The sequence below is a fragment of the Helicobacter sp. MIT 01-3238 genome (genome assembly GCF_003364135.1).
Taxonomy (GTDB): Bacteria; Campylobacterota; Campylobacteria; order Campylobacterales; family Helicobacteraceae; genus Helicobacter_B.
Map to the genome: position 1 here is coordinate 1 of NZ_NXLN01000018.1, position 53,713 is coordinate 53,713.

45 protein-coding genes and 1 pseudogene are annotated in these 53,713 nt (G+C 41.8%); 26 read left to right on the top strand and 20 right to left on the bottom strand.

Going from position 1 to position 53,713, the window contains the following annotated elements; genetic code table 11:
- The first annotated feature begins 318 nt into the window (after positions 1–318).
- From CQA40_RS07050 to CQA40_RS07065, 5 genes are all read left to right on the top strand, one after another.
- Positions 319–1,011 (top strand): outer membrane beta-barrel protein, encoded by a 693-nt coding sequence (locus CQA40_RS07050; protein ID WP_115520190.1) that lies wholly within the window; start codon positions 319–321, stop codon positions 1,009–1,011.
- Between the two features lie 616 nt (positions 1,012–1,627).
- Positions 1,628–1,825: a DUF6290 family protein gene (locus tag CQA40_RS07055; RefSeq protein WP_115520191.1), complete on the top strand. Its 198-nt coding sequence runs from the start codon at positions 1,628–1,630 to the stop codon at positions 1,823–1,825.
- 176 nt (positions 1,826–2,001) lie between these two features.
- Positions 2,002–2,190 carry a type II toxin-antitoxin system RelE/ParE family toxin gene (locus CQA40_RS07060; protein ID WP_181882873.1) on the top strand — a complete coding sequence of 63 codons (189 nt, stop codon included), beginning with the start codon at positions 2,002–2,004 and terminating at the stop codon, positions 2,188–2,190.
- 146 nt (positions 2,191–2,336) lie between these two features.
- Positions 2,337–2,519 (top strand): hypothetical protein, encoded by a 183-nt coding sequence (locus CQA40_RS10885; protein WP_147290177.1) that lies wholly within the window; start codon positions 2,337–2,339, stop codon positions 2,517–2,519.
- A 66-nt stretch (positions 2,520–2,585) separates the two neighbouring features.
- Positions 2,586–3,044 (top strand): hypothetical protein, encoded by a 459-nt coding sequence (locus CQA40_RS07065; RefSeq protein WP_115520193.1) that lies wholly within the window; start codon positions 2,586–2,588, stop codon positions 3,042–3,044.
- Between the two features lie 212 nt (positions 3,045–3,256).
- On the opposite strand, the gene CQA40_RS11185 is transcribed toward CQA40_RS07065, so the two are convergent.
- Positions 3,257–3,409 (bottom strand): hypothetical protein, encoded by a 153-nt coding sequence (locus CQA40_RS11185; protein WP_181882874.1) that lies wholly within the window; start codon positions 3,407–3,409, stop codon positions 3,257–3,259.
- Between CQA40_RS11185 and CQA40_RS07070 the strand changes: the two genes are divergently transcribed.
- Positions 3,388–3,645: a helix-hairpin-helix domain-containing protein gene (locus tag CQA40_RS07070; protein WP_023928313.1), complete on the top strand. Its 258-nt coding sequence runs from the start codon at positions 3,388–3,390 to the stop codon at positions 3,643–3,645. The genes CQA40_RS11185 and CQA40_RS07070 overlap by 22 nt on opposite strands.
- Positions 3,646–3,845: 200 nt before the next feature.
- Here CQA40_RS07070 and CQA40_RS07075 read toward each other — a convergent pair whose 3' ends face one another.
- The 3 genes from CQA40_RS07075 to CQA40_RS07085 form a co-directional block, all read right to left on the bottom strand.
- Positions 3,846–4,772, bottom strand: coding sequence for a radical SAM/SPASM domain-containing protein (locus CQA40_RS07075; RefSeq protein WP_147290178.1), 927 nt, complete (start codon positions 4,770–4,772; stop codon positions 3,846–3,848).
- 112 nt (positions 4,773–4,884) lie between these two features.
- Positions 4,885–5,628 carry a dephospho-CoA kinase gene (gene coaE / locus CQA40_RS07080; RefSeq protein ID WP_115520195.1) on the bottom strand — a complete coding sequence of 248 codons (744 nt, stop codon included), beginning with the start codon at positions 5,626–5,628 and terminating at the stop codon, positions 4,885–4,887.
- Positions 5,629–5,659: 31 nt separating this feature from the next.
- The gene (locus CQA40_RS07085) at positions 5,660–6,523 is read right to left on the bottom strand and encodes a spermidine synthase (RefSeq protein ID WP_115520196.1); all 864 of its coding nucleotides are present in this window, start codon (positions 6,521–6,523) and stop codon (positions 5,660–5,662) included.
- Positions 6,524–6,960: 437 nt separating this feature from the next.
- On the opposite strand from CQA40_RS07085, the gene CQA40_RS07095 reads away from it, so the two are divergent.
- Positions 6,961–7,581: a TRAP transporter small permease gene (locus tag CQA40_RS07095; RefSeq protein ID WP_115520198.1), complete on the top strand. Its 621-nt coding sequence runs from the start codon at positions 6,961–6,963 to the stop codon at positions 7,579–7,581.
- Positions 7,582–7,752: 171 nt separating this feature from the next.
- The gene (locus tag CQA40_RS07100; protein ID WP_115520199.1) at positions 7,753–9,048 is read left to right on the top strand and encodes a TRAP transporter large permease; all 1,296 of its coding nucleotides are present in this window, start codon (positions 7,753–7,755) and stop codon (positions 9,046–9,048) included.
- A 149-nt stretch (positions 9,049–9,197) separates the two neighbouring features.
- Here CQA40_RS07100 and CQA40_RS07105 read toward each other — a convergent pair whose 3' ends face one another.
- Positions 9,198–14,468 (bottom strand): RecQ family ATP-dependent DNA helicase, encoded by a 5,271-nt coding sequence (locus CQA40_RS07105; protein WP_115520200.1) that lies wholly within the window; start codon positions 14,466–14,468, stop codon positions 9,198–9,200.
- Between the two features lie 145 nt (positions 14,469–14,613).
- On the opposite strand from CQA40_RS07105, the gene CQA40_RS07115 reads away from it, so the two are divergent.
- The 5 genes from CQA40_RS07115 (at position 14,614) to CQA40_RS07135 (ending at position 20,602) form a co-directional block, all read left to right on the top strand.
- Positions 14,614–15,645, top strand: a complete 1,032-nt coding sequence (locus CQA40_RS07115; RefSeq protein ID WP_115520202.1) for an arginase family protein — start codon at positions 14,614–14,616, stop codon at positions 15,643–15,645.
- A gap of 341 nt (positions 15,646–15,986) precedes the next feature.
- Positions 15,987–17,150 (top strand): MFS transporter, encoded by a 1,164-nt coding sequence (locus CQA40_RS07120; protein WP_115520203.1) that lies wholly within the window; start codon positions 15,987–15,989, stop codon positions 17,148–17,150.
- Between the two features lie 213 nt (positions 17,151–17,363).
- A complete protein-coding gene (locus tag CQA40_RS07125) occupies positions 17,364–17,831 on the top strand; it encodes a hypothetical protein (protein ID WP_115520204.1) in 468 nt (155 codons plus the stop codon).
- A gap of 109 nt (positions 17,832–17,940) precedes the next feature.
- Positions 17,941–18,927, top strand: a complete 987-nt coding sequence (locus CQA40_RS11630) for a DNA adenine methylase (RefSeq protein ID WP_258864493.1) — start codon at positions 17,941–17,943, stop codon at positions 18,925–18,927.
- Positions 18,928–19,072: 145 nt separating this feature from the next.
- Positions 19,073–20,602, top strand: a complete 1,530-nt coding sequence (locus CQA40_RS07135) for an MFS transporter (protein ID WP_115520205.1) — start codon at positions 19,073–19,075, stop codon at positions 20,600–20,602.
- 61 nt (positions 20,603–20,663) lie between these two features.
- Here the strand turns inward: CQA40_RS07135 and CQA40_RS07140 are convergent, their stop codons facing one another.
- From CQA40_RS07140 to purM, 10 genes are all read right to left on the bottom strand, one after another.
- A complete protein-coding gene (locus CQA40_RS07140) occupies positions 20,664–22,010 on the bottom strand; it encodes an NTP/NDP exchange transporter (RefSeq protein WP_115520206.1) in 1,347 nt (448 codons plus the stop codon).
- Positions 22,011–22,039: 29 nt separating this feature from the next.
- Positions 22,040–22,360: an SMR family transporter gene (locus tag CQA40_RS07145; protein ID WP_115520207.1), complete on the bottom strand. Its 321-nt coding sequence runs from the start codon at positions 22,358–22,360 to the stop codon at positions 22,040–22,042.
- On the bottom strand, positions 22,357–22,791 hold the full coding sequence (locus CQA40_RS07150) for a multidrug efflux SMR transporter (protein WP_115520208.1): 435 nt from the start codon (positions 22,789–22,791) through the stop codon (positions 22,357–22,359). Before CQA40_RS07150 ends, CQA40_RS07145 begins: the two co-directional genes overlap by 4 nt.
- 87 nt (positions 22,792–22,878) lie before the next feature.
- A complete protein-coding gene (locus CQA40_RS07155) occupies positions 22,879–23,820 on the bottom strand; it encodes an aldo/keto reductase (RefSeq protein ID WP_115520209.1) in 942 nt (313 codons plus the stop codon).
- A 276-nt stretch (positions 23,821–24,096) separates the two neighbouring features.
- Complete coding sequence (locus CQA40_RS11635; RefSeq protein ID WP_258864494.1) at positions 24,097–24,714, bottom strand: methylated-DNA--[protein]-cysteine S-methyltransferase; 618 nt, start codon at positions 24,712–24,714, stop codon at positions 24,097–24,099.
- Between the two features lie 109 nt (positions 24,715–24,823).
- The gene (locus CQA40_RS07165) at positions 24,824–25,786 is read right to left on the bottom strand and encodes a YihY family inner membrane protein (RefSeq protein WP_023928294.1); all 963 of its coding nucleotides are present in this window, start codon (positions 25,784–25,786) and stop codon (positions 24,824–24,826) included.
- 51 nt (positions 25,787–25,837) lie between these two features.
- Complete coding sequence (locus CQA40_RS07170; protein WP_115520210.1) at positions 25,838–28,273, bottom strand: ribonuclease R family protein; 2,436 nt, start codon at positions 28,271–28,273, stop codon at positions 25,838–25,840.
- A gap of 21 nt (positions 28,274–28,294) precedes the next feature.
- Positions 28,295–29,131 carry a shikimate dehydrogenase gene (locus CQA40_RS07175; protein ID WP_115520211.1) on the bottom strand — a complete coding sequence of 279 codons (837 nt, stop codon included), beginning with the start codon at positions 29,129–29,131 and terminating at the stop codon, positions 28,295–28,297.
- Positions 29,132–29,151: 20 nt separating this feature from the next.
- On the bottom strand, positions 29,152–30,024 hold the full coding sequence (locus CQA40_RS07180) for an SH3 domain-containing protein (RefSeq protein WP_115520212.1): 873 nt from the start codon (positions 30,022–30,024) through the stop codon (positions 29,152–29,154).
- The gene (gene purM / locus CQA40_RS07185; protein WP_115520213.1) at positions 30,021–31,106 is read right to left on the bottom strand and encodes a phosphoribosylformylglycinamidine cyclo-ligase; all 1,086 of its coding nucleotides are present in this window, start codon (positions 31,104–31,106) and stop codon (positions 30,021–30,023) included. Before purM ends, CQA40_RS07180 begins: the two co-directional genes overlap by 4 nt.
- 399 nt (positions 31,107–31,505) lie before the next feature.
- Here purM and CQA40_RS07190 point away from each other — a divergent pair, with 399 nt between their 5' ends.
- Positions 31,506–32,771, top strand: a complete 1,266-nt coding sequence (locus CQA40_RS07190; protein WP_115520214.1) for a hypothetical protein — start codon at positions 31,506–31,508, stop codon at positions 32,769–32,771.
- A 106-nt stretch (positions 32,772–32,877) separates the two neighbouring features.
- Here the strand turns inward: CQA40_RS07190 and CQA40_RS07195 are convergent, their stop codons facing one another.
- The 3 genes from CQA40_RS07195 to CQA40_RS07210 all read right to left on the bottom strand — a co-directional run bounded on the left by CQA40_RS07195 (position 32,878) and on the right by CQA40_RS07210 (position 38,337).
- Complete coding sequence (locus tag CQA40_RS07195; RefSeq protein ID WP_115520215.1) at positions 32,878–34,794, bottom strand: phosphoethanolamine transferase; 1,917 nt, start codon at positions 34,792–34,794, stop codon at positions 32,878–32,880.
- A 273-nt stretch (positions 34,795–35,067) separates the two neighbouring features.
- Positions 35,068–37,128 (bottom strand): RNA polymerase sigma factor RpoD, encoded by a 2,061-nt coding sequence (gene rpoD / locus CQA40_RS07200; protein ID WP_115520216.1) that lies wholly within the window; start codon positions 37,126–37,128, stop codon positions 35,068–35,070.
- A gap of 750 nt (positions 37,129–37,878) precedes the next feature.
- Complete coding sequence (locus tag CQA40_RS07210; protein ID WP_023928284.1) at positions 37,879–38,337, bottom strand: Fur family transcriptional regulator; 459 nt, start codon at positions 38,335–38,337, stop codon at positions 37,879–37,881.
- 674 nt (positions 38,338–39,011) lie between these two features.
- Here CQA40_RS07210 and CQA40_RS11880 point away from each other — a divergent pair.
- The 3 genes and pseudogenes from CQA40_RS11880 to CQA40_RS07220 form a co-directional block, all read left to right on the top strand.
- Positions 39,012–39,281: pseudogene (locus CQA40_RS11880) on the top strand (methyl-accepting chemotaxis protein); the annotation flags it as partial.
- A gap of 162 nt (positions 39,282–39,443) precedes the next feature.
- The gene (locus tag CQA40_RS11885; RefSeq protein ID WP_258864497.1) at positions 39,444–39,881 is read left to right on the top strand and encodes a CZB domain-containing protein; all 438 of its coding nucleotides are present in this window, start codon (positions 39,444–39,446) and stop codon (positions 39,879–39,881) included.
- Positions 39,882–40,145: 264 nt separating this feature from the next.
- Positions 40,146–42,107 (top strand): penicillin-binding protein 1A, encoded by a 1,962-nt coding sequence (locus tag CQA40_RS07220; RefSeq protein WP_115520218.1) that lies wholly within the window; start codon positions 40,146–40,148, stop codon positions 42,105–42,107.
- A 114-nt stretch (positions 42,108–42,221) separates the two neighbouring features.
- Here CQA40_RS07220 and CQA40_RS07225 read toward each other — a convergent pair whose 3' ends face one another.
- Positions 42,222–42,446: a hypothetical protein gene (locus CQA40_RS07225; protein WP_115520219.1), complete on the bottom strand. Its 225-nt coding sequence runs from the start codon at positions 42,444–42,446 to the stop codon at positions 42,222–42,224.
- A 211-nt stretch (positions 42,447–42,657) separates the two neighbouring features.
- Between CQA40_RS07225 and rmuC (CQA40_RS07230) the strand changes: the two genes are divergently transcribed.
- From rmuC (CQA40_RS07230) to CQA40_RS07265, 9 genes are all read left to right on the top strand, one after another.
- Positions 42,658–43,719, top strand: coding sequence for a DNA recombination protein RmuC (gene rmuC / locus CQA40_RS07230; protein WP_181882875.1), 1,062 nt, complete (start codon positions 42,658–42,660; stop codon positions 43,717–43,719).
- Positions 43,720–43,726: 7 nt separating this feature from the next.
- Positions 43,727–44,161: a DNA recombination protein RmuC gene (gene rmuC, locus CQA40_RS07235; RefSeq protein ID WP_115520221.1), complete on the top strand. Its 435-nt coding sequence runs from the start codon at positions 43,727–43,729 to the stop codon at positions 44,159–44,161.
- A gap of 461 nt (positions 44,162–44,622) precedes the next feature.
- Complete coding sequence (locus tag CQA40_RS11190) at positions 44,623–44,763, top strand: hypothetical protein (RefSeq protein ID WP_181882876.1); 141 nt, start codon at positions 44,623–44,625, stop codon at positions 44,761–44,763.
- Positions 44,764–44,803: 40 nt separating this feature from the next.
- The gene (locus CQA40_RS07245; protein WP_115520223.1) at positions 44,804–45,808 is read left to right on the top strand and encodes a methyltransferase domain-containing protein; all 1,005 of its coding nucleotides are present in this window, start codon (positions 44,804–44,806) and stop codon (positions 45,806–45,808) included.
- Between the two features lie 147 nt (positions 45,809–45,955).
- Entirely contained in the window at positions 45,956–47,251 is a 1,296-nt protein-coding gene (gene aepX, locus CQA40_RS07250; RefSeq protein ID WP_115520228.1) for a phosphoenolpyruvate mutase, read from the top strand.
- Positions 47,203–47,688 carry a hypothetical protein gene (locus CQA40_RS11650; protein WP_258864495.1) on the top strand — a complete coding sequence of 162 codons (486 nt, stop codon included), beginning with the start codon at positions 47,203–47,205 and terminating at the stop codon, positions 47,686–47,688. The genes aepX and CQA40_RS11650 overlap by 49 nt, the downstream gene beginning before the upstream one ends.
- Positions 47,685–48,416: a TylF/MycF/NovP-related O-methyltransferase gene (locus tag CQA40_RS07255; RefSeq protein ID WP_408941418.1), complete on the top strand. Its 732-nt coding sequence runs from the start codon at positions 47,685–47,687 to the stop codon at positions 48,414–48,416. The genes CQA40_RS11650 and CQA40_RS07255 overlap by 4 nt, the downstream gene beginning before the upstream one ends.
- A gap of 73 nt (positions 48,417–48,489) precedes the next feature.
- Positions 48,490–50,157, top strand: coding sequence for a thiamine pyrophosphate-dependent enzyme (locus CQA40_RS07260; protein WP_115520224.1), 1,668 nt, complete (start codon positions 48,490–48,492; stop codon positions 50,155–50,157).
- Positions 50,154–51,488: a phosphonoacetaldehyde reductase gene (locus tag CQA40_RS07265; RefSeq protein ID WP_181882877.1), complete on the top strand. Its 1,335-nt coding sequence runs from the start codon at positions 50,154–50,156 to the stop codon at positions 51,486–51,488. The genes CQA40_RS07260 and CQA40_RS07265 overlap by 4 nt, the downstream gene beginning before the upstream one ends.
- A 142-nt stretch (positions 51,489–51,630) precedes the next feature.
- Here CQA40_RS07265 and CQA40_RS07270 read toward each other — a convergent pair whose 3' ends face one another.
- A complete protein-coding gene (locus CQA40_RS07270) occupies positions 51,631–53,349 on the bottom strand; it encodes an OmpP1/FadL family transporter (protein WP_258864496.1) in 1,719 nt (572 codons plus the stop codon).
- Positions 53,350–53,713: the final 364 nt, after the last annotated feature.

Here is a 53,713-nt window from a genome sequence, read left to right on the forward strand (position 1 = left end):
TTATCAAGCTGTGTCGCCGTGTCGCTATGTATGGCTAAAAATTTTGACAAAATTTTGGGATTAGAAAAAAAATATTTTTTAAAAAAAATCAAAAAATTTTCTACTTTTAAGTAAATCTTAATAAGGGGGGGGGGTAAAATACCGCTTGGCAAAGTAGTTTTGCAAAATTCGTTTTGTGAAATTCGTTTTGTTAGATTTGATAATTTGCAGGTTTCACAAAAGATAAGCACTGCGTTTATGCGTTGTGTTTAATGTATTTTGCGCGGTGTTTTTGCTTTGCAAGCTAGCTTTGCCAAAATCAACCTTGAAGGAGCAGGAATGCAAAAGAGTGTATCAAAATATCTAGCAATAGCTAGTGTGCTAGCTACTATAAGTGTGGCAAATGCCGAAAAAAGCGGTGCTTTTGTGGGGCTAGAAGCGGGGGTAAGTATATTTCACCTAGAGCAAAAACTAGCAGGACAAATAGGGAGAAACTATTATAGCCCTCGAAACTATGGTAGTTTTGGCATTGGTGGAAACTATGGACTTATATTAGGATATAAGCAATTTTTTACTCCTCAACTAGGATTGAGATACTATGCTAACATAAACTACACACATAGCTTGACTTCTCTTAATGACAATACGAGGGTTTCTTTTTATAATGTGCTAAATTATGGAGTGAATGTAGATTTTCTAGCTAATCTTGTAAACAAAGAAATTGAAGACTTTGGTAGCTTTGATTTTGGCGGATTTTTAGGGATTGGACTTGGTGGCAATACATATTTGCTTGATGATGGAGTGCGTATTGATAATAGTCTAAGAGAAACCAAAGAACCTACAAAAATCAATGTAGCACTAAATGTGGGCTTAAGGGCAAATTTGGCTGAAAAACACGGTGTTGAGCTAGTGGCTAAAGTGCCATTTATCAGCTCAAAAGGGGTTGATTACACTAATGCAAATAATGGTATAGAATGGAAAGAAACGCGCACATACTACACTGTGTCTTTGCGCTATACTTATAGCTTTTAGCAAAATGCAATAGCTTGTAAAAAAATGCTATAAATGCTTATCTATTTGAACGATGATTAGTAAAAATGTGGGGATACAAAAATCATCGTTTTGGGTAAAATTGATTAGCTTTCGTGCTGAATGTTTTTAGATTCTCTATATTTTCGAGAAATATAGAGAATCCCCCTAATGATTACTTCGCAAAACGATAATTTATATGGCTGATTTTAAATCTTAAAAATCCAAGCAAACTTCAAATATTCTTTCTAAAATACTTCAAAAACACTTGAAAGCCCTAAAATCCTCCACAAATCAAAACCTATTTCACATTTTGTCATACCAACACTTTATCTTGTCATACTAAGGCTTTAGCCGAAGTATCCAAAAAACAAGCCACAGATTCCCCCCCCCCCTTACTACCTCACTTAAGAATGACAAAAGCATAGAATCCAAAAATAACACAAGCAACTACAATAGAATTATTTCGCCTGTAGCTCAATATGACACAACCGAGCTAGAATCCCAAATTGATGATTTTAGTTTATCAACTCTACGAACCCGATTCAAATGAAATCCAAATCATAGAATCAAAATAACTATGCTACAATACACAAATCTAACCAAAAGGAATAGCAAAATGAGAGTGGTTTTGGACTTGCCTAGTCAAGCAGAGGAAATGCTCTCACTCATAGCAAAAGAGCGTAATATCTCGCAGGGAAACTTGCTAAAAGAGATGATTTTGCAATATTTAGAGGATTTAGAAGATGCGCAAAAAGGCGAACAAGCCTATAATGAGTATTTGGAGAGTGGAGAGAAAGGCGCACCTGCAAAATAAGTCTTTGACAAACAATGGGACAAGTCACTAACTGCGCAAGAAAAAAGCAAATCGAGCAAAAAAAACGCGCACTTCCCAGAGGATAGCTTAGATGAGCTATGAAGTAATCTTTAGCCACAAAGCATACAAACAAATCCAAAAAATCAAACCCATAAAGTTTTATCCAAATCGCAAATGTGCTAAAGCAAGCCACGGTAAATGACAATCCACGAGAAATCAGCAAAGCCTTAGTAGGCAGTGATTTATGGAGGTATCACGCTAGCGACTACCGTATTTTAGCAAAAATAGATGATGACAAACTTATAGTAGAAACTTTACGCATAGCGCATAGAAGCGAAGTGTATAAAAATTTGCAAAACTTATAAAAACTCCTTTTTTACTCCCCAAAATCCACACGCAAAAAAAACACGCACAAAAAATTCTAGCCACTTTTTTATGCCCACGACTTTAGGGCAGAATTTCACGCGAGGCTAGGGAGTGGCACTCCTTTTGGATAAAATGCTAACTCCTTGTGAAAAACCCCGCACATTTCACAACTCCTAAGAAGCACGCAAACATAAACTCATCTTTGAAGCCACCTCTAGCCTCAACGCGATTCTTTTTCCTCTCCTTGCATAAGGCTTATCGTTTAGCCAACGCGATAAGCCTACTTTATGCAGTGTGCTTAAGTAAGCGAGCTAGCCTCATAAGCTAGATTTAGGTAGTGCGATTCTACCCACTGCACCAAAAAAGAGAAAACAAACAAAAACGAGAAAACCAAATGCAAAATATACTTACAAATGACATTATACTGCGCGTGAGAAGTCGCCTGCGCGATACAAACTATCTAGCAAAAGATGGCGTGCGATTTAGCGATGAAGAAATCATAGACGCGCTAAACGACACCGCACACACAATCGTAAAATCCCTAAAAATCAACATAAGCCAAGCCGCACAAGTCCTAAGTAAAGGTAAGCAAACACTGCGACTAAATCAAACGCCCTGTGCTATTATCAAAGCCACATATAATGGCGCACCACTGCCCATAAAGCCACACTCTCAAATAATCCAAGCACCACAATCCCCCCTCACACTCTACCCCATAAGCCCAAAAGAATACGCCCTAAGCCCAAACAAAAGCGATGGGATTATTGAAATTTGGGCTAGCTTTTGCCCGCGCGTAAAAAGCGTAAATGATGAAATCGCGTTAGATTCTAGTTTTGTAGAGCTACTAATATAAGTTCGGACTAGTATAACTATTCTTACACCATTCAAAATTAAACCGGGCTTTCGTTTTATTGTGTGAATTACCGCAAAAGATAACTAAAGTCCTGCAAAATAACAACAAAAATGAACAAAATTTATAAAATACCCAATATTTTAAGCGCACATTAAGTGTAGTGTAGTTAGAATCGCGCTTTTTTGTTGTGCTTGAATTTAGCATCTAGACACTTAATAAGAAGTATTTATTTTTAGCCCTGCCTTGATGAAGTGGCGATGAAATTTCTTTGATTTTGCTTGTTCTACTTTGACAGATTCTGCCGACATAAAAAACTTATAAAACTTCAATAAAGGACATTTCAATGAAAAAACTTCTAGTTGCATTTTTACTCCCTCTTTTTGTATTTGCAAACTTTGCTTTAGCTGCTATAAACCTCAATACTGCCACGAAAAAAGAGCTAATGACTTTGCAAGGAATCGGTGATAAAAAAGCTGATGAAATCATCAAATACCGAACAAAAACACCTTTTAAGAAAATCGAAGAACTAAAAAACATAAAAGGTATCGGTGCAAAGCTATTTGAAAAAATCAAAGATAAGATTGAAGTAAAGCAAAATTAAGCAGAGTAGAGATAGAGCAGTGTTTCAAGCAACGCAAACGCAAGATTGTCAGCTTTGTGTTGCTTGTGATGCTTTTCCTTAGCTTTTTTTGTATTTTGCTTACGACACTTTTTCTTTTTTTGTATCTTTGTTTTACGGCTTAAGTTTTACTTTTTCTATTTCAAAAACTATCTCAAATCCCCACCAAAAACTTCCAAACCTCACTCCCAAAATCCACAGGTTTTGCAAAGATTTTCACGCGCCTCTCCTATCTCAAATCCTGCGATGATATTTTGCGCTCGCTTGCTTGATAAACTCTGCTTTAGTGGCGTGGTAAAAATATTGCCTAGATTTATCTCTCCTTGTGCGTCCATACAGCAGGGGACTACTGCGCCATTGCTTAGGATTCCCACTTGTTCGCGCAAAGCATAGCATTTGTGATTTTTTCGTTCATTTTTAGGTGCAAATCCAGCCCAAACAAAGCTATTTTTTACCACCAAAAGAGCATTTTTCCACAAGCGGATTCTACCTTTTGTATCAAGTAGCTCCTCTATCTTGCCCTCTATAAATAGCTTTTTTGCGTTTTCGCTATTTATGCCATTTTTTGTAGCACTTCTATCCCAAAATCCAAAGTCCACAAATGGAGCTAAAAATCTTGTAATGATTTGCAACATATCTCTATCTTGCAATGTGCGCTTATCTTGGATTCTAAGGTTTAAAAAAACGCGTGGATTTGCTATATGTGTGTGAAAAACTTTTGTGAGAGAATCAAGATACACGCTAAATCGTTTATCGCTAGAGTGAGCGAAATTATCCACGCCTGCTTCTAGCGAAATAGAGAGCTGATATATAGGTGGGGATAAAAGCATATCTAAGCTATGTTTGGCAAAAAATGCACCTGAAGTAACTAGCTCAATTTGTGGGGATTTTGATTTGTTGCGTGCTGCTTCTAGGTATAAATTTAGATTTGGCAACGCACAAGGGTCGCCCAAAATATGCAAAGCAATGCGCCTGCTAAATCTCAAAGCCTCTTCCAAACAATGCCCAAAATCCTCCACACTCATAATCCCTCTTTTTCCTTTAGGAGTGGGGCAAAAGCTACAAGAGAGATGACAAATATCACTAAGCTCAATATAGATTTTTTTCACAGCGATTTCCAAAAATAAACTCGTAAATACAAGGTAAAATCACACATTAGGTAAATAACAGATAAAGCAGGTAGAAAAATATTTGGTGCGTATTTTATATCACACTTGCTTTTTATCTTTTCTCGCACAACTCAAGCATTTCTATGAAGTCTTTTAGGCTAGATTCTAGCTCCTCTAAAGTCGTGTTGTTAAACAACACAAAATCACTTTTTTGCATTTTTTCTACACTTGGCATTTGAGAGTTTATCCTCTGCTGTGCTTGCTCTAGACTAAGCAAATCCCTGCGCAAAATCCGCTCCAACTGCAAGGCTTTGGTTGTGATGATGCTTAAGGAAAATCGTGCGTTATATCGCGCTTTTCCACCGCCCTCAAAAAACAGCGGTATGTCTAAAAAATAGTATTTTTTTTGCTCGTTATTTTGTGATTTTTGCGACAAAGTTTTTTCTAGCTCTTGGGCTTTGGCATAGATTTGGGCGTGGATTTGTGGGTGGGTTATGGATTCTAAGAGTTTGCGTTTTTTATCATCTGCAAAGATGATTTTGCCTAGCTCTTTTCGATTGATTTTGGGCTGTGATTTTTGCGGATTTTTAGATTTCATATCAAAAACAAAATCTAGCAAAATCTTTTCTCCAAATATTTCTACAAGTTTATCTGCGTTTTCTTCTAGCACTTGATGAGCGATGCTATCAGCACACACCACGCTAAACCCCCACTCTTGTAGAATCTTTATGCAGGTGGATTTCCCGCTTGCTATTCCACCTGTAAGCACAATAGCGTGTGGCAAAAACGGCGAATCCAAAAACAACGAATCATAGACAATCTCATCTTTGCTGCTAGAATCATCAATCTTTGGCATTTTTATTCTTTAGTTTTTTAGGATTTGTATGCTAGCTTTTGATTAGATTTTTGCTTGCTAGATTTGTGCTTAGTGCAAATGCAGCTTCGTGTATGTCGGCATTATAATAGGCTAGATTTTCTATCATATCGCATTTTTGTAGCCAAAAATCAGCTAGTGGGTGAATGCGCTTGGAAGCAAAAACAAATGCTTTGTGGCTAAAAATGGGCGTGAAAAATGGCATAACAATGCTAAAAAATTTGCCAAAATCTTTTAGTGAAATCTCAAACTCTGCTTCATCAAAAAGCGGGTGAGGCAGTGGAGCGATAAATACACTTTCTTCTTGCATAAGCCTCGCTAAAGCGTCTATTTCGTGTGGATTTGGTGTGCGGTTATGAATGATTAGGGAGTATTTTTGGATAGGCAAATCAATCATTTTCGCGCAATGTGTAAAAAGCGGATTTTCTCTCACTTCTTTGAAATGTGGCAAAAAGCTGATAAGAGAATCAAGCACTTTGCTATCGCTTTGGACAAAAAATGTGTGCATATCGTGCTTAAAAAGCTGATATGCAATCTCTAGATTAAACCCCCCTACTATCAAGGCATTGTGTGGTATCAAAGCGTTGTTTATGATAGTTTGGTTACTAGATTGTGTGTTTGCTTTATCTGTGGGGAGTGGGTTTGGTGGGGTTTGTAATCTCTCTTGAAGACAGCACGCACCGATATGTGCCACTAGCTCACTCTCTATGTGCAAAAACTTCTCTACAAGCACTTCGCTTTCATCAAAAAGTGCGATTTGCCCTAGTGCGTCCGTGCGAAAAAGCTCCAAAATATGCTCACTTCTCACATCCAAAATCTTATCTTTTATCGCGTATTCTTCTCGAAAGTTTTGTCCTATTTGTCGATTAAGCCACATTCTTGTTTCCTTAAATATTTATATGCAAAATTCGGTAATAAAGTAATTAAAAAACACATTATAAAACACTAAAAATATGAAAACGCTTAAATGAGCGCAAATTTTGGATTCATAGTGTTTTTTGGTATTTTGGTTTTTTATCGTATTAGATTTATTTTTGTTTTTATCCTTTTTGTTTATTTCTTATGCTGTCTCAAATTAGCTAGTTTTGCTAGATTTTATAAAAACTCTCTAAAAAGTTTTAAAAACACCATAAAATGTTATAATGCAGAGTATGGCTTGCATTGTAGATACACAAATAGTGCAAAATAAGCCAAAATCTGCTAGTCCTTTTTAAGCGAAATTCAAGTGAAGCAAAAAAAGTAGTGCAAAAAATCAAAAAGCATAAAACTTAAAAAAGCCAAAACGCACTTAAAAAGACTAGATAAGGAATCATAATGAAAACTCTGCTTTTATACTTGCAAAAGCCTTTCAAATGGGCTCATCTAAGCCCTAGCGTAAATAAAATCTTCTCTATCCTTGATGTCATCATCGCTGGTATAAACAAAAATATCGCTGTGTTTGGACTAGCAGTAGGCGTAGTCATAGTCGCGCTAAATGTCACTACGCGCTTCATCGCAAGTATCTACCCCGAAGTGCACTCACTCACTTGGGGTGAGGAGCTATCAAGCTATTGCTTTATATGGAGTGCGCTTTTTGGTGCGGCGTATGGATTTCGCAAAGGAGTGCATATTAGCGTTATGGTGCTTGTGGAGAGATTCCCACCTGCGCTTGCAAAGGCTTGCGTGATTTTCTCTCACATTTTAAGTGCGGTGTTTTTGGCATTTATGGCGTATGCTGGATTTTTGACAGTGGAGCTGTATATGGATTTGGTGAGATATAGCGAAGCGTTTCACAATGTGCCTTTGTGGATTTTCCTAGTGTGCTTGCCATTGTCGTTTTTGGGTGCGACTTATCGCGTGATAGAGAAAATCTATGAAGTATCGTGGATGGAATCATCTAAAGTAGTCAAGCGCACCCAAGATGAGATAATGCACGATGTGGCTGTGAAAGAATAGTGTGCGAGTTTGAGGAAAATGCTTTGAAAAAGTATGATTTGCTTTGGCAAGTTAAAAATAAATTCTCTTGCAAGAGAATTTATTTTTAAGAGATTCTAAGCCACACAAAATCAAAATCCACACAAAGCAAAAATCAAAAGTTTGTTTAGCTTGTTTGTAAGGAGAGTTTAGATGAGTATCATTGTGCTATTTATATTGTTATTTGCATTGCTTCTAGTTGGCGTGCCTGTGGCAGTTTCGCTTGGGATTAGTTCGCTTGTGTGTATGCTACTTTTTACTAGCCACGACATTAGCGGAATCCCAGATATTTTTATCTCCGCGTTTAAGCCCACGCTTATGGCGATTCCTATGTTTATCCTAGCAGGCTCACTACTAAGCAAAGGAAGTGCTGCAAATCGCATAGTGGATTTTGCCAAATCGCTTGTAGGACATCTGCCCGGTGGGCTACCTATGAGCGCGATTCTAGCTTGTATCATATTTGCTGCGGTAAGTGGTAGCTCGCCTGCTACGGTGGTGGCTATCGGCTCGGTTATGTTTATCGCCATAAGAGAAGCGGGATACCCAAAGTCATACGCCGTAGGTGCGATAACCACAGCAGGAAGTCTAGGGATTTTGATTCCCCCAAGCGTAGTGATGATAGTCTATGGAGTAACGGCAAGCGGGCTAAGCGATTTACAAGGCAGAGAAATCGTAGTTTCTATCGAAGCGTTGTTTAAAGCGGGGATTATCCCAGGGCTAATGATAGGTGCTATGATGATGATATATGCTTACTTTGGGGCAAAAAGGCTAGGATACAAAGCAGGCAAAAGAGAATCTTTCAAAGTAAGGCTAAAGCAGTTTTTGCGTGCGTTTTGGGCACTGCTTATCATCGCGGTGGTGATAGGTGGAATCTATGGAGGAGTATTTACCGCCACAGAAGCCGCAGGTATCGCTGTGGTGTATGCCTTTATCATCTCGGTATTTGTCTATAAAGACTTAAAACTAAAAGACTTATATGCAGTGTGCTTAGATGCGGCGATAACCACAGCGATGATATTTCTCATCATCGGCTGTGCAGTGGTGTTTGCACATTTCCTCACAAGCGAGCGCATACCTCACAGCATAGCGGAGTTTCTTATCCAAAAGCAGATGACTTGGTGGATGTTTTTAATCGTGGTAAATGTATTGCTTTTTGTTATGGGGCAGTTTATGGAGCCTAGCTCGGTAGTGATGATAATGACACCTCTGCTATTGCCTATCGCTGTATCACTTGGCATAGACCCGATACACTTTGGGATAATAATGGTGGTAAATATGGAGCTAGGTATGATAACACCACCTGTGGGGCTAAATCTCTTTGTGGCTAGCTCTCTCACAGGGCTTAGCCTAAAAGATGTCGTTATCTCTGTGCTTCCGTGGCTAATGGTAATGCTAGTGGGATTGGTGCTAGTAACATATATACCGCAGATTTCACTTGCGTTGGTGTAGATTTCATATAGATATTTGTGTGGGATTTTGGCACAAAGTTTTTATGCGAAAATCGTGCGTGAGGTTTTTTTTGCGCTAGATTTTGTGGGTGGATTTTTGTGTGTGGGATTGTTCTGCAGGATTGCAGATTTCCTGCGCAAGGTTCTTTCCTAGCCCTTGTGCAAAACCACCTCACAAAGCACTTGTGTAGTCATTTTACCTTTTTGCTTGTCGCGCCATTTTACGACATATTTTACCCTCGCCTGTTTTTCTAGCTCATAGCCTTGCGCGATTTTATCACGCAGTGTTTGCGCTAGCTTTTTTGAAAGCCTACCCACACATTTTTGCACGCATTTGCCCTCTACATATTTATCCTCCGTGCATTTACCCTCTACACCTTTGCCCTTATAGAGTAGCTCTATATCCTCTCTATCACGCACTTCACACATTTCCCCCGCCATTATGCGCAAATCTTTAAGATTATTTTGTGCCACTTCATAGCTAAGAAAAATATCCTTTAGCCCCATTTCATACCGTATCTTTTGCGGGATAGCTTCTTTTGTCCAGCAAGTCTTACGCTCGCCAAAGTGCCCCGCTAAGCACTCCAAATCATCTCTTTGAGTGTGGATAAAGAGTTTTTGCTTGGCTCGGCTAAATGCCACATACAAAAGCCGCCTCTCCACAATCTCGCTAAACCTAAAATCTTTCCTAACCCCCACAAAGACAATGTCAAACTCCTTGCCCTTAGCCTTGTGCATCGTGCTTATGATGACTTTGCCCTTTGCCTCCTCAATCTCCTCAAACTTTAGCTCGGCTAAAAATTTCTCAAAATCACTCACCACCACGCTAGCCCCAAGATTTTTATCCGCACTCTTTGCATAGTCCAAATCCTCCCTATACTCCCTTGCAAAGAGCTTCAAAGCCCGCTTAAATAATTCTAGATTCTGAGAGTTTTGATACACCTCACAGATTTTCTTATATGCTTGGCGTGTGTCTAGCCCACTTTTTAAGCACTCCAAAAACTCCCAAATCTCCACCAAATCCCCCACTTCAAAGCCCTCTTTATCAAGTATGTAGCCCGCGTTTATGCCCGCTTTTGCAAGCGCGTATAGCGCACGCAACACCTCATCATTGCTTCGCAAAAGCAGCGCGATACTTGGCGCACTTTCATCGCTTGGCGCACTGCTTGCTTGGATTTGGCGTATTTGCTTAGCGATTTCTTGGAGTGAGAGATTGTGCATATAAAGCGTGAGGGAGACAAACCCGCTATGCTTGTTTTTATCACTTGGGATTAGGTTTTCACGCTTTAGGCTATCGGGCAAAAAGGCTTTTCTAAAGGCATTGATAAAATCAAGGATTTTGCCACCACTGCGGTAATTCACACTAAGCGTGTGGGTAGAAAATCTTTTGCTCTCTTGCTCGCTCTCATTGCCACCACTTTCGCCCTCATCATCGCTAGCATTCCCACCGCCGCCGATATTTTCGCCACTCTCATAGTTTTCGCTATCCTCATCTTGTGTGCCAAAGTCTTGCTTAAAATGCTTGATAAACCTTTTATCCGCGCCCAAAAATTCGCCGATAAGCTGGTCATCATCGCCCACAGCGATGATTTGCTTCTCCCCGCGCATTTTTGCATAAATCGCTTTGATAAATTCATAGCTCTCTGCATTGACATCTTGGTATTCATCAAGCACGAGCATTTCTATGTAGGGCAGGCTTATTGTAGCTTCTCTTAGTCCCCGCGTGGCTTGCGTGATTTTATTATCTAGCTCCTCATCGTTTTCTACCCGCTCGCCTAGCAGACTTAGGGCAAAAGAATGAAAAGTAAGGATTTTTACGCTTAACGCCTGCTCGCCTAGCAAGCTATAAAGCCTCGCCCTAAATTCAAGCACAGCGATTCGAGAATGTGCAAGCATTAGGAAATTTTCACTCTTTTTATCCTCCTTTGTGAGTAGGTGCGCCATTTTATGCACGAGGGTTTTTGTTTTGCCACTGCCCGGTCCTGCAAATATCATTATCGCGCTAGAAGTGTCCTCAAGGATTTTTCTTTGCGAATCGTTTAAATCCAAAATGATTGCATTGAGTAGCTCCTTGCTAATGGGCGATTTGATAAATTTCTCATCGATTTTATGTGCTCTTATAAAATCCCTTTTTGAAAGGCTAAAATAATCTCTCATAAAGGCTTTCGCACTATTTTCGCCATTACGCACAAAGCTATCTAAAAACGCTTGCAAAATGTGGATATTGGCGATTTTTTGCTCCATAAAGATTTTGAAACTCGCATTGTAATGCTCCTTTCTATATGGCACTTTTTCATTCATTTTTTCAGAATCGCACTCTATGCACTCTTTTTGATGATAGATAAGCCGTCCTGCGCGTATGTCAAAATCCCTATCAAGCACCGCGCTCATCATATTAAGAGTGGAGTGAAATCCGCTTAGCGAGGATTTTAGCCCTTTTTCTTGGAGGGAGTCATAGATTTTTGCGCTTGCTACATAGATTTCTTTTGGCTTTGTGTCTTTGTGCTCTTGGGCGAGTTTTTGCGCGATTGTGTCGATGACAAAACGCGCGATTCCCTGCCGTGAGCTAATCGCCCTATCAAGTTTATCCACCTCGCTAGTGAGGGCAAAAAAGCACTGCTCGTTTTTAAAATAGCACTTGAAAGGCACTTGAGCGAGTTTCAAAAGATAGCCCCAAGATTTTATGATAAATCGTAGCACATAAAGCGGATTTTGGCTCACACTAGAGGCGGCTAGATTTTTAAGTGCTTCATTGTTAAATTCCCGTAAATCAATCGCCTGCCCTCTTTTGATATACTCTTTTATGGCTTCAAAAAATCCTCTCTCAAAGTCAAAAAACTCTTTTGTTTTCTCCCGTGCTTTTTGGGAATCAATAAAAAGCAAAATATCATTTTCTTTCCCCAAAAGCGCGTTTTTCTCCAAAATCTTTAACGCCTGCACCATTTGGGTTTCGCCTATGCTACCTACGATTTCATCAAGCTCATCAAGGCTTATTGCGCTATTTTCCCTGCTTCGTTGAATGATATTTTGCACGATTAAAATCATCGCATCATAAAGCTCCAAAAACAGTGCGTCATCAAAACTTCGCTTCTCCTTGCTTTTTGCTAGCAGAGCTTGCTTTTGTGGGTCTAGGATTTTATGCACCGCACCCATTTTGTCTTTGCCTACTTTTAGCCTAAATGAAGTGGCATAGATTTGGGTTTTTACCCGCGCTCTTTTGATAATGCCCGCTTTTTCAATCTCTAAAAGCGAAGTTTTTATACGCGCAGAGTCAAACTCCTCCTCATATTTGCCAAGTCTTTTGTGCAAAGTTTTTAGAGACACGGTGAGAGGATTTCTCTTTCGCTCTTTATACTCATTTTTTAGCACGCGCACTAGGCTTTTTATCTCGCCAAAGTCAAGGTTGCTTTGACGCAGTTTGTAGAAATTTTTGTCTATGTCTTTTTTGTCATAGAGTATGAAGCACTTAGCCTTGTATCGCTCCTCATCTCTTGCACCTCTTCCTGATTCTTGAATGTAGGACTCTAAGCTATCGCTTAGCTCATAGTGGATAATTGTCGTAATATCTGGCTTATCTATCCCCATACCAAAGGCGGTTGTAGCGATGATAATATCCACTTCATTATCCATAAAATCTTGCAGGATTTGCGCTTTTTTGCGTCCTTGCTTTTTGCCCTCGCTCACATCATCATCAAGCCTTGCATAAAAAGGCTCGATAACTAAATCAAGCCGAAATTTTTCTACCTCTTGGTTAAGCCACTCGCACAATCTTTTGCAAAGCCCTGCGTTTTGGGGGATATAAATGATTGTGGGGTTTTTCATTTCTAGCGGCTTTTCTTGCTCTCTTTGGAGCAAAATCTGCCAAAGCCTTTCTTTCTTTTGCTCCTCGTTTTCTACCTGCAAGACTTCATAGCTTAGGCTTTTGCGCTCACTTGAAGCGATGAAAGTTTTTAAGTCTATGTCTAAATTTTGCCTAAAATACTGCTTAATATCCTCAATCACTTCAGGCTTTGCAGTCGCGCTAAAGCACGAAATAGCGATTTTATCTTGGTGTGGGCTAGACTCTAAGTCCTTTATGCTTTGGGCGATGAAGTGATAATCCTGCCTAAAATTGTGCCCCCACATAGAAAAGCAGTGCGCTTCATCGATGACAAACCGCTCGATATGCCGTTTTTGCAAGGCTTTGAATATAGATTGTGAGCGCAGGGCTTCTGGGGCGAGATAGAGTATATCCACCTCGCCATTAGTGAGCTTATCAAACACGCCAAATCGCTCAATAGGATTTAGAAAGCCACTTATAGCTTCTATGCAGAAGTTTTGATTTTTTGCCTTAAAACTTTGTATGTGGTTTTGCATTAGGGCTTGGAGTGGAGAGATGACTACGGTTAGGGATTTGCACTGCTTGGCTTTGATGAGGGCTGGGAGCTGGAAAGTAAGTGTTTTGCCACCACCTGTTGGCAAAATAGCTAAAAACGATTCCCCATCTAGCGCACTTTGTATAATGTCTTTTTGAGAGATTTCTTTGGAATCTTTAGCGAATACTTCAAGCAAACTTTGGCTTTGTGCTCGCTTAAATCTCCTAAAGCCCTCTATGCCAAACTCATCTTTACCAAATGCTTCAAGCTCTATATGCTCCGTGCTTCTAATGGATTTTACAATCTCTACACAACCCCAATGTCTAGCCAAAATGTAGGGAGAAAAATACCTCGCTTCTTTGATTTTAAGCATATTGATAAAAGATAGCGCGAAAGCAAAATCTAGCCTCCTCTCCTCACTCCCTAAAAATCGCGCAAAATCCTCTAAGCCAAATTCCTCTTTAATGAGAGTTGATAGGCTTTGATTTTGCACCTTTGCACCAAGCAAAGCCCTATAAGAAAAATAGCCACTAAAATGTGCATTACCTTTAAGCAAAAGTGTAAAAATATCTTGCAGATTTTGCGGGAGATTTTCAAAGCATTCATTGAGGTAGATAAAAAGATTTTTGGTGTTTTTGCAATCCTGCAATGGCGAGTTTGCGGGGCTTTCTCTATGAATGTCGTGCTTGTAGGGCTTCTCAAGCCTATGCGTGGCTTTATCAGGGAAAAGCAAAAGTGAAAGATAGAGCGTGTCAATGATTGGCACGGTTTGCACAAATACATTAAAAGAGGAGTTACTAAGGTGTGGCTTATCAAACTCGATAAAATTATGCCCGCATATAAAATCTGGCTTTTGGGAAGTAAAAAGCTCTTTTAGGTTTTGCAAATGCACCTGCTCGCATTCAAACTCATCTAGCAACACACCGATATTTTGGATTTTGCGCGTTTGCACGCTTACTTCCAAATCCAAAAAAGCGATTTTGGCAAAAGTGCGTTTTGTGGCATTGTTAGATTTTGTGAAGCTGACTTGTTGTGTGCTTTCCCCGATTTGTGTTGTTTGTCGCACGCAAACTCCTTATCCCCTCTTTTGTCCCCTCTCTATTTTGCTCTCTCTGCTCTCTCTTTGTATCCCCTTTTGGCGAGTATTATATCTTAATTTCACTCTTTAAATATTTGCGCTACAATTCCGCCAAAACAAAAGGAGTGCAAAAATGAAAATGTTAAGATTTTTTGCTTGTCTTATTGCTGCGCTTGGCTTGTGCGCGCTCATAAACGGCTGTGATTCAAGCCAAAATGCCAAAGAAGTATCAAAGGAGCAAACAATGCCAAATCAAACCCTTAAACTCATTTTCCCGCAATGGCAGGGTGGCGATATAGTGGGCTTTTTCAAGGATTTAGAGCCAAATGAGGCGGCGCGTGGGTATGTGCTAGGCGCACAGATTTTAGATTTGCTGACAAGTGATATAAACCCTAGCCTAGATAAAAACACCGCGTTTGTGGATATTTCAAAGGATTTTAAGGTGGATTCAAAAGGGGCTAGAATCGTGCAAGGTGGTGTGATTGATAAAGAGATTTTACTCTCCCAGCACAAGAGTGCGCTAAAGATTTTGCAATCTAAAAATCCTGCCAAAGTCCTCACACTTGGCGGGGAATGCGCCACAAGTATCGCGCCATTTGGCTATCTCGCGGATAAATACGCCAAGCAGGGCGAGAATGTCGCGCTTATTTGGATTGATGCGCATCCTGATTTGGGCGTGGCAAATGATGAGTTTTACAAGGGCTATCACGCTATGGCGGTGAGTGCGATTGTGGGCGATGAAAGCCTAAGGGGCGATTTTGCACTTCCTGCGTATATCAAGCCACAAAATGTCCTTTTTATCGGGCTACATTCTAATGAAGCAGAGCATTACAACGCACGGCGCGAAAATCTAGGTGCGCACTCAATCTCGGGCAAAGACATAGCGGACAATGAAGCAAAGGCAGTGAGTGCGATGAGTGCGTGGCTAAAGGAGCGAGGGATAACAAAGGTGCTAATCCACCTTGATTTAGATGTGCTAAACCCAAAAGAACTCTATGTCGCGGTGGGCGATACGGGCGTTTTAAGTGTAGCAAATGTGATAAATGCAATCAACGCGCTTAGCCAAAATGCCGAAGTCGTGGGGCTGACAATCGCGGAGCATTTGCCAAAGGCGGAATTGCAACTAAAAGCAATGCTAAAAAATCTACCACTCATTAAAGAGTAGGGATAAGCATAAAAACGCGCAAGAAAACGCGCTTTGGTTAGCCCAAGCGTGTTTTAAGGGTGGGCTTTAAGCCAAGCAAAATCTCTCTAAAAAGCCCATTTGCAAAGAAAAAAGCCTTTGATACAGCTTGCAAAATCGCAAATCGTTATGCGTGTGCGGAGTTATTATCTTAAGGGAATTATAATTTTTACGCAAATTTAATGCTATTTGACGCTTAAAGCGTAAGCACAAAAGCGCGAGCAAGGTTGCAAGCACACACAAGCAAGTGCAAGCAAGCGCGGGGCAAGCGCAAGAAAAGCACAAATAGCGCGCATAAGCACAAACAAATATAGGCAAGAGAGATGAAAGCAAGTGAAAAGATTTTTTGGCTAAATGTCATATTTTTAGTCGCGCTCACGCTAAACCTGCGTGCCCCTATCACTTCGCTAGGACCTATCATAGAGCCTATCAAAAACGCTTATAGCATAAATTCCGCGCTTGGTGGGCTTTTGACTTCTCTGCCACTGATTGCCTTTGGGAGTGTGAGCTTTTTGGTGGCGTATTTCACGCCTATGCGTGCCATAGTCGTGGGGATTGTGCTTATCATTGTGGGCGAAGTGTATCGTAGCTTTGGTGGGAGTGCTGGGCTTTTTGTGGGAATGGCGTTGCTAGGGAGTGGCATAGCCATTGCAAATGTGCTACTGCCTAGCTTTGTCAAAGAAAAGTTCCCGCACAAAATCGCCCCTATGATGGGCATATATAGCCTTGTGCTAAACCTCTCTGGCATTTTTGGGATACTGCTTGCCCTGCCACTTTTATCACTGCTAGGCTTGCGCTATTCACTACTTGTGTGGCTACCTTTTGCGCTGCTAGCCTTTGTCGTGTATATCCCGCAAATGCGCAACGGCAGACTACTTCGCACGATAAAAAGGCAAAAAAGCAAAATCAATGTTTTTACTCAACCAAGTGCGTGGAAAATCACGGCGTTTATGGGGGCGCAAAGTTTTGTGGCTTATGCTATGTTTGCGTGGCTCGCACTCATCGTTAGCGAAATGGGCTATGGGAGCGAGTTTGGCGCGAGTATATTGCTCCTAGCCCAAGCCATAGCCGTGCCGATAGGGTTTGTGGGACCTGTGATTTTGGGCAAGCTTAGGAATGCTTACCGTGCGGTGTATATGGCGTGCTTGTGTGGGCTGTATGTGGTGGGATTTGCCTGCCTTATCTATCTAGATTCTAGAATTGGTGTGGTTATCGGAGCGATTTGCATAGGAATCCCTATGGGTGGCGTGTTTGCAATCGCTCTGCTTTTTATCTCTACCAAAAGCGCGAACTCCATCATCGCTGGCAAACTCTCTGCTATGGCACAGGGCTTTGGCTACCTCATCGCTAGCACCTCGCCATTTATCATAGGGCTTTTGCACGACTACTTTGAGAGCTTCACGCAGGCATTGCACTTGCTGCTGCTTATGGGCGTGATTGTAAGCATTCTAGGACTTATCGCGTATAGGGCAAAGGTGATAGAGTAGGTAAGGTGTTGGTTTGATAAAGGGCTTTTAGCGAAGTGCTGTGCTGGGCGTGAGGTTGATTAGGGCGAGCGTATAGCGTGGGTTTGGTAGATGGCTAGCAAAATCACAAAATGTGCGCTTGTCTTAAAATCTGCCTATCTCAAATTTTGCCGTTGTGGTTTTTGGATTTTATTGTGCTAAAATGGTGTTTTATCACATTTTAAGGAGTGCTCTATGAGACATTTTATCGCTACTATCGCCGTTGTATCCGCGCTTTTTTGTGTGGGGATTGCCACAAGTGCGCTTGCTAAACCCCACGAGCATAAGCCACCAAAAGGTGCGCCACTAGCACAAGGCGAGTTGCCCCATATCAAAGGCATAGCCCCCGAAATCTTTGCAAACGCAAGCGAGCAAGCCCAAATCAAAGCCTTGCAAATCGAGTCAGATTCTAGAGAGTCGCTTCACAAAGCCACGCAAAAATACCGCGATGAGCGCGACAAGCTAGAACTACAAAAGCGTATCCTCCAAGTGCGCATCCACCACGCAAAAGCGGGGAACGACACGCAAGCCACGCAAAGATTGCTTGATGAGATATTTAAAAACGAGCAGGCACTCACAAAAAACAACCAAGATGAGCGTGAGCTACGCGACAAACAAGAAGCACAAAAAATAGAGCGCATTTATACCGAGCTACGAAAGTAGCGCGAAACTATGCGATTTAGCCTAGCCTATAAATATTTTTTGCAAAAAAATGCTGGCGTGAGGATTTGGAATGCGCTGCATTTGCCAACCACAGCCTAAAAGGGGCGTAATGAATGAAACAAAACTCATCAAATCCCCTTTGCGCTACCCCGGTGGCAAGTCTCGTGCGCTAAAATTCCTTTCACAATTTTTGCCAAAAGATATAGTTGAGTTTAGAGAGCCCTTTTTTGGCGGTGGTTCGCTTGGACTCTATGTCGCGCAAAATCCACAATATAGCGGGGTAAAAATCTATGCAAATGACTTAAATTATGAGCTGTTTTGCTTTTGGCAAAGTTTGCAGAGGGATTGCGCAGGACTAATCTCGGGAATCTTGAAGTTAAAAAATAGCTTTGCAGAGGGCAAAGAGCTCTATAAATTTATCCTCTCTCGGCGCAATGATGAGTTAGATGAGCTTACGCGCGGGATTGACTTTTTTATCCTCAATCGCATTACATTCTCTGGCGTGGTGGATAGTGGCGGGTATTCGCAAAAATCTTATGAAAGCAGATTTACGCCAAGTAGTGTGAAGCGACTAGAGACAACGAGTAAGATTTTGGGGAATTTTGCGTTTTTTAGTAGCGATTATAGGGAGTTTTTGGGCGAAAAATTTTTGTGTGAGAAATCTTTGCGTGAGGAGTTTTTGTGTGAGGAATCTTTGGGTAAAAGTATAGAAAATGTCCCAAAAGCGAGCGATACGATTCAGGGCAAAAACGGCGATGAAAAGAGCAATGAAAAAAGTGTTTTCCTCTTTTTAGACCCGCCATACTTTAGTGCGAGCAAATCAAAACTCTATGGCAAAAAGGGCATTTTGCATACCACATTTAATCACTGCGAGCTGTGCGAAGTGCTAAAATCCACCAAACACAAATTCTTGCTTACTTATGATGATAGCGCGTTTATCCGCGATTTGTATAAGGATTTTTGCCTAAAAGAGTGGAGTTTGCAATACGGAATGAATAACTTTAAACAGACAAACGCTCCAAAGGGCAAGGAGCTGCTTATCAGCAACTTTGACTTGGCAAAAAGCAAGGCACAAAATTCGCTATTTAGTGCTTAAAGTTTTGAATTGTGAAATAAAGGCAGAATGTGAAATCCACGCACACAAATCTACACACAAACTTGCACTCAAATGCAAAATCTTATGTGCCAAATTCTGCACGCCAAACCCTGCCCACTCTAAGTGTGCACTCTAGGCAACCACAATGAATCCTAGCAATCTCTTAGCGTGGCTAAATTTCTTTGTAGCCGATGTGCGTGATGGCTTGGGACCATTTTTGGGTGTGTTTCTACTCCAAAACGGCTTTGGTGAAGCACAAGTGGGGCTGATTTCGACCATTAGCCACATTATCGCGCTTGCTCTTGGCGTGCCTTGCGGGATTTTGGTGGATAAAACCACGCGCAAAAAGGAGTGCATAGCCTTTTTTGTCGCGCTTATCGTGCTTTTTTGCTCGCTGAACTACTTTTTTCCCTCATTTGTTTTCACACTCCTTGCGCAATGCCTAGTCGCCCTTAGTGGCGTGTTTTTAGCCCCCGCCTTTGCCGCGCTCACGCTTGGAATCATCGGCGTGAAGCACTATCCGCTTCAATGCGCTCGCAATGAAGCCTACAAGCACGCAGGCACAGCATTTGGCGCGGCTCTTAGCTTTGTGCTTGCGCTGCACTTTGGCATAGCAAGCGTGTTTGTGATTACCGCACTGCTTGGTGGCTGCTCGCTTGTGGTGCTAGGGCTTATTAGAAGCGAGTGTATCGATGATTTTACCGCGCGAGGCGAGATAAGAGAGAGCGCAAAATCTGCGGAGCAAAAAGGTGCGGGGCAAAGTGGGGCAAGGCAGAGAGTGGTGGGCAAAGTCGTAAGTATTTGGGCGTTGTTTGCCGATAAACGCGTGGTGTTTTTAAGCGCGATAATGTTTTGCTTCCACTTAAGCAACGCCGCAATGCTCCCACTGCTAAGCCAAAGGGCGCAAAAGCTAGGCATTGATTCAAGCGGGGCTTACGCAGCAGCCACGATACTTATCGCGCAAAGCACGATGATACTTGTGGCATTTGCGTGTGGTAGGGCACTACGGCGCAATCAAGCTGACAATGTGTGGGGAAATATCACAGGAGAGAATGTCGCAGTGGAGAATGTCGCGAGTGAAAACCTCACGGTAAAAAGCCTAGTAGGAGGGAATCAAAGCCACGCGCAAAGCCACATAGAGGGCAAAAACAGCTCCCAAAATCTTGCGCAAAGCACACTCTCAAATCCCTTGCAAAATCCGCCACAAAGCGCACAACAAAATCAAGCACCAAACGCGACACAAAATCTACCACAAAATCCTTTGCCAACGCAACCACAAAGGCATAATAATTCAGAATTTAAACTTTATTTTTGGCTCTTTTTTGCCTGCTTTTTCGCACTCATCATTCGCGGTGGCATAGCAGCAAACTTCGCAGGCATAGATGGAATGATTTTCACGCAGATTTTAGATGGCGTGGGTGCGGGGGTAAGTGGCGTAATCGTCCCTGTCATCGTGGCATTTATGCTTCGTGGAAGCGGACATATCAACGCAGGGCTTGCGCTCGTGCTTACCTGCGGGGGACTTGGCGCGGCACTAAGCAACGGGATTGGCGGATATTTCGCGCAGTTTTATGGCTACCTATATGCGTATCTTTTCTTAGGCGCAGTGGCTATGCTTGGACTTTTGCTATGGCTTATGTGCGCAAAAATTGTAATGCAAAAATATAATGCCTAAAAAGCAATGCTTCTTTAGAAAATCACCGTTATAAAATCATCTTTATTTATTGCTTATTTTACTAGATTGTTTGCTCATCTTTTTGTTGGTATTTCCTCCCTAGAAACACTCCCAAAATCCCCCACACAAAGCTAATCCCAGCTCCTACCAAAAGCACCACACTTATGCCTAAGCTAAATAACGCACTCTCTATTTGCGCGCTTAGCGCGTCTCCACCGCGATACACCACCGTGTCTATGAAGTTTTTTACCTTGTATTTCTCATCGCTGCTTAGCGGGACAAAGAGCATTTCGCGCCCGGGTTTCACTAGCGCGTATTCGCCCACACGGCGCATACTCATCACCACTGCTAAGGGCAAAAACGCAGGGTGGGTAAAGCACAGCACCACAAAGCCTATGCTTACCACAAAGCCAAGTGCGCTAAGAAGTGCGCTTAGGCTAAAGAATTTGGCGATTTTTGCCGTGAGAAAGATTTGGATAAAGAGTGAGAGGCTTTGCACGACTAAGTCAATCGTAGCAAACACCGCCACGCGCTCCTCTCTGCTAGAAAATGTCTCTTTGATGATACGCATTTGCTCCATATACAAAAATGTAGAAACCGCCGTAAGCAGTAGCACAAACGCGCAAAGTGCGAGCAGGTAGGGCGATTTGGCGATGAGGGAAAATCCTACAAAGGGATTTTTCGTACCTATGGTTTTATCAAACCTCTCAAGCGGATTTTGGGAGGCGGTTTGGGAAACTTGAGGGGTTTTGGGATTTCTAGAATGTGCAACTTGAGCGTGCTTAAAAATGTCGCTTATCATCGCGTGCTTTAGCGCAAGGGCAAGGCATAGCAAAATCATCGAAGCAAGGATAAAGCTACTCGTGCCGATATGCTCGACTAGATAGCGCACACTTGCCGAGCCAGCGATACTGCCTAGAGACGCACCCGCCGCGATAATCCCAAAAAGTCGCAAGGAAGCCTCCTTGCTAAAAATATCGCTTAGCAAACTCCACGCGCTTGAAAATACAAAAAGATTAAACACACTAACCCAGACATAAAAGATTCTACAAAGCCAGATAAACTCGCTACTTTGCGGCTCTATGAGGCTCATCGCAGCATAAAAGATAAGCAGATTTAGCCCAAAAAACACGAGCACAAAATCGATATAAAATCGCCTTTTTATGCGCGTGCTAAGCCACATAAGCGCGAGTGAAGAGGCGATAGTGGCTAAAAAAGTGCCCAAAAACAGCCACTTTAGCTCATCATCTCCGCCGCTAAGCCCGAGCGCATCGCGGATAGGGCGAAGCAAGGCATAGGAGCTAAAAAGCACAAAAATAAAGCTAAAAGAGAGGATTAGGAGTTTGAATTCCCCCTCTTTTAGGCTGAAAAGTCGCATAAGACTACCATAAGTTTTTAGTTTTGGCATTTGATTCCTTAGATTTTGTTTTTGGATTTTTACGCAAAGTGCAGTAAATACACCGCGATAAGCACGAGTGCGATTCCTACAAAGCCTATGGGCTTTAGCCTCTGGGCAAACCAATAATACCCGCCAATTACTGTGCCTAAAATCCCTATCGCGCCCCATAGCGTGTAAGCCACAGGGAGTTCCATTCCCAAATCAAGCGCGAAAGCCAAAAACAAAAACACGCTATCCACAAGAAGTAGCGCAAGTAGCCCCCACCAAAGTTTTTTGAAGCCATCGGATTTTGCTAGGGCGAGATTGGCAAAGACATCTAGCAAGCCAGAAAGCACGATGAGTAAAAATGCTAGTGTCATCTCATCCCTCCGCTTGTGGATTTGGTGGCTTCTTTAGTTGCGCTTTGAGTTGTGTGCGCTGTGTGATTGCTTGCTTCTCCCTCGCTAGCTTGGCTATGCTCCTCGCCTAAGATAATGCAGATAATCCCCGCAAATCCTATGACAATGCCAAAATACTGCTGTGTGCTTAAAATCGGGTCAAAAAACACAAAACTAACGAGCAACACGCCTATGCCCCCTACGATTTCCCAAGTGGCATAAGCTACGCCCACCGCGATTTGGCGCAGGGTAAGCGACATAAGGAAGTATGAAAGGTTCATAAGCACGATGAGCAAAGCCTTGCCAAGAGTGCCATTGCCCTCAAAGACTTTTAGCAGGCTAAGCCCGCATATCTCTAAGCCAATAGCCCCAAAAAGCATTAGCCACGCACTTAGGCGAGTGAGTTTTAGCATAGATTCTCTTTTGGTTTTGTGATAGTTTGGATATTTTGTGGCGTAAATAATCTAGCGTGATTTATCAACAAATCACGCTAAAATCTACTAAAACCACTTAAATAAAGGCTCATTGATATCTAGTGCGTTTAGTGCTTCTCTATCTGTGCTATCAAGTGCGAAGTCAAAAATGCTGATATTTTCTATCATTCGCTCTTTTTTTGCAGTTTTAGGGATAACGATAATATCTTGCTCGACTAAAAATCTAAGGGCGATTTGAGCGGGAGTTTTGCCGTGCTTTTTGGCGATAGATACAAGTGTGGGGTTTGCAAAAAAGTCGTTTTTGCCATTGGCAAAAGGACTCCACGCTTCTAGCTTCGTGCCATAGCTTTTCATCACTTCTCTTAAAGGCTTTTGCTGATAAAAGATATGCGTTTCCATTTGGTTTAACACGGGGAGTGTTTCACACTTTTTGACAAACTCACTATAAACTTCAGGGGTAAAATTTGAAATACCAAGAGATTTGATTTTGCCCTCTTTGCGTAGCTTTTCCATTGCTTTATACATAGGCACAGATTGTGGGAAATTCCTATGCAAAAGTAGCAAATCCACATAATCAATTTGGAGTTTTTTTAGCGATTCTTGCGTGGCTTTTAGCGTCTCTTCATAGCTCATATCGCTTGAAAGTTTGGTAGTGATAAATAGCTCTTTGCGCTTTAGCTTCCCACCTTTTAGCGCGGAATTTATCGCGTTGCCTACATCGCTTTCATTGCCATACATTTGGGCTGTATCAATTAGTCGATAGCCTACTTCTAGTGCGTTTTCTACGGCTTTTTGACATTCGCTTCCCTGCATACGCGAAGTGCCAAACCCTACAAGTGGGATTGATACGCCATTATTTAGCGTGGTGGTTTTTGTCGCTTTTGCGTCTTTGGCAAGTGCAGATGAGAGAAATGGAGGAAGTGAGGGAAGTGCTAAGCCTAGTGCAAGACTAGCAGAAGTTTTGATAAACCCTCTGCGTGCGTGATTGTATTGTGCGGTGTTTTTCATTTTGTATTCCTTTTGGTGTTGATTTTTCTATGCTTCTACTATGCTTCTTTAGGGATATTTTGGGAATTTTTATAGCCCAAAAAGCTAGAGATTTAAAAGTAGCGATTGTATTAGATTTTTGTAAATTAAGGTTTAAGCACAAAATCCAAGTGCGTCAAAGTGTGCTAAAAGGGCAAGCCTGCCAAGATATGTCAAACGCTTTATTAAATGATTTAAAAGTCCTTTTAGACTAAAATCTAAAAATACTTAAAAACTCTTTGTGATTTTATGGCGATTCTAAGTAGTTGTGAGGTTTTCAAGTCCTAGTAAGATTTTCTTTTTTTCTATTCCTCCTGCGTAGCCTATCAAGCTACCATTTGTGCCAATCACTCGGTGGCAGGGGATAATGATTGATATGGGATTGTTTTTTAGCGCACCACCTATGGCTTGGGCTGACATTTTGGCAAGCCCTCTTTGTTGTGCGATTTTTGTAGCCATAGTAGCATAAGTGGTGGTGCTACCATAGCGGATTTTTAGTAGCTCTTGCCACACAAGTAGTGCAAAGCTAGAGCCTTGCAGTGCAAGTGGAGGCAGAAAATGCGGAATCTCCCCGCCAAAATACATATCTAGCCACTTTTTTGTGAGATTGAAAATCCAACTATCACATTGCAAACCGTGCTCTATTTCGCCTTTTGTGTCGCAGTTTTGGTTGTTTGATTTTTTAGATTGTGGCTTTGCTAGATTGTTTTCAAAGTAGATTCCACTTAGGTATTGCTTTGTGCGTGATTCCCCTAAAAGCACAAAGGACTTATCAAAATCATCAAAATTTTTGGGGCTAAGAAGTGTGATTTTGCCAAGTGAGGAAAAATCCGCAGGAGGAGTATAAAAACTCACAAAGAATTTATCCAATCCCACTTTTTGCACTCCTTATACGCCTCTAGTGCTACACCAAAAAGTGTCAAAAATATTATTTCAAATCGCCTCTAAAATTATCGTGCAAATATATGCAGATAAGCAAAATCTACTATACTGTTTCATTATGTGCTTCTTTTTGATTTGTGTCTTTTTGCTCGATATTAAGCCATTTTAAAACCCCTTGACAAGAGCGCATACCAAATAGCATAACAAGCCAAGAAACATAAATCCACGCCATTAGAAAAAGGATAATTGATACCGAGCCATATAGCGTGGCGTAGGTTTTGTTGTAAGTGATATAAAACACAAAAAGATTTTTGAGTGCAAACCACACAGTGCCAGAAGTAAATGAGCTAAAAAACAAAGTCCTTTTGTGCAATGGCTTGTTTGCCGAGATACGAAAAAGTATGAGAAATAGCACACAAGTAGCAAGCCAAGAGAACAAATCACTATAAATCAAGGATTTCCCTCCCTGCATAAATAGTCCTTGTGCGCTTGCGCTAAAATAAAATATCACCACACTACCTAGCGGAAATAGCGTAATCATCGTCCAATACATTATAAGAGAATCAAAAAATTTGCGCGGTGTAGAATCAAACATTTTGGAGGTAATGTATTCGTAGTTGCGAAAAAATAGCAATGAAGTGATAAACACGCTTACTACGCCTACCATTCCCATTTTTGAGCCGTTTTCCAAAAATGTATTCATAAATTTGATGACTACTTCGGCGTTGGCAGGGAGGATATTTGAGATGATAAGGTGCTGAATATCGCTGATTTTGTCTTGGAAATGTGAGAATGCAAGCAGGACAGAAAAAGTGATAAAAAGCATAGGTATAAGCGCGAAAATCGTATAAAAGCTAAGTGATGAAGCGTAATAAAACATTTCCTCTTTGTAAGTCAAAAAATGATAAATCTCTTTTAGCAGTTTGAATGTTTGTTGTTTTAGTGAATTGGCGAGTTTGAGTAGATTTGTGATAGGGGCAAAAATGAGTGCAAATTTTTTTTGAAAATAGCTTTTTTTGGAAGTTATGTCATTTGGTTGTGTGCTAGATTGTGTATCACTTGGCATTTTGCGCACTCCTTATGTGGTTTGTGGGTGGTTTAGATGATTTGGCGAGTATTATACATTATTTGCTTTTTGTTTGATTTGCTTTTTGTGCTTTTGGCTTGATTGTTTTTTGGTTGTTTTGTGCTTATTTTTTGGTTTTTTGGTGGATTTTGCTCTTGGTGTAGAATCCACTTGGGTGCTTGTATCAAGTATGTTTGCATATATTCTAGCACTGCCTAGCTCTACTTGGGCGATTTGTGCTAGATATGTAGCGTGCTTTTGCAAGCTAGAATCTCGCACAAAAACCCGCGCCCCTTGCAAAATCTCTTGCAAAGCAGCATTTGGCGTGCGTTGCACTGCTGCCTGTTGCGCAGCGCGTGCAAGCTGTGTGCTCTGTGTAGCCTGTGTGGGTGGCGTGGGGGATTTTGTCTCACTAGATTTTGCTTTGCTAGATTTATCATTAGCTTCCTCGCTAGATTCTGTAAAATCCACCACGCCAATAGCGGGGAATCGCTCATCTATAATGCGAATATAGATAGACTCCCCTTGCCATTTTTGCGCACTTCTAGCATATTTTCTATCCTTGAAGCACATTTCACATTTAGCGATTCCTCGCTCTGCATCATTTAGCAGAGGTGTGGCTATGCGGATAGATTCTAGGGTGAAGTTGATATGCCTTGCAATCTCTTTATTTTTTTGGTTTGGCAAGGAGGAGGATAGATTTTTGGCAAAACTAATATCTAGCGTGCCACTAGAGCGCAAAAGTAGCTTTATAAGTCTGTGTGCTAAAATATCGCTATATCTGCGGATAGGCGAAGTAAAGTGTGTGTAAGCCTCAAACCCTAGCCCAAAGTGCTCATTTTTACTACAATCATATCGCGCTTCTTTTTGGGATTTGATGATGAGTTTATCAATGATTTCTTTTTCTTTTTGAGTGCTTGCTAGGGATTGTAAGTAGGCGATTTGAGAGTGGATATTTTTGGAGTAGTCATTTTGTGGCTTTTTTGCTCTACTTTTCTCTATGGTGTAGCCAAGCTGTGCTATCTCGCCAAAGAGTGCGTGTAGCCTATCTTTTGTAGGTGGATTATGAGTGCGATAGATTCCCTTGCCTCCTAGTGCATTATCCAAAGCCATTGCCACACTCACATTTGCAAGTAGCATAGCTTCTTCGATAAGGCTATGAGCGCGAGTTGGCAAAATCGTGCGGATAGATTCTATCTCGCCCTCTTTGTCCAAAGTCATCTTGCGCTCTTTTGTGAAAAAATCAAAGCCCTTTTTTAATCGCTCATTTTTAAGCCCACTTGCGATATACCAAAAGGACAAAATCCAGCGAGGATTTGCAAGGCTTTTTAGTGGCTTAAAAATCGATTTTTTAGCTGATTCTAGCGTGTCTAAAAGACTATCGATATACTCATAGCTTACATTTGCTTTGGGGGTAATTAGGGCTTCATAGATTTTGGTGGATTTGGGTGTGATTTTGCGCGATGAAGTAGTGTGGAAGTGTATCTCACATACAAGTGCTAGCTTTAGTTCATTTGCTTTGAGTGAGCATAGATTTTCGCTTAGCTCTTGTGGTAGCATAGGGTGGCATTTGTGCGGAAAATACAGGCTAAAAAGTCGCTGCTTTGCTTCCTCATCAAGCGCGGTTTTTGGCAGGACATATTCACTCACATCAGCGATAGCGACATACAAAACCTTGCTTTTTTCATCATAGTAAATCGCATCATCGTGGTCTTTTGCATCGCTTGGGTCAATAGTGATAAAATCTAGCTTGGATAAATCCACTCTACCACAAACCTTTCCACCAGCCTTTCTGCCAGCCTCACTGCCACATAAACCACCGCTTAAATCTGTATATAAACTTGGCTCTACCCTATCGCCAAAGCTTTGGGCTAATTGCTTAGCTTCTTGGCTAAACTCCTCTTTCCTATCTGCCAAAAATAGTGCGATAGCTTCATCGACTTTTGATTCCTCTAGCACACCATAAATCTTATTTATCTTTGGTTTTATGTTTTCATAGCTAAAAACGCAGTGATAAGGCAACTGCTCTAAGGATTTTTGCGAAAAAGGCAGGGTAGAGATTTCGCCATCTTGGAAGTTTATGCCGATGATTTTGCCTTTTTGCTTTTCTAGGTAGATTAGATTTTGTTTTTGGGTGTGCTTGGTGCTATGGCTTGATAAAGACTTGATGACGCGCACAAATCTACCCGCCAAAAGTGCTAGCACAATCTCGCCATTTTCCAAAGATTTTGGTGTATTTTTGAGAGATAGCCTTATGTCATTGCGTCTTTTGGTAATGTCTTGCAAAAAAATAGATTTTGCAAGTGAAGATTTTGGTTTGCTAACGCTAAAAATCCCAAACTTACAATGTAGCTTAAAAAAATTATGATGCTTTTTGCTTTTGTGATTTTCTATCGCACCACAGGATTTGATTTGCTCATAGATAGAGGAGTATTTTTTGGGAATCTCATTTGTGCCTAAGCAAAGTGAGGTGAGAAACTCTTTCACTTTTTTACTCTTTTGGGGTGTTTATGCTTTGTGGCTATTTATCGCTTGAGACATTAGGGCATAGATTTGGTGTTCTTGGTAAAGATTAGATGTATTTTCAGCAGAGATAAAAAGCACTAGGGCTTTTGCTGCTTGCCACAAAAGCATATCTTTGCCGTCTTTGTAGTCTATGTGGCAATCTTTTGCTAGGGCTAAAAATGGTGTTAGATTTTTGCCATACATCAAATCATAAGCAAGTTTGGAGCGAGTAAAAATCTCTGATAGTAGATTTTTAGGCAATGGTAGCTCGCCTTGCAGGCTTGCACTTGTGGCGTTTATGACTATGTCAAAATCCCTTGCTTCTAGCTCGCTAAAAAGACAATACTCAATCCCACGCGAAGCATAAAAATCCCGCTTTGAGCGATTTGCCACCTGCACTTCTAAGCCATATTTTGTCAATATACACGCCACAGCTTTGGCACTGCCACCAGCACCAAGCACTAGTGCACTTTTTGCCGTGCGTGGAGCAAAATCGGGATTTGGCATAAAATCCCTTATACTCTCTACAAACCCGCTCGCATCGGTGTTGTATCCCTTTAGCTTGCCACTAGATTCTAGCACTAGGGTATTTACCGCGCCGATTTCTTGGGCTAGACTATCTAGCTCATCGGCTTGAGAGAGGGCGTGCTCTTTAAATGGCACGGTGATATTTGCCCCACTAAGATTTAGACGAAAAAATGTATTTTTTAAGTCTTTTCCATTGTCAAGGCAAAATCTGCCATACATAAAAGGCAAGCCTAATTTTGCTAGAGCGAAATTATGTATAAGCGGGGAGAGGGAGTGGGCGATAGGATTGCCAAATACGCAAAGATATTTCATAAATGATGATTTCTTAAAATCTAATCACTATCTTTTTGAAGCAATCTAAGTGCGATATAGCCACCACTTAGTAGTCTAGCCCAGCCATTTGCTATGGAGTGGACACGCACTCGCTCGCCCTTTAGCACCGAGCCTACGATAGGAGAATCATTATCAGGCTTTTGGCGTATATTTGCATTTACAAGCGAAGTATACATTTGCGTGTCTTGCAAGCTAGAATCCTCTCGCTCCAAAGTTAGTAGCTTAGCACTTACCCAGCCTCCATTTTCTAGCTGTGCCCACTCATCGTTAAACTTAATGACTTTGACTTTTTCGCCACTTGCTAGCCTGCTAAGCAGAGGTGCGCTTATACTTGGCTCTTTTCTCACATTTAGCCTAGTGGTAGTGTAGTATAGCAAGGTTTGAGGGGATTTGGTAGGCTCAATAGCTTGAGTGGCTTGAGAAGTGGCTTGGCTTTGGGCAAGATTTTGGGCAGAGTTTTGAGTAGGACTTTTGTCATTCTCAAGTATATCTTGTGTGCCTTGCGTGCTGTATTGCACACTCTCTTGTGAAAACTGCCCATCATCATTTTGTTTTATTTCTTGGTTTTCTTGCAAACTTTGCGTAGCATATTCATCGGTGTTTTGTGTGAAATGTGCGTTTATTTCCTCTTTTGGATATTCATTTGGATTGCTATTTAGCACGATTCTCTTTATGGAGGAAAAAAACTCACTCAAAAGGTTAGAATCCTCAAAATTATTGCTTTGGTAATGGTTGTGCCGAGTGAAGCTAGAAGTGTCCTCTACTTGCTCGCTATATCGTTCATTGCTTTTGATAAACATAACATAATACATAACTAGCCCGATTAGGAGAACAAGAAATGGTAGCGTATATACTCTAAAAAAAGATTTCAACTCTCCCCCCTTATCACAATGTCATTGCCTTTTTTGAGTGTGATACCACTTTGGCTTACCACCTCCCCTAGCACGAAGCCATTACTTCCGCGCAAAACCTCATCGACATTGCTCTCCTCCACACACGCGATAAGTCCCACACCCATATTAAACACACGATATGCTTCCTCTATCTCTACAAATCCGCACAAACGCTCAAAAATCTCTTGGCCAGGGATAGCATCTATACTTACAGACGCGCCCAAGTGCTTAGGCAAAGCGCGAGGCAGATTCTCTAGTATGCCACCACCTGTGATATGGGCTAGGGATTTGATAAACTCTCTTTTTTGTCTAAATAGAGGAACATAGATAGTCGTAGGCTCTAAAAGCGCGTCTATGAGTGGCTTTTTGACATATTTTATGCCACTTTGAGAGCTAGAATCTAGTGCTGATACCTCATCGCTAAAGTCCATTTTCTCTGCAAACACTTTGCGAGCAAGCGAGAAGCCATTTGAGTGCAAACCACTGCTTGGGAATCCCACCAAAATATCGCCCTTTTTTATGCTATTTGGTAGCTCCAAAGACGCTTTTTCTGCGATTCCCACACTAAATCCTGCTAAGTCAAAATCCCTTTTTGCATACATTGATGGCATTTCTGCACTCTCGCCACCTATGAGGGCACACCCTGCGATTTGACAACCCTTTGCTATGCCCTCTATCACGCGCAAAGCCTCGTTTTTGTCTAGCTTGCCTGTGGCATAGTAGTCCAAAAAAAACAGAGGCTCTCCAAAATTGCAAATCAAGTCATTTACGCACATAGCCACTAAATCTATGCCGACAAAATCAAGTTTTTTTGCCTCTATGGCAAGGCGGAGTTTTGTGCCTACGCCGTCAGTGCAAGCTAGCAAAACAGGCTCTTTGTATCCACTAGGAAGCGAATATGCTCCTGCAAAAGAGCCGATAGAGCCGATGACATTGCTATCAAAAGTGCGCTTTACAATGGATTTTAGAGAATCAACTAACGCATTTCCCTCATCAATATCAACGCCACTATCGCGGTAAGTAAAGGTTTTATGAGATTGTGTAGAATTATGAGAAGACAAGGTATATCCTTAAAATCTAAGTATTAAGCAGTCAAAATCCAAACAACCATAAAGTTGGCAGATTTTAGCGTAGAATAAATAATCTATTGCCACATTGCTTAAAAAACGCGCTCAAAAAAGCCAAAATACACGATAAGTTCATAATTTCTTAACTTGTTGCAATGAGTTTGAATGAGATTTTGTGTTTTTGGGCAAAAATGCAAAAAGTTTTTTGAAAAAAAACTTAGCTAGATTTGTGGAATGCTTGGATTTTGCGCAATTATGAGCAAAATTTCGTAGCATATATTTGGCATAAAATTTGTTTGCTTAAAAATCAAATCTATGTGTAAATGCGCGTTTGCTTGCAAAAATTCGCCCAAAATCTCGCATAAAAGCAACAAAATCTTTAAGGAGCATATTTTGAATATTTCAAATCTAAAAAGTACTATCTTGCTTGCAAATATGGCATTAGCAGGATTATTTTGTGGTGTGCTTATCGTGCTACTTGGTGGATGTGCAAATAAGGCTAGTTTGGAGCGATTTGGCATAGAAGAAAAAACGCGCTTTTTCGCGCTTATGGAGCAAACTTCAAGTGCGAGATATGCTCTATATAAGCGAGATATAAAAGGGCAAATGGCTTTACTAAAACAAGCGTGCGAGTATCGCTTGGGGCTTGCGTGCTGGGTGTATGCCTATGAGGAAAATGGCGATAAAAAAGCGTGGAGTATCCCGCTAGAGAGGGCAGCCCTCACGCTAAAAAATGCTTGCCTTGTTATGGCTACCCAAAAGCCAAGCATTGCAAGTGGGCAGTCCTGCGCGTTTTTGGGGATTATGCTATCTCAATACCCTCAAATGCAGGTGCATATCTGGGAACTCATCGGGCGAAATATCCAAGTAGAGTGGCTATACAAAAAAGCCTGTGAAATGGGCGAGGGCTGGGGGTGCTATCGCCTAAGCTATGATTTTTTGCAGCCAAATGGAGATACAAACGCGATAAAGGTGGCAAATGAGGGCTTAAGAATGACGGTGGCAATGTGTGATAGAGGTGTGGGGTATTATTGCGCACTATCTGGGGTGATATATCAGTATCCATTGCCACACTTTGTGCCAAGCGAGGAAGTGAGGCAGGAGAGAATGCGCTACTTTTGGGAAAAGGGCTGCCTAAAAAAAGATGGGGATTCTTGTATCTATCTAGAAAATCTAAATAACGGCGAATACAAAAACGCATACTACCCCAACAAAGCCCTGCCAAATCGGGCATTGCAAGATAGTGGGTATGGTTTGGGCACAAATAAAAAAGGTAAAAAAAGCAAAAGAATAAAAAGTTTTAGCGATGAGCTGGACTACTCTAAACTTTTGGATTCTAGCAAAGAGATTAGCAAAAAAGATTTTGGCAAAGAGGCTAGCCCAAGTGAAAGAGCCAATGAAAAAGCTAATGAAAAATCCGCAGAATCCAAAAGTAAGCCAAAAGAAAAATCTACCAAAAAAGAATCTAGCACGCCAAAATCTAGCACACAAGCAACGCAAGCGGATTTTGGCGATTTGGATTCCCCAAACTCTGCGAAATCTAGCAATTCTACAAATATAGATTCCACAAATCTAGATTCTACAAATTTGGAATCTAGCGGTTTTGATTTTGCTAATTCTGCCAATCCAAAAGACACTAGCCAAGATAGTGAAAAATAAGCTAGCAAGACTTAGGTGCTTATAAATATTCGCACAACCCAAAATCAAAGTAGCATTTTGTGAGAATGCTAAAAAAGCGTGGCTTAAATCGAAATATCTGCGGGATTTAATCTCTAAATATATCTAAATCTTTGTCATAGTCTTTGGTATTTATCTCTAGAAGTCCAAGAAGCGTGTGAAATACAAAATCGTGCGAGTATGGCTTGTCTTTGATAGATTGCAGCTTTTGCGTAAGGGCGGGGTTGGACTTAAACCACAGAAATGATGGGATTTGCTTTTGGACTTGTGGGGCTAGAGAGTAGGGAAATCCTCCGTGCATATATTGCCCATATTCGCCTAGAGATTCTCCGTGGTCGCTCATATACCACAGCGCAATATCTGCTTGCGCTGTGTGGTTTAGCAGGGAAATGATAGAAGCAAGCACAAAATCCGTGTAAATAAGCGAATTATCATAGGCGTTTTGTATATGTGATTTTTGACATTGGCTAAGCTCGTTATTGGCACACACAGGGCTAAAGATTTCAAACTCTTTTGGATAGCGCAAATCATAGCGCGCTCCGTGGCTTCCTTGTAGCTGGACTACAAGCAGGGTATTGCTTTTGGCTAGAGTGTTTTTGGTGATTATGGATTTTATCGTAGGGAGCATATCAGCATCTAGCTGTCCGCTTTGGTTGAAGTAGATGATTTTTTCTTTGTCCAAGCGAGCGCATACGCCACCTATGCACTCTCCTCCGTTGTTGCTAACCCAATAAACTTCATATCCTGCTTTTTTGGCGATGTCTAGCGCAGAATCGCTATAAAGACTTAGATTTCTATGCGTGTAGGATTTGCGCGGATAGTGGGTAAGCAAGCAAGGCACAGAAATCGCCGTAATCACGCCACAAGAAGTAAAATCGCTAAAATATACTAGGCTTTTTACTTTTGCCGTGTGAGGAGTAGTGTCTCTATCATAGCCACTATAAGGGAAATTTGCCGCTCGGGCGGATTCTCCTATCACAAGGACAAATAGCTTAGATTTGGCGTTTGTGGTGGCGTCTTCGCCCAGATGTGTGTAGTGGCTAGGTGTTGTTGCTCTATCAATAGCCAAATCTATGCTTGCACGAATGGGGGCAAATGGGTTTAGCACAAAAAGTAGCCTTTGCTCCCTAAAAACATCTACTATCCTTGTCCCTTGCAGAGCATATAGCAAAGCTATACTTGCAAGCAGGCTTAGCAGGATTTTTGGTTTGTGTGATTTTGGCGTAAGTGCTTTGCTGTGGCGTTTGGCAGAAAGGTGTGTAGCACAAAGTATCACTAAGGGCAACACCACAAAAATCCCAAAATGCAGTGCAAAACTAGGGCTTAGAAAATCGCTTGCTTCACGCGGATTTGTCTGCAAAAAAGAATCAATAATAGACGCGCTAAAGCTAATATGCAATGAATCTAAAAAATAGCTACAAACCCCTGCCACCACAAAAAATACACCTAACAATGACTTGGCATAAGCGCGAAACACAAGGATTTCTAGCATAGCCCAAAGAAGTAAAAAAGTCGCTAGAAAAATGCTAGATTTTATCCAAAATCTAGCAAAAGATTGTGCGCTAGAATCTTTGGCAGGGCTAGTAGAGCTGGTGCTGCATTGGTTGATTTTATTTTGCTCTAAAGTGTGGATTTTTGGAGGGGGGGGGGGCGATGATAAAGCACTAGAAGTGCTATGACTAGATGAGCTTTGGTGCGCGTTATCTAGCTTTGGTAATGCTTGTTTTGTGTTTTTTGCGTTTTTTGTTGCAACCGTTGTGGGTGTGGCAAGTGTAGTAAGCGTGGTAGAAATCTCGCTATTAGATTTTGCTTTGTTTGCTTCATTTGTTTTGTAAGTATCACAAATCGTTAAATTGTGCGTATTTTGCGCTATGTATGTATTTACTTTGTGCCAAAACTCGCCATTATATAGCCAAACCCACACAAACGCACTCAATGCTAGCAAGCAATGATAGTTCGCCAAAATCTTAACAATGCCAAATCTCACAAGCAAATTTTTAAACACAAACCTACCCTATCTAAAATCTAACTTTCGCAAAGTCTAACTTGGCAAAATCTCACTCCACAAAAACCAACTTGGTCAAATCCAACTTTGCAAAATCTAGCCCTACAAAATCCATTACAAAATAAAATCTAGCTAGTGTAAAGCCACGCTTATCACTACACAACTTTACCACGCTTCTAGCTTATATCGCAATTCTTTGTTGCAAAATTACCTTTGCGCACTTTGCGTGTATTTATGCTATTTGGTGCATTTGTAGCTTGGACTTTAGGTGACTTATTCTTCGATATAGTTTTTTAGCTTTCGTCCGACTTTTGGGTGCTTTAGCTTTTTGATTGCGCTTGATTCTATCTGACGGACGCGCTCACGCGTTACATTTAACTCCTTGCCGATTTCTTCAAGCGTGCGGTCGCTCTCATCATCAAGTAGCCCAAAGCGCATTTTGATTACAGAGCGTTCGCGCTCATTTAGCTGATTTAGCACATCTTCGATTTGGGAGCGCAAGTCCTCTTTTAGGATATATTCCATAGCACTCATCGTGCTTCTATCCTCGACAAAATCCCCAAACTTTCCGTCATCATCATTGCCGATAGGGGCTTCTAAGCTCACAGGCTCTTTTGTGATTTTGATGACATTTTTGACTTTATCCACAGGTAGCCCCACTTCCTTGGCTATATATTCTGTATCTGGCTCTTTGCCGTGCTCTTGGGTGTACTTGCGCATAATCTTGTGGATTCTGTTTATCGTCTCAATCATATGGATTGGGATTCTAATAGTGCGGGCTTGGTCGGCGATAGCACGCGAAATCGCTTGGCGTATCCACCAAGTCGCATAAGTGGAGAATTTGAAATTCTTTTGGTATTCAAACTTATCTACCGCTTTCATAAGCCCGATATTTCCCTCTTGGATTAAGTCCAAAAACGGCAATCCACGATTTGTATACCGTTTGGCTATGCTGACTACAAGGCGGAGGTTGGATTTTGCCATTTTTGTTTTTGCTTTGTCGCTGATAGTTTTGCCCCGCTTGATTTGCTCCAAAATCTCTTTTAGCTTCTCTGGCTCTAGGTTGAACCCACCCTCGCTTGCTTCTTTTGTCTGAAATAGCTTTTTTAGCTCCATATACACGCTTAGCATTGTGGCTTCTGGAATCGCATTTAGTATATCCTCTCTGCTCATATTGGTGATATTGCTAAGGATTTTTTGGTGATTTTCCACAAGTATGTCATTAAATAGAGGTAGCTTATACTCAAGTCGCTTAAGCTCTCTCTCAAACCCATCGCCACTTCTTAGGCTATTTTCCATAGCTTTTACGATTTCGTTGATTAGCTTGCTTGTGGGTCCTAAGTCAAGTAGTTTGTCTTTTAGTAGCTCTTTTTTGTGTGCTAGAGTGAGGATATACATTAGCTCATCTTCTGGGATTTCTACGACATTTATTGCAGAATTTGCGCTGGATTTGTCTTTGCTAGATTTTTCCTTACTTGTTTTTTCGTTGCTAGATTTTTTGTTTGGGCTGTCCTTTTTGCTATCTATGGTGCTATTTAGCGAGATTTGCTCGGGCATAGATTCTAGCACTTTTAGCCATTCTTTTTTTGCTTTATCTAGTGCTTTGAAGCTTTGGATAACTTTTTCGATACGCTTTTTGTCTTTTTTGGTTATGGGGCGTTTGCTCTCATCTATGTCGTTATACTCTCCGTCATTATGCTCGCTATCGCTATCCTCGTATTTGTTGTCTTGGTATTTTGCATCGTATTTCCCCTCATCGACACTCTCATCATCAAAGTCATCTTCCTCGCCGTCCTCCTCATCATCAAAGCTCTTAAAAAGCTCTTTTACGCGTCTTTCTCGGTTGATAAGTGCGTCTTTGTAGTCGTAGATAAAGTCGATGAGATAGGGCACAGAGCAAATCGCATCAAGGATAATATTTTCCCCAAATTCTATTTGCTTGCTAAGCTCTACTTCTTGGTCTTTTGTGAGTAGCTCGATTTGCCCCATTTCGCGTAGATACATTCGCACAGGACTATCACTCCTACTCCACTCAAGTAGCTCTTTATCTTTCATAAAGTCAAATTCACTATCTAGTTCGTTTTCTATAAATTCTCTGCGCTCCCTATCGGCGTCCTCTTTGTCTTTCTTATTTAGCTTTTTTGCAAGCTCTGATGAGCTCAAAAGTGCGCATTTATACTTTTTGACAAGGTCGTTGATTTTTTTGACTTGGGCTTGGTTTGGTGGCTTTTTTAGAATCTGGGCTATGGCTTCGTGGGACACCATTTTGGGTTCTGCGGTTTTAAACAACTTTTCTAATTCTTGGCTGGTTGTGAGTTTTTTTGTGGCTGACATTTTATCCCTCTTTATCTAAGTCTCTGGGTTTATGCAGAAGTTTTATAAGGATTCTTTGGAGAATCAACTAGAATTGTTGGCGAAAATATGAAATCAAAATCAAAAAGACTTAAGCAAAATCACACATTAAAGGCAACTCTGCTAAGTAATCCACTTGCAAAGAAGTGCTATCAAACAAAGCTTCATCAAGCTAGATTTGATTGTATTTGACTTCTACAAGTTGGACTTGATTTGATTCAATCCATTGGGTAGCTACAAAATCGGCTAGTTTTTAAAATTTTTAGAAAAATATTTAATGCAGTAATCTAAAGCCTTATAATCTCGCTATTCTCAAGTGGTTTGATTGCAAATTTATTTGTGGTAAAAATCGCCAAGCAAACATAAGCAAATATCACGCCCAAAAATCACATAAGGTGTAAAAAACTATGCCAAAGACAATGAGGAAGTCTAAAAATAGCTAACGATTTGAATCTCTTTGTAAAAAATCCAAAAGAAAGATTTTAAGTGTTTGGATAAAAAACTTGCGCAAAATTCTATCAAGTATATTTGCTGTTGGGTTTAGCAAAGATTTTAGCGTAGTGGCAAAATCAAGTGATTGCAAGTGATAAAACATAGAGATAAAACGCGCAAAATCCCCCCCCCCAAACACCAAAATGTATTGTGTGGATTGCTATGCAAATCTTGGGACTTGCTCGCAATGACAAAATAAAAGAAGTAAAGGAAGTAAAACTATTTTTTAGAGTGCACGCCCTAGTCTCGTAGCTGTTTTTGGCACTTCTCACAGATGACAAACAGCCTCATATCGTGGCTGATTAGCTTTGCTTTTAGGGATTTTACCACTTCGATTTGGCGTGATTCTATTTCATTGTCGACAAACTCCTCAATCGCCCCGCAATGCAAGCAAATAATGTGGTCGTGGTGCTCTTTTGCTGCGATTTCGTATCGCTTGCCACCTTTGTCTGGCTCTATGGAGGTTACAAATTTTTCTTTTTCCAAAAAGCCCAAGATTCTATACACAGAAGAAATACTCGTAGATTTATCGCGTAAGCGCAAGTTATTGGCGATTTCTTCGGGGGTTAGGTGTGTGCCACTTTTGTAAAGCACGGATACAATCTCTTCGCGTTGTTTGGAGTTTTTTAGCCCATCTTGCTTGACAAAAAGTCGCAATCTATCAATGATAGCATCTAAAGTTTCAAGTCTGTTTTTCATTTTACACCTCATAATGAGAATTCAAAAATTAGCGAAATTATAATACATTTTTAATAAATAAGAAACAAAATCTATGTTAAAATGCCTTTAGCAAACGCAAAAATGAGGTTGCAAAATCAAAAATTAAAGTTGTAAGGAGTCTTGCTATGTTTGGTTCTTCTAGTGAAACAAAAGCTGCATTGCAAAAGCAAGTAGCGGAAAATCAAGCCTTAAAAGCAGAAGTAGAGCATTACAAAAAAATCGCTTCATTTGGGTTTGATGAAGCCTTAGTCGGTGTGAAAAATGGGGAGGCGGTTTTTGCAAATTCTGTGGCATTGTCTTTGGGCAATCTACCTGATTTCATAAGAGCACTAGGAGAACTCGGAGATGGGCACTCTGTCATATCAGTAGGTGGCAAAAACTTCTCACTAAAAAGCCAAAACATTGACGGAGTGGTGTTTTATCGATTTGTCCAAGAGGGCTCTAAAAGAGATAGTGATGATGGTGTGGACTTGCTAGCGACTTATCACAAAAGCCTAAAAGACGGAATCATAGGCGTGCAAGGCTCATTGCAAAATATTTTGGAACAATCCAAAAAAATCCAAGTAGGCGCAGAGCACAACGAAGAAGAGCTAGCTGAAGTAGGCGAAGTAAGCCAAAAAGCCGAAGAAAGTATAAAAGACCTTTATGAAAGTATGCAAAACGCCACAAACATAGCAAACTCACTTGCCCAAAGAAGCAATGAAATCACCAATGTCGTATCTCTAATTGATGACATAGCCGAGCAAACAAACCTCCTTGCGCTAAATGCCGCTATCGAAGCTGCTAGGGCGGGTGAGCACGGCAGGGGATTTGCCGTTGTCGCTGATGAGGTGCGCAAACTCGCAGAAAAAACCCAAAAAGCAACCAAAGAAATCGCCATAGTCGTAAAATCTATGCAGCAAGAAGCAAGCGATATACAAACCACTACGGAGGAGACTTCGACTTTTACCGCTGAAGTCAAAACAAATGTCGAGGACATATATGCCAAAAGCAAACTCGCTATAAACACCGTGAAACTAGCCAAAAATGCTCTACGCTCTTGCAATAACGAGGTGTTTTGCACCCTTGCTAAGCTCGACCACACGGTGTTTAAAAACAATCTTTACGCGCTTGTGTTTGGGCTATCTGATAGCTTCAATCAAGTCCCACATACAAATTGCCGTTTGGGCAAGTGGTATTATGAGGGTGATGGCAAAGAACACTTTGCTACAACTGCGGCATATAGGGATTTAGAGCCTTTCCACGCGCAAGTGCATACTCAAGCAAATAGCCTAGCTGAAGCGATAATGAGCAAGCAAAATCCACCAAAAAGCTTTATAGACGAGAAAGTAATAGGAATGGAAAAGGGAAGCGAGGGTGTAATGTCCTGCCTTGATAAAATGCTAGCTGAAAAAGTAGATAGTGTCCAGCAAGAAAGAGCAGACATAAGAGATGCTAGACAAAATATGGCTCAAACTAGCGCACAAGCCCAGCCAAAGCCAGCAGAATCTAAAGAGCCTGAAGTGCAAGCCCCAAAAGCATAGGCAAGTCCTAGAAGCAAGCAGGGAGTGAATCCCTTGCGCTGTCTAAATTCTGCACTGCTTAAATGTGGTATTTGGTCGGTGTAGAGTGAAATGTAAGCGTGAAGTAGGGCAAGGTAGGTGCTTATCTAGTTTTTGTGGATTTGCACTTTTGTCTGCAAAAATCGCAAAAAATCCGAGACAAAAAAAGCCCAAAAAAGTCGAAATTTAAGTAAATTTAAGCAAAGCAAGTAAAATCTTTGAAAATATAAGGTAAGTAAAAAATAAATGATTAGAAAAGTTGCATTATCTAGCTGTGTTGTTGGGGGATTGATATTTGTTGTTTATTTGATTGCGCTATATTTTGAGCTAAGCGCGGATTTGGACAAAGTAAGGCACTACTCTCCAAAAGTCGCTACCCAAATCTATGACAGAAAAAACCGCCTCATAGCCAATGTATTTGACACGGAATTTCGATTTTACGCGAAGTTTGATGAGATTCCACCGCGAATGATTGAAGCACTACTAGCTATTGAGGATACGCTTTTTTTTGAGCACGGCGGGATAAATTATGATGGTATCATCCGCGCAATGCTAAAAAATATCCGCACAGGGCGGCTAGGAGAGGGTGGAAGCACGCTTACGCAGCAGGTTGTGAAAAATATCATTTTGACGCGAGAGCGCACCATAAGTCGCAAAATCAAAGAAGCCTTACTTACCGTGCAAGTCGAAGAAATTATTAGCAAAGAGCAGATTTTGGAGATTTATCTAAACGAGGTGTTTTTGGGGCACGGATACTATGGTGTCAAAACCGCAGCACTTGGCTACTTCAAAAAAACACTAAATCAGCTAAGCCTAAAAGAAATCGCTATTTTGGTAGGACTACCACAATCCCCTAGCACTTATGACCCTACCAAAAACTTGGATTTGGCACTTACGCGTGCAAATGACATTATCCGCAGAATGTATGACTTGGGGTGGATTTCTAAGGAGTATAGGGACTCCTCACTTGCAGAAAAGCCCACAGTGTATCATCAGACGCTTACCCAAAATGTCGCTCCTTATGTAACTGACTATGCTTTGAGGCAACTAAGCTCCATAAAAGACATAAAAACAGGTGGCTACACTATCAAGCTACACATAGATTTGGACTACCAAGAAGTCGCCCAAAAAGCCCTAAAAAACGGCTACACTGCGCTGCAAGCTCGCCAGCTAAAGCTACTCCAAGCCCAAAGACCCAAAGGTGCAGAACCTGCCATACTTCCTAGCGAAGATGACTTGACTGCAAATGATACACTAAATGGTGCGGTAGTCATCACAGATAACAAAACAGGCAAGATTTTAGCCCTTGTAGGTGGGGTAAATCACGAAAAAAGTCCGTATAATCGCGCAGTAGATGCTTATCGCCAAATGGGAAGTAGCATAAAGCCATTTATCTATCAAATCGCCTTTGATAGAGGATACTCCACCGCTACACAAGTCCCTGATGCTGCGCGGAGCTTTGATGAGTGGAATCCTAGAAATTCTGGTGGGAAGTTTCAAGGAATGGTAACCCTCCAAGATGCCCTTATCCACTCTCGCAATCTAGCTACGATAAATGTCGCCACGCTCGTTGGGTTTAGCAATATCTACAATGGCTTGCTAAATTTTGGCTTTAGTGGGTTTAGCGCGGATATGACAATCGCTATCGGTAGTCTAAACGCCACGCCGATAATGGTGGCAAAAGAGTATTCAATATTTTCAAACTATGGCGTGCGCAACGAGCCTGTGCTGATTGATAGTGTAATCGACCCGCAGGGAAATGTGTTTTCTTATGAGACGCAATCAGAAGTGATAATCTCACCCGAGCAGTCGTTTCTCACTACCTCCGTGCTACGCGAAGTCGTGAGGGCAGGCACAGGCAGACGCGCAGCGGTAAGTGGGATAGAGACAGCGGGCAAAACAGGCACGACAAACAACAATGTGGATTTTTGGTTTTGCGGATATACGCCCGATGTGCAGGCTATTATATGGTTTGGGCGCGATGATAATAGCCCCATAGGGCGATATGAGAGTGCCTCTGCAGTGGCAGCACCTGTGTTTGCCGAGATAGTAGCAGGAGCGGTGAGAATCGACCCGAGCTTGCGCCGTATATTTCCTCGCCCAGAAGCCGTGCGCTCAAAAACCATTGACAAAAATACATTTTTTTATACGCGCACTTCGCCACTACCAAATATCAGCAATATCGTTACCGAGCAGAATCTATACTAGGAAGTTTTTGGTGGTGTATTTCGTTTTTAAGGGGTTCTATGGTTTTGTTGTGCAAAATCATAGAACTGCGTATCAAATCGTAGGGTTGATAGACTAGCTTATCGATTTGGGATTCTAAGTCGTTAGTGTTGTCATATTGTGATTTGTTTGCTTTGTCATATTGACCGTAGGCGAAATATCTCTATTGTGGTTGCTTGCGTCATTTTTGGATTCCGTTACTTTGTCATCACAATTCTTTATACTCTTGTCATCAGCTTCTCCTATCTTGTCATTTTGGGCATTTGCAAAATGCGAAAAATCTCTATGTCGCCTTTTTGTTATCTTTAAGCGAGCTAGCAACCAAAGAATCTCTCTTTTGTCTTTGAGATACTTCGGGCTTTGCCCTCAGTATAACAAGCGGGATACATTGTAGGGTATTTTCTGTCAACTTGTTTTCCGCACATTTCTACAATTAAGCATTGTTCTAGTTGTTTTGTCATCAAAAAAATCCAAAAATTTTATTTAAAATTAGATAAACTGCGCTAATGTTTTCACTAAAAAGGAATCAATGATGATTTATGTTATCTCTGCACTACTAATTATTGCACTTGTGGCTTGTGGGCTTTGTGTTGCAAAAATTATCTCTTTGCGTAATGCAAATGTGATTCTAAAATCTAGCGATAATTTTTATAAACAGCAATTACAAGGTAAAGATGATTATATTTATGGATTAAAGCAAGCTCATAGTGATGAATTGGAAAATCTAAAGTCTCATTACAATGAAATGCTAGAAAATCAAAATAAAAACAACCAAGCAAAATTTGACATATTAAAAACGGAAAAAGAAAAGCGGATAAGCGAATTAGAATCCGAACAAGTCGCATTTGAAAGAAAATATAATCAAAACATAGAGCAAATTAGGGTTCAATATCAGCAGGATAAAGCCCGAGATTTGGCACAATATGAAAAGAATCTAAAAACTATCCGCGAGGAAATTGACAAGCGATTTGATATGCAAAAAAACGCGCTTTTAGAGCAAAATAAAAATATGTTAAATGCAGATTCGCGTAAAGTGCTAGATGAGATTTTCACGCCCATAAAAAATAAAGTCGAGCAATATTCTAAGCAACTAGCAGAAAATGAAATCAAATTAGGCACACATATCGACTCAATGTTTAAGCAAACCCAAAAACTTGGTGCGACTGCCGATGAATTTGCTAAGATTTTGCGTGGCGATAAAAAGATTCGCGGGAATTTTGGAGAATTGCAGCTTAAAAGTGTGTTAGAATCTAGTGGGCTTATTCAAGGGGAGCATTATGAGATTCAAGCACATTTTAGAGATGATGATAGGGGGCTAAAACCTGATGCAATCGTGCATTTGGATAAAGAGCGAAGCATTATCATTGATGCGAAGTTTTCGCTACCAAATAATTATGATAACGCTGTAGGCGAATCTAGCGAATCTAAAAGCATAGATTTGCTTGATAGCACACTTTGTAAGCAAATAGCGCAAAATCTAAAATCTCGCATAGATGAACTCGCTAAAAAAAATTTACCAGCAAAAATCCGCAATTCGCTCACGCGCGAATCTATGACTTTATGCTACTTTTTGTGCCATATAATAATATCTTAGATTTGGCATTGAATATGCTGAGCCAACGCTTTATCAATATGCTTTTAACAAGCAAATATATCTCACCACACCACACACGCTATTTATGGCACTTAAAACGATAAATATTAGCTGGACTTATGTGGAGAGCGATGAGAAAGTGAAAGAGGCGTTTGGCGAAATGGGAAAAATTTATGATAAATTTGAAGGATTGTGCAAGGACTTTGAAAAACTCAATCGCGCCATAAAAACCATTTGCACTGCGAGCGAGGATATGGAGACCAAATTATTTAGCAAAAAAGATGGAATCGAATTAAAGCTAAATAAAATCAAAGAATTAGGTGCAAAAACTAAAAAAACTATAAGTGAGAAATCTATAACCGAGCGCAAGGAATCTACAAAAAGCGATATGAATATGATTGAGATAGATGATAGTGATGAGGACACAGAAAATGGCTCATAAAAATTGATAACATATCAAAAAATTATTGGGCTTAAGCTAAATTTATCAAATAAAAAATTCTTTCATAGCCTCAAACCAACTTTTAATTTCATCAAAATTTTGTAGGTTGTCCTCGCTAATTTGTAGCCATATATCTTTACAATGAAACATTTCTTTGATTGTTTGTTCATTGAATTTTGTTGTTTTTTGAGCAATTAAATTTGCAATGCCTTTATTGTCCCATTCCTTCAAAGCGAAAAAAAACTAAATCAAAACATACTAATTAAAGCAACCCACAAATGAATAGCTTTATGCAAAAAGAATATAAAATAATGCTAGTAGTTTTTTTATTGAATATTAAGTTGCATATAATACAATACGGCATATAGGGTGTGTTTTTGATTGCACTATAGTTTTTTGCCCCACATACATCTATAAGGAAATACAACTATATGCTGCAATCGGAAAAAAAGTCAAGAAAAATGAGAGAGATAAAATTGCTTATCGTTGATGACGATGATGAGGTCATTGAAGAGTTCAAAAATAGCATAGAAATATGCGATAGGGATTATGGCACAAATGTTGCTACAATGTGTATCTTACCTACGGATACACATACATAAAAATACAGATTATTCCTACTTAAATGGGAGAAGGACGCGAATGGACAAAAGCTATTGGACTAAATTTTACGCTAAGCACAAGGTTGGGGACAAGCCCTCGCTATTTGCGCAGTTTGTGTGGGATAGCTACCTACGCCAAATGCAGGTGGATAAAAAATCAAACGCAAGTTCCCACGCATACAACGCACAAATACACACAAATGCCAAAGCGCACGCAAACACGCAAATAAACGCAAATACAAATTTAAGCACACACAGCACGCAAACAAGCACAAAAAGCTCTCACGCACCGCACACAGGCACTCTCTCATTGCTTGAGCTAGGCTGTGGCAATGGACGAGACGCGCTATTTTTTGCCAAAAACAAAATCCAAACCACCGCCATAGACCAAGTGGCTGATGAGATTAGCTACCTTGCCAAGCATTGCGCCACCACCACAAAAGGCGTAGCAAATCCACACTTTATCGCAGGGGATTTTACCAACCTTAGCGCGATTTTTGATAGGGGGGGGGCAGATAGCGCGTTTAGTAGCACAAAAGATGACGCGCTCACTACCCAACGCGAAAATGTTTTAGATGAAAAATCGGGGTTGCAACACCACGAGCGAGGAGGTAGAACTCAAAAGTTCATTGACAAAGCGAGTGGCAAGCTCCCCGATTTGTCGCTAAGCCCACGCTTTGATTGCATTTACTCGCGCTTCACGCTCCATTCTATCACGCACACCCAGCAAGAAATCCTCCTCTCCCAAATCCCGCACTTCCTCACTCCAAGCGGGATTGTCGCTATCGAAGCAAGAGGCAAGAAAAACTCCCTCTATCAACAAGGCGAGCCTGTGGAGGGCGAGGCAAATGCCTTTATACACGATAGTCATTATCGCAGGTTTGTAGATTTTGAAAGTCTTTGTGAAGTCCTAGAGTCCCAGCTAAATCTCACAATCCACTTTGCCAAAGAGGACAGAGGCTTTGCTCCATTTAATGGCGAAGATGACTACTTTTTCCGCGTAGTTGGCATCGCACGCAACGAGAGAGAGAGAGAGAGAGAGTAAAAGAGCGCGACCAAGCCTTATACATCTTTGTCATTCTCATCAAGCTAGATTCTAGCGAGCTAGGAGTATCCTATGCCGCATAGTCCTAGCCACACAACCCCCAACAAAAGCCAAAAACCAAGCACAAAGCCTAGCGTTTATGTCGCTATGAGCGCGGATTTAATCCACCCGGGGCATATCAATATCCTAAAAATCGCCAAGCAACACGCCGATGAGATAGATGGCGAAGTAGTCGTAGGACTGCTTACTGATAAGGCAATCGCTTCTTACAAACGCCTGCCTTATATGAATTACGAGCAGCGCAAAGCCGTGCTAGAGTCTATCGCATTTATCGATAGGGTAATCCCCCAAGACACGCTAAGCTATGAGGGCAATATCCGCTCCCTAAAGCCTGCCTTTGTCATACACGGCGATGATTGGAAAAACGGAGCGCAAGTCAAAACCCGCCAAAATGTGCTTGACACGCTAGCCGAGCTAGGCTGTGGGAGGCTTATCGAGCCAAGCTATACAGAGGGCATTAGCTCCACGCAGCTAAACGCAAACGCCAGAGCCATAGGCATAAGCACCAATGCTAGGCTTTCACTACTTCGCCGTCTCATAGAAGCCAAAGTCCCCTTGCGCTTTATCGAAACGCACTCGGCTATCTCCGCGCTCATCGCGCAAAATGCTTTTGTCAATCACGGTGGCACAAAAATCGAGTTTGACGGCTTTTGGAGTAGTTCGCTTACAGACTCTACAAGTCGTGGCAAGCCAGACATAGAGGCAGTCGAGCTGCAAAGTCGGCTAAACACCATAAATGAAATCTTTGAAGTAACTTCTAAGCCACTTATCTATGATGCCGACACGGGCGGGAAAGTCGAGCATTTTGCTTTCACAGTGCGAAGCCTAGAGCGCACGGGAGTGAGTGCGTGTATCATCGAGGATAAAACGGGACTAAAGAAAAACTCGCTTCTAGGAAACGATGTCGAGCAAACCCAAGATAGCATTGAAGACTTTTGCGACAAAATCCGCGCAGGCAAAGAAGCGCAAATCACAAGCGATTTTATGATTATCGCGCGTATTGAAAGCCTTATTTTAGACAAAGGCTTGCAAGACGCGCTAACCCGCGCATTCGCTTATGTCGAGGCGGGAGCTGATGGCATAATGATACATTCTCGCCACAAAGACCCAAAGGAGATTTTGGACTTTATACGCGCCTTTCGCACCAAAAACTCGCTAACGCCTATCGTAGTCGTGCCAACAAGCTTCAATGAAATCACAGCGCGTGAGCTAGGAGAGGCAGGGGCAAATATCATCATCTATGCAAATCACTTGCTTAGGGCGAGTTTCATAGCGATGAAGCAAGTCGCGCAAGGCATTTTAGAGCACGACAGAAGCGCAGAGATTGAGGGGCAATGTATGAGCGTAAAAGAGATACTCTCCCTAATCCCGGGCACGATTTAGCCGTGCACTTTTTTTGGCTTAATCCCCCTCCCAAAAATAAAATTGTGGCGGAGGGGGCTAGGGGGTGGGTAATCGTGAATCTAGATTCACGATTCAAGCACAAGCGCGAACTTGTAAAACTAAAAAATTCTATAAAAAATGGGTGCGGTATTTTGGAGATAAAATCGTGGCTGTGCGAAGCGAGCAACGAGATAGAACAAACAAGTTCATCGAGGAAGCGAGCGCAAGCACTCCACGATTTTAGCCCAAAAGACAAGCCCACAAGAAAGGAACTTCAAATGAACAAGATTGTAATCTTCGGTGCAGGCAACTGCGGACGCCTAATCGCACAAAACCTCCTCACGCAAGGCGAGCAAATCCTTTGCTTTATCGACAATGACCCACTAAAAGCAAATGGCACTATCACGCTTAATGGGGGGGGGGGAGTAATACATTGAGTGCCTATCCTATCAAGCAAAGCGAGGCGTTGAGTAAGCTAGATTTTGATTCCGTGATTGTTGGCACTTTCACAGGGTTTTATGAAATCCGCGCCCAACTAGAGCAAATGGGAATTGCGCGTGAAAAAATCGACACAAGCCATATCGAGCTAAGTGTCCGCGCTAGGGAGGCGTTTTTGCAAGATTTTGCTAGCGAGGCAAAGTCTCAGAATCTAGAGGGCAGTGTAGCCGAGCTAGGCGTCTATCGTGGGGATTTCGCACGCAAAATCAATGAGTGCTTTAGCGATAGAGTGCTCTACTTGTTTGACACTTTTGAGGGCTTTTGGGACAAAGACTTAGCCCAAAGCAAAGACGGCGCAATGGGTGCTACTCTAGGCAAAAGACACTTCTCAAACACAAGCGTAGAACTCGTGCTAGGAAAAATGCCCTACAAAGAGCAATGTATCATAAAAAAGGGCTGGTTTCCCCAAAGTAGCGTTGGTGTAGAGAATGAGCGATTTTGCTTTGTGAATTTGGACGCGGATTTGTATGAGCCGATTTTGGCGGGGCTAGAGTTTTTTTATCCCAAAATGGTAAGCGGAGGCGTGATTTTAATCCACGAGTATTTTTCCTCTGGCTATGTCGGCGTGCGCGAAGCGGTGAGCGAATTTATGCACAAAAACGCGCTAAATCCTGCCCTCAAACTTCCAATCGGGGATAATCTAAGCATAGCGATTATCAAGCCCTAGAATGTAAGCGCGTTTCTAGAATCTAGATTCTAGAAACACACGCGTGGCGAATTTAGAAAGAAAGGACAAAGAAATGCAAACAGAGGCTTTTGGAGCGGAGCTAAAGCGGATGGGATTTTGTGATTTTGTGGGTGTGCCTTGTAGCTACCTCGCACCGCTTATAAATTGGGCGATAAATGAGAATGTATTTGTGATGGCGAATAATGAGGGGGAGGCGGTGGCAATCGCAAGCGGAGTGAGTTTAGCTTGTGCGTTGCCTTTGAGCGATAAATCGGGGAGTGCTTGCGCTCACTTCGTCAATGAACCTCAAAGTTCTATTTCCTCGCTCGCTTCGCACAACCCCGATTTCTCATCTCAAATGCTTCCGCACGAAAACGCAAAAGAATGTAACGATTTTGGAAATAGTGTGGCTTCAAAAGATTCTCTTTCTGCCACAAGTGGTAATTCTAAAAATTCCCCCTCCCTTAGCACGAGTGGGGTTAGGGGGTGGGTAAAAGATTCCCGCGAAAATGCCAAAAATACAAGCGCGTTGGGCGAAGTATTGTCGAGTGATTTTAAGGGTTGTGCGAACACGCAAGCGAAAATAGGACAAAAAAGTCCATTGAGCGAAGCGGGTGAAGCATCTCCCTTAAAATCGCCGACAAGACACAGCCCAAGAAAATACGGAGTGGTGCTAATGCAAAACAGCGGACTAAGTAATGCGCTATCACCCCTCACAAGCCTAAATCACACCTTTGAAATCCCCATACTTGGCTTTGTCTCTCTGCGTGGCGAGCCAAATCAAGCTGGGCAAAACACCGATGAGCCACAGCACGAGCTACTAGGGAAAATAACCGATAAGTTATTGCAAACTTGCCAGATAGAGTGCGCGTTTTTGGACTCGCGCTTTGAGGTGGCGTGCGAGCAGTTGGCACAAGCTAAGAAGGTGCTAGAGTCAAACAAAAGTTTCTTTTTCATCGTGCGGAATAGTTGCTTTGAAAAAGTCGCCCTCAAAAATAACCCGCTAGATTTTGGGAAAATTTGTCATACTGAGCTTAGCGAAGTATCTCAAAAAGCGCAAAGAGATTCTTCACCTACGGCTCAGAATGACAAAGACAATATCCCAAAAGACTCCGCGCAACCCACGCGACTAGAGGCATTAAGCATTATCCAAAATCTCGGCACAAATTGCGCTCTACTTGCCACCACAGGCAAATGCGGACGCGAGCTCTACGAGCTAGATGACAGACCAAATCAGCTCTATATGGTGGGTTCTATGGGCTGTGTGAGTGCGCTAGGGCTAGGTATCGCGCTAAAATCGCGCAAAAAAGTCATCGCTATTGATGGCGATAGTGCGCTACTTATGCGACTTGGCACGCTAAGTGGCAATGCCTACTATGCCAAGTGCTCAAACAAAGGCAATCTCTGCCATATCCTGCTAGATAATCAAAGCCACGATAGCACGGGCGGGCAGTTCAATCTCTCGCCTTTTGTGGATTTTGTCGCTATCGCAAAATCTTGTGGCTACGCGGTGGCAAGGGTAGCGCAAACTTTAGATGAGTTTAGCGAACTCTTACGTGAGTTTGTAAGCGCGAAAAGTGGCGGTGCGTGGTTTATCTACCTCCAAATCGCAAAGGGGAGCAAAAAAGACTTAGGACGCCCCAAAATCACGCCAAAGCAAGTAGCATTGCGATTTGGCGCGTGGCTAAATGAAAATCTAGAATGTGCAGACACACAGGCTATAAAGGCAAGCAAGCGATGAAATTTACCTACTACAATCCCGTGAAAATCCACTTTGGTGTGGATTGGCTTAGCGCGATTAGCGACTTGGCACAGAGGTGCAAAAATGAGCGATTTTTGCTCGTTACAAGTAAGAGTTTTAGCAAAAGGGGGCTAAGTCAGCAGATTGCAAACGCTTTTGGCAAGCAGCTTGTAGGCGTTGTCGATGAGATTTTGCCAAATCCGCAGCTAAAGCATTTGAGCGACATAGCTTCTAGGCTTAAAGATTTTGATTGCATTATCGCGCTTGGGGGCGGGAGCGTGATAGATAGCGCGAAGTTTTTCAGTGTATACAATTCGTCTTTGGGTGCATCTTTCGCACTTGGAAAAAATTTTGAGCGTTCACAGACCATTAGTCTAGTCTCACGCCCAAAATTTTTTCCAAATACAAAACTTCCACCGCAAATACTAGAATTGGATTCAAATGCCACAAAATCACACGAATCCGCCGAATCTACAAACTCGCTGGGCGAAGTATTGTCGAGTGATTTTAAGGGTTGTGCGAACGCGCGAGCGAAAATAGGACTTGAGCGTCCATTGAGCGAAGTGCGTGAAGCATCTCCCTTAAAATCGCCGACAAGACACAGCCCAAAAGACAATGCCCAAGCAAAGCCTATCTATGCCTTCCCCACCACTTCTGGCACTAGCAGTGAGCTCACCCACTGGGCGACTATCTGGGATAATGACGCCTTTATCAAGCACTCTTTGAGTGATGAAATTCTCTACCCAAAAGAAGCGTTTTATGACCCGAGATTGACTTTGAGTTTGTCGCGCGAGACTACCATACACACGGCACTTGACGCGCTAAGCCACAGCTTTGAGTCTATTTGGAACAACAACGCAAACCCTATCTCCACGCACCACGCCTTACGCTCCATAGAGATTATCCTGCGCGATTTGCCCGCTTTGGCAGAAAATCTCCAATCGCTAGAATTGCGAACAAGCATAATGCAGGCGAGTATGTGCGCTGGGCTTGCCTTTAGCAACACCCAAACCGCGCTAGCCCACGCGCTAAGCTATCCGCTGACAATGAGATTTGGCACGCCACACGGGCTTGCGTGTAGCTTTAGCCTACCCTTGCTTTTGGAGTGCTTGCCAAAGCAAAGCCACGCTTACGCACTTCTATCGCCATTTAGGGCGCGACTTTTGGAAGTCTTTGAAGCCTTAGAGATTTCGCCAAATCCAAAAGACTATGGGCTAGACTCTGCATTTATCAATGAAATCTTTGCCACTCTAAACGCCCGAGCAAAAAACGGAATTTTTGACATTAAGCGCGTGAAAGAGGTGTTTTTGAGGGAAGCACTTTTGGGCTAATTTTTGGCTAAAATCTCTCACCCAAGATAAAAAAACAAACCTCCGCACAATGTAAAAAATCAAAAAAGACACAAACCAAAAAACCACCCGAAAAATTAATCAAAATCAATCAAAATCATCACGCCATAGACGCGCCAAACCCCTACCACCGATAGCCAAGTGAAGCGGTGTAGATATATAGTCCGCCTAGCCCGCCACTATGATACATAGAGGACATAGATGACTTATAAGTCCAGCTTCCTGCTAGCCCGAAGTCAAACCCTCTAAAATTGCGCTTCGCACCGATTCCCACCATATAGCCATCACTATCGGGTATGCCGATTTTGTCCTGCGGGCTTGGAGCGGCATCATAAGCGATAGAGCCCATAAGGCGAGTTTTTTTGCCTAGATATGTCGCCCCTAGCCGAAAGGTATTGGTATCTCTCCACCCCGCCCCCATATTGCTTACCACACCAAAGTCTGCGATACCCACCATATCTTTTAGGCTAGCACCTCCCTGCGTTTCCCACACATCTCGGTAGCTTACAAGCCCGCTTAGTCCCTCGTATTTGGCGTTTTCAAAGTCTGGCGTTACATTAAACTTCCACCCCCTACTCCAAAATGTCCGCTCATATACCCCCTCTAGCCTCACTCTTTTGTCGAAAAACTCTTGGGCATAAGCCACAGTTAGGATTTCTGGCATTTGCACGGCGATTTTTAGCGGAGCGGTAGTAAGCACATTGCCCATAGCACCGCCTACATAAGTGAGGGCTTTTACCTCCCCGCTCATATCAAACTTCACAGGGGAGTTAAACACGATGCTTAGCATACCGCTATCTATCACTCTTAGCGAAGCTGCCAAGCGATACCCCACAGATAAATCACTGCCTTGCGATTTTTGATAGACTTTGGAAGTGCCATAAAGATTGGTGGTTTCGCTTGTTACGCTACCCATTAGCGCACCCCAATCCACGCACTCTACCCCGCCTGTGGTGCAGCCATCTATTTTGACATTAAGCCCAAAAATCTTTAAAAAGCCCGATACAAAGTCGTTTTTTAACACATCTCCTACAACTCCATTTCGTATGGATTCTGGGATAAGTATATTTAGGGCTTCTGGGTGTTTGGCTAGGTTTATGATTTGCTCAGTTGTAAGTGAGATTCCCTTACCCTCTTTATCTAGCGGGACATACACGACATTGTTAAATTTCCCCATAGCATACATTCCGCGCAAACCAAACCCCACAGAGAGCCTATCTGCGATAGTCCAAGATATACTTGGGCTTGCCTCTATCATCATTATAAACACATCTTGGAGGAACTCCCCTCCTTTGCCCGCCCACTCCATAGCTAGCCCCGAGCTAGCCACAAAGCTAAAGCCTAGCGTTACTCCGTGATTTGTCCTAGATTTGTAAAAAAACTTAGGGAGGATAAAGTTTGTATCCCCTGTGCTACCTGTGATGATTTGTGAGTCTGGGTCGGAGTGGTTTAGTATGATAGATTCTTGCAAGCTTCCTAGTCCTAGCCCGGGGAAAATCTTTTTCATAGTTGTGATAATGTCGTCCATACTTTTTTCAAACTTTAGCGTAGTCTTTGAGTAAAGCCCTTGATTTGTCGTAGGGACATCAAAGCTAAAGCCGGGGATTTTTATCAGTGAAGTGGCTAGCTCAAACTCACTTTTGTTTTCTCCCCAATCATTGCTAAATCCCATATTTGCGGGATTGTAATAGCTCGCATCCGCTCCTCTAGCTCCTGCTACATAAGCCGAGCTAAGCGCAGTGGCATTTAGGCTTTGCTCTTGGATTTTAAATCCATTTGCACTTAGGCTAGATACAAGAGCAAAAAATGCTAACAAAAGGATTTTTATGTATTTTTTATGCAAATTTGTTTTCCTTAACTTCTAAATTTTGCCACAAAAGACAAAATCTAAATATATCAAATCTAGAGATATTTCGATTTTTGCAAAATCTCAATATGACAAGAAATAGAATCTTTAGAGATGCTTCACTTTTTTGTCATACTGAGGTTTCGCACGAAACCGAAGTATCTCAAACGGAAATCTACCCACCCCCTAACCCCCTCCGCAAGGGAGGGGGAAATGAGAATCTTCGCTTAAGTATGACAAGCGATTGATTCGGTATGACAAATAAACACACTTAAAATTACAAAAAACCTTTGAACCGCTTTCTTCCTCGCGGGGCAAATCGCCACAAAACCCGCGCTCGCACTACTGCTTCGCGTTATTC

Bases quoted from the DNA above. Each gene is read 5' to 3' on its own strand.
- rmuC (WP_181882875.1), top strand. From the start codon at position 42,658: ATGATTTATGTTATCTCTGCACTACTAATTATTGCACTTGTGGCTTGT.
- CQA40_RS07175 (WP_115520211.1), bottom strand. From the start codon at position 29,131: ATGAAATATCTTTGCGTATTTGGCAATCCTATCGCCCACTCCCTCTCC.
- CQA40_RS07165 (WP_023928294.1), bottom strand. From the start codon at position 25,786: ATGCCAAGTGATACACAATCTAGCACACAACCAAATGACATAACTTCC.
- rpoD (WP_115520216.1), bottom strand. From the start codon at position 37,128: ATGTCAGCCACAAAAAAACTCACAACCAGCCAAGAATTAGAAAAGTTG.
- CQA40_RS07070 (WP_023928313.1), top strand. From the start codon at position 3,388: ATGAAAAAACTTCTAGTTGCATTTTTACTCCCTCTTTTTGTATTTGCA.
- CQA40_RS07085 (WP_115520196.1), bottom strand. From the start codon at position 6,523: ATGTGGCTTAATCGACAAATAGGACAAAACTTTCGAGAAGAATACGCG.
- CQA40_RS07115 (WP_115520202.1), top strand. From the start codon at position 14,614: ATGAAAATGTTAAGATTTTTTGCTTGTCTTATTGCTGCGCTTGGCTTG.
- CQA40_RS07120 (WP_115520203.1), top strand. From the start codon at position 15,987: ATGAAAGCAAGTGAAAAGATTTTTTGGCTAAATGTCATATTTTTAGTC.
- CQA40_RS07210 (WP_023928284.1), bottom strand. From the start codon at position 38,337: ATGAAAAACAGACTTGAAACTTTAGATGCTATCATTGATAGATTGCGA.
- CQA40_RS07145 (WP_115520207.1), bottom strand. From the start codon at position 22,360: ATGACACTAGCATTTTTACTCATCGTGCTTTCTGGCTTGCTAGATGTC.
- coaE (WP_115520195.1), bottom strand. From the start codon at position 5,628: ATGCCAAAGATTGATGATTCTAGCAGCAAAGATGAGATTGTCTATGAT.
- CQA40_RS07155 (WP_115520209.1), bottom strand. From the start codon at position 23,820: ATGAAAAACACCGCACAATACAATCACGCACGCAGAGGGTTTATCAAA.
- CQA40_RS11650 (WP_258864495.1), top strand. From the start codon at position 47,203: ATGTATGAGCGTAAAAGAGATACTCTCCCTAATCCCGGGCACGATTTA.
- CQA40_RS11185 (WP_181882874.1), bottom strand. From the start codon at position 3,409: ATGCAACTAGAAGTTTTTTCATTGAAATGTCCTTTATTGAAGTTTTAT.
- CQA40_RS07245 (WP_115520223.1), top strand. From the start codon at position 44,804: ATGGACAAAAGCTATTGGACTAAATTTTACGCTAAGCACAAGGTTGGG.
- aepX (WP_115520228.1), top strand. From the start codon at position 45,956: ATGAGCGCGGATTTAATCCACCCGGGGCATATCAATATCCTAAAAATC.
- CQA40_RS07220 (WP_115520218.1), top strand. From the start codon at position 40,146: ATGATTAGAAAAGTTGCATTATCTAGCTGTGTTGTTGGGGGATTGATA.
- CQA40_RS07125 (WP_115520204.1), top strand. From the start codon at position 17,364: ATGAGACATTTTATCGCTACTATCGCCGTTGTATCCGCGCTTTTTTGT.
- CQA40_RS07140 (WP_115520206.1), bottom strand. From the start codon at position 22,010: ATGCCAAAACTAAAAACTTATGGTAGTCTTATGCGACTTTTCAGCCTA.
- CQA40_RS07100 (WP_115520199.1), top strand. From the start codon at position 7,753: ATGAGTATCATTGTGCTATTTATATTGTTATTTGCATTGCTTCTAGTT.
- CQA40_RS07065 (WP_115520193.1), top strand. From the start codon at position 2,586: ATGCAAAATATACTTACAAATGACATTATACTGCGCGTGAGAAGTCGC.
- CQA40_RS07135 (WP_115520205.1), top strand. From the start codon at position 19,073: ATGAATCCTAGCAATCTCTTAGCGTGGCTAAATTTCTTTGTAGCCGAT.
- CQA40_RS11190 (WP_181882876.1), top strand. From the start codon at position 44,623: ATGAGAGAGATAAAATTGCTTATCGTTGATGACGATGATGAGGTCATT.
- CQA40_RS07050 (WP_115520190.1), top strand. From the start codon at position 319: ATGCAAAAGAGTGTATCAAAATATCTAGCAATAGCTAGTGTGCTAGCT.
- CQA40_RS07095 (WP_115520198.1), top strand. From the start codon at position 6,961: ATGAAAACTCTGCTTTTATACTTGCAAAAGCCTTTCAAATGGGCTCAT.
- CQA40_RS07055 (WP_115520191.1), top strand. From the start codon at position 1,628: ATGAGAGTGGTTTTGGACTTGCCTAGTCAAGCAGAGGAAATGCTCTCA.
- CQA40_RS11630 (WP_258864493.1), top strand. From the start codon at position 17,941: ATGAATGAAACAAAACTCATCAAATCCCCTTTGCGCTACCCCGGTGGC.
- CQA40_RS07265 (WP_181882877.1), top strand. From the start codon at position 50,154: ATGAAATTTACCTACTACAATCCCGTGAAAATCCACTTTGGTGTGGAT.
- CQA40_RS07260 (WP_115520224.1), top strand. From the start codon at position 48,490: ATGCAAACAGAGGCTTTTGGAGCGGAGCTAAAGCGGATGGGATTTTGT.
- CQA40_RS07150 (WP_115520208.1), bottom strand. From the start codon at position 22,791: ATGCTAAAACTCACTCGCCTAAGTGCGTGGCTAATGCTTTTTGGGGCT.